The 55705-nt window shown below is 63.5% G+C and carries 56 protein-coding genes and 4 pseudogenes (2 of these 60 cut by a window edge); 36 read left to right on the top strand and 24 right to left on the bottom strand.

From position 1 onward, the window contains the following. Window positions 1-1084: the 3' portion of a tetratricopeptide repeat protein gene (locus tag AZOLI_RS29775; protein WP_014189991.1), read on the top strand. It extends 119 nt beyond the left edge of the window; the window shows 1084 of its 1203 coding nt (coding positions 120-1203); its start codon lies beyond the left edge, outside the window; the stop codon is at window positions 1082-1084. Here AZOLI_RS29775 and AZOLI_RS32080 read toward each other — a convergent pair. After that, on the bottom strand, window positions 1036-2394 hold the full coding sequence (locus AZOLI_RS32080) for a glycosyltransferase family 2 protein (protein WP_162488544.1): 1359 nt from the start codon (window positions 2392-2394) through the stop codon (window positions 1036-1038). The genes AZOLI_RS29775 and AZOLI_RS32080 overlap by 49 nt on opposite strands. A 240-nt stretch (window positions 2395-2634) precedes the next feature. Further along, a complete protein-coding gene (locus AZOLI_RS29760) occupies window positions 2635-4245 on the bottom strand; it encodes an ISL3 family transposase (protein ID WP_081506046.1) in 1611 nt (536 codons plus the stop codon). Between the two features lie 127 nt (window positions 4246-4372). Here AZOLI_RS29760 and AZOLI_RS29755 point away from each other — a divergent pair, with 127 nt between their 5' ends. From AZOLI_RS29755 to AZOLI_RS32060, 4 genes are all read left to right on the top strand, one after another. Then, a complete protein-coding gene (locus AZOLI_RS29755) occupies window positions 4373-4786 on the top strand; it encodes a transposase (RefSeq protein WP_081506045.1) in 414 nt (137 codons plus the stop codon). A 73-nt stretch (window positions 4787-4859) separates the two neighbouring features. After that, on the top strand, window positions 4860-4991 hold the full coding sequence (locus AZOLI_RS32075; RefSeq protein WP_081506044.1) for a transposase: 132 nt from the start codon (window positions 4860-4862) through the stop codon (window positions 4989-4991). A gap of 484 nt (window positions 4992-5475) precedes the next feature. Continuing rightward, a complete protein-coding gene (locus AZOLI_RS29745) occupies window positions 5476-6231 on the top strand; it encodes a class I SAM-dependent methyltransferase (protein WP_014189987.1) in 756 nt (251 codons plus the stop codon). A 524-nt stretch (window positions 6232-6755) separates the two neighbouring features. Continuing rightward, entirely contained in the window at window positions 6756-8051 is a 1296-nt protein-coding gene (locus tag AZOLI_RS32060; protein WP_014189985.1) for a hypothetical protein, read from the top strand. Between the two features lie 30 nt (window positions 8052-8081). Here the strand turns inward: AZOLI_RS32060 and AZOLI_RS29735 are convergent, their stop codons facing one another. Then, window positions 8082-9128: an NAD-dependent epimerase/dehydratase family protein gene (locus AZOLI_RS29735; RefSeq protein WP_044553736.1), complete on the bottom strand. Its 1047-nt coding sequence runs from the start codon at window positions 9126-9128 to the stop codon at window positions 8082-8084. 104 nt (window positions 9129-9232) lie between these two features. Between AZOLI_RS29735 and hisF the strand changes: the two genes are divergently transcribed. The 7 genes from hisF to AZOLI_RS29700 all read left to right on the top strand — a co-directional run bounded on the left by hisF (window position 9233) and on the right by AZOLI_RS29700 (window position 15411). Further along, a complete protein-coding gene (gene hisF / locus AZOLI_RS29730; protein WP_014189983.1) occupies window positions 9233-10009 on the top strand; it encodes an imidazole glycerol phosphate synthase subunit HisF in 777 nt (258 codons plus the stop codon). Then, on the top strand, window positions 10006-10767 hold the full coding sequence (gene hisH / locus AZOLI_RS29725) for an imidazole glycerol phosphate synthase subunit HisH (RefSeq protein ID WP_014189982.1): 762 nt from the start codon (window positions 10006-10008) through the stop codon (window positions 10765-10767). Before hisF ends, hisH begins: the two co-directional genes overlap by 4 nt. A gap of 45 nt (window positions 10768-10812) precedes the next feature. Beyond that, window positions 10813-12081, top strand: a complete 1269-nt coding sequence (locus AZOLI_RS29720) for a class I SAM-dependent methyltransferase (RefSeq protein WP_081506043.1) — start codon at window positions 10813-10815, stop codon at window positions 12079-12081. A 55-nt stretch (window positions 12082-12136) separates the two neighbouring features. Next, entirely contained in the window at window positions 12137-12874 is a 738-nt protein-coding gene (locus tag AZOLI_RS29715) for an acylneuraminate cytidylyltransferase family protein (protein ID WP_014189980.1), read from the top strand. A 72-nt stretch (window positions 12875-12946) separates the two neighbouring features. Further along, a complete protein-coding gene (rfbF, locus tag AZOLI_RS32055; protein WP_081506047.1) occupies window positions 12947-13750 on the top strand; it encodes a glucose-1-phosphate cytidylyltransferase in 804 nt (267 codons plus the stop codon). Window positions 13751-13826: 76 nt separating this feature from the next. Continuing rightward, window positions 13827-14660 (top strand): NAD-dependent epimerase/dehydratase family protein, encoded by an 834-nt coding sequence (locus AZOLI_RS29705; protein ID WP_162488543.1) that lies wholly within the window; start codon window positions 13827-13829, stop codon window positions 14658-14660. Further along, window positions 14647-15411, top strand: a complete 765-nt coding sequence (locus AZOLI_RS29700; protein WP_014189977.1) for a cephalosporin hydroxylase family protein — start codon at window positions 14647-14649, stop codon at window positions 15409-15411. Before AZOLI_RS29705 ends, AZOLI_RS29700 begins: the two co-directional genes overlap by 14 nt. A gap of 89 nt (window positions 15412-15500) precedes the next feature. Here AZOLI_RS29700 and AZOLI_RS29695 read toward each other — a convergent pair. Further along, a pseudogene (locus tag AZOLI_RS29695) lies at window positions 15501-15902 on the bottom strand (IS5-like element ISAli9 family transposase); the annotation flags it as partial. A gap of 95 nt (window positions 15903-15997) precedes the next feature. On the opposite strand from AZOLI_RS29695, the gene tnpA (AZOLI_RS29690) reads away from it, so the two are divergent. The 3 genes from tnpA (AZOLI_RS29690) (at window position 15998) to AZOLI_RS29680 (ending at window position 18460) form a co-directional block, all read left to right on the top strand. Beyond that, window positions 15998-16408, top strand: coding sequence for an IS66-like element accessory protein TnpA (tnpA, locus tag AZOLI_RS29690; RefSeq protein WP_014189975.1), 411 nt, complete (start codon window positions 15998-16000; stop codon window positions 16406-16408). After that, on the top strand, window positions 16405-16752 hold the full coding sequence (gene tnpB, locus AZOLI_RS29685; RefSeq protein ID WP_014189974.1) for an IS66 family insertion sequence element accessory protein TnpB: 348 nt from the start codon (window positions 16405-16407) through the stop codon (window positions 16750-16752). The genes tnpA (AZOLI_RS29690) and tnpB (AZOLI_RS29685) overlap by 4 nt, the downstream gene beginning before the upstream one ends. A 79-nt stretch (window positions 16753-16831) precedes the next feature. Continuing rightward, entirely contained in the window at window positions 16832-18460 is a 1629-nt protein-coding gene (locus tag AZOLI_RS29680) for an IS66-like element ISAli10 family transposase (RefSeq protein WP_014189972.1), read from the top strand. Between the two features lie 22 nt (window positions 18461-18482). On the opposite strand, the pseudogene AZOLI_RS29675 reads toward AZOLI_RS29680, so the two are convergent. The 7 genes and pseudogenes from AZOLI_RS29675 to AZOLI_RS29645 all read right to left on the bottom strand — a co-directional run. Beyond that, window positions 18483-18844 (bottom strand): annotated as a pseudogene (locus AZOLI_RS29675) (IS5-like element ISAli9 family transposase); the annotation flags it as partial. A gap of 81 nt (window positions 18845-18925) precedes the next feature. Continuing rightward, complete coding sequence (locus AZOLI_RS29670) at window positions 18926-20008, bottom strand: class I SAM-dependent methyltransferase (RefSeq protein ID WP_162488542.1); 1083 nt, start codon at window positions 20006-20008, stop codon at window positions 18926-18928. A 61-nt stretch (window positions 20009-20069) separates the two neighbouring features. Further along, complete coding sequence (locus AZOLI_RS29665) at window positions 20070-20858, bottom strand: TylF/MycF/NovP-related O-methyltransferase (RefSeq protein ID WP_044553728.1); 789 nt, start codon at window positions 20856-20858, stop codon at window positions 20070-20072. A gap of 16 nt (window positions 20859-20874) precedes the next feature. Next, window positions 20875-21672 (bottom strand): phytanoyl-CoA dioxygenase family protein, encoded by a 798-nt coding sequence (locus tag AZOLI_RS29660; RefSeq protein ID WP_044553727.1) that lies wholly within the window; start codon window positions 21670-21672, stop codon window positions 20875-20877. Continuing rightward, window positions 21669-23270 (bottom strand): carbamoyltransferase family protein, encoded by a 1602-nt coding sequence (locus AZOLI_RS29655; RefSeq protein ID WP_044553726.1) that lies wholly within the window; start codon window positions 23268-23270, stop codon window positions 21669-21671. Before AZOLI_RS29655 ends, AZOLI_RS29660 begins: the two co-directional genes overlap by 4 nt. A gap of 14 nt (window positions 23271-23284) precedes the next feature. Beyond that, complete coding sequence (locus AZOLI_RS29650) at window positions 23285-24568, bottom strand: N-acetyl sugar amidotransferase (RefSeq protein WP_244442708.1); 1284 nt, start codon at window positions 24566-24568, stop codon at window positions 23285-23287. 41 nt (window positions 24569-24609) lie between these two features. After that, window positions 24610-25698, bottom strand: a complete 1089-nt coding sequence (locus AZOLI_RS29645; protein WP_044553822.1) for a nucleotidyltransferase family protein — start codon at window positions 25696-25698, stop codon at window positions 24610-24612. Between the two features lie 261 nt (window positions 25699-25959). Here AZOLI_RS29645 and AZOLI_RS32050 point away from each other — a divergent pair. From AZOLI_RS32050 to AZOLI_RS29625, 4 genes and pseudogenes are all read left to right on the top strand, one after another. Continuing rightward, window positions 25960-26643, top strand: a pseudogene (locus AZOLI_RS32050) (IS5 family transposase); the annotation flags it as partial. A 73-nt stretch (window positions 26644-26716) separates the two neighbouring features. Continuing rightward, window positions 26717-27109 (top strand): IS66-like element accessory protein TnpA, encoded by a 393-nt coding sequence (gene tnpA / locus AZOLI_RS29640; RefSeq protein ID WP_014189965.1) that lies wholly within the window; start codon window positions 26717-26719, stop codon window positions 27107-27109. Continuing rightward, a pseudogene (gene tnpB, locus AZOLI_RS29635) lies at window positions 27106-27261 on the top strand (IS66 family insertion sequence element accessory protein TnpB); the annotation flags it as partial. The gene tnpA (AZOLI_RS29640) and the pseudogene tnpB (AZOLI_RS29635), both read left to right, overlap by 4 nt. Before the next feature lie 477 nt (window positions 27262-27738). Continuing rightward, entirely contained in the window at window positions 27739-29829 is a 2091-nt protein-coding gene (locus AZOLI_RS29625) for a recombinase family protein (RefSeq protein WP_014189963.1), read from the top strand. Here the strand turns inward: AZOLI_RS29625 and AZOLI_RS33880 are convergent. From AZOLI_RS33880 to AZOLI_RS33000, 7 genes are all read right to left on the bottom strand, one after another. Beyond that, complete coding sequence (locus tag AZOLI_RS33880; protein ID WP_081506039.1) at window positions 29793-30227, bottom strand: hypothetical protein; 435 nt, start codon at window positions 30225-30227, stop codon at window positions 29793-29795. The genes AZOLI_RS29625 and AZOLI_RS33880 overlap by 37 nt on opposite strands. Window positions 30228-30476: 249 nt before the next feature. After that, on the bottom strand, window positions 30477-30695 hold the full coding sequence (locus tag AZOLI_RS29620) for a hypothetical protein (RefSeq protein WP_014189962.1): 219 nt from the start codon (window positions 30693-30695) through the stop codon (window positions 30477-30479). Between the two features lie 35 nt (window positions 30696-30730). Next, the gene (locus tag AZOLI_RS29615; RefSeq protein ID WP_014189961.1) at window positions 30731-30952 is read right to left on the bottom strand and encodes a hypothetical protein; all 222 of its coding nucleotides are present in this window, start codon (window positions 30950-30952) and stop codon (window positions 30731-30733) included. A gap of 274 nt (window positions 30953-31226) precedes the next feature. Then, the gene (locus AZOLI_RS29610) at window positions 31227-33146 is read right to left on the bottom strand and encodes a PhoX family protein (protein ID WP_044553818.1); all 1920 of its coding nucleotides are present in this window, start codon (window positions 33144-33146) and stop codon (window positions 31227-31229) included. Between the two features lie 197 nt (window positions 33147-33343). Next, window positions 33344-33643, bottom strand: a complete 300-nt coding sequence (locus AZOLI_RS29605; RefSeq protein ID WP_014189959.1) for a hypothetical protein — start codon at window positions 33641-33643, stop codon at window positions 33344-33346. Then, the gene (locus AZOLI_RS29600; protein ID WP_014189958.1) at window positions 33640-34278 is read right to left on the bottom strand and encodes an NUDIX hydrolase; all 639 of its coding nucleotides are present in this window, start codon (window positions 34276-34278) and stop codon (window positions 33640-33642) included. Before AZOLI_RS29600 ends, AZOLI_RS29605 begins: the two co-directional genes overlap by 4 nt. A 28-nt stretch (window positions 34279-34306) precedes the next feature. After that, entirely contained in the window at window positions 34307-34615 is a 309-nt protein-coding gene (locus AZOLI_RS33000) for a type II toxin-antitoxin system VapC family toxin (protein ID WP_193353766.1), read from the bottom strand. A 120-nt stretch (window positions 34616-34735) separates the two neighbouring features. Here AZOLI_RS33000 and AZOLI_RS29590 point away from each other — a divergent pair, with 120 nt between their 5' ends. Further along, window positions 34736-37105 carry a glycosyltransferase gene (locus tag AZOLI_RS29590; protein ID WP_014189957.1) on the top strand — a complete coding sequence of 790 codons (2370 nt, stop codon included), beginning with the start codon at window positions 34736-34738 and terminating at the stop codon, window positions 37103-37105. A 13-nt stretch (window positions 37106-37118) separates the two neighbouring features. After that, window positions 37119-38072, top strand: a complete 954-nt coding sequence (locus tag AZOLI_RS29585; protein WP_014189956.1) for a glycosyltransferase family 2 protein — start codon at window positions 37119-37121, stop codon at window positions 38070-38072. Between the two features lie 31 nt (window positions 38073-38103). Here the strand turns inward: AZOLI_RS29585 and AZOLI_RS29580 are convergent, their stop codons facing one another. Continuing rightward, window positions 38104-39093 (bottom strand): hypothetical protein, encoded by a 990-nt coding sequence (locus AZOLI_RS29580; protein ID WP_014189955.1) that lies wholly within the window; start codon window positions 39091-39093, stop codon window positions 38104-38106. Between the two features lie 224 nt (window positions 39094-39317). On the opposite strand from AZOLI_RS29580, the gene AZOLI_RS29575 reads away from it, so the two are divergent. Together AZOLI_RS29575 and AZOLI_RS29570 are read left to right on the top strand one after the other, a co-directional pair. Beyond that, entirely contained in the window at window positions 39318-40466 is a 1149-nt protein-coding gene (locus AZOLI_RS29575) for a sialidase family protein (protein WP_014189954.1), read from the top strand. A gap of 69 nt (window positions 40467-40535) precedes the next feature. Next, entirely contained in the window at window positions 40536-41669 is a 1134-nt protein-coding gene (locus AZOLI_RS29570; protein WP_014189953.1) for an aromatic ring-hydroxylating oxygenase subunit alpha, read from the top strand. Between the two features lie 42 nt (window positions 41670-41711). Here the strand turns inward: AZOLI_RS29570 and AZOLI_RS29565 are convergent, their stop codons facing one another. From AZOLI_RS29565 to AZOLI_RS29550, 4 genes are all read right to left on the bottom strand, one after another. Next, the gene (locus tag AZOLI_RS29565) at window positions 41712-42131 is read right to left on the bottom strand and encodes a type II toxin-antitoxin system VapC family toxin (protein WP_014189952.1); all 420 of its coding nucleotides are present in this window, start codon (window positions 42129-42131) and stop codon (window positions 41712-41714) included. Beyond that, complete coding sequence (locus AZOLI_RS29560; RefSeq protein ID WP_014189951.1) at window positions 42131-42376, bottom strand: FitA-like ribbon-helix-helix domain-containing protein; 246 nt, start codon at window positions 42374-42376, stop codon at window positions 42131-42133. Before AZOLI_RS29560 ends, AZOLI_RS29565 begins: the two co-directional genes overlap by 1 nt. 77 nt (window positions 42377-42453) lie before the next feature. Next, complete coding sequence (locus AZOLI_RS29555) at window positions 42454-43017, bottom strand: GNAT family N-acetyltransferase (protein ID WP_014189950.1); 564 nt, start codon at window positions 43015-43017, stop codon at window positions 42454-42456. Window positions 43018-43099: 82 nt separating this feature from the next. Beyond that, a complete protein-coding gene (locus AZOLI_RS29550) occupies window positions 43100-43876 on the bottom strand; it encodes an SDR family NAD(P)-dependent oxidoreductase (RefSeq protein WP_014189949.1) in 777 nt (258 codons plus the stop codon). 241 nt (window positions 43877-44117) lie between these two features. Here AZOLI_RS29550 and AZOLI_RS29545 point away from each other — a divergent pair, with 241 nt between their 5' ends. The 13 genes from AZOLI_RS29545 to AZOLI_RS29485 all read left to right on the top strand — a co-directional run bounded on the left by AZOLI_RS29545 (window position 44118) and on the right by AZOLI_RS29485 (window position 55581). Continuing rightward, a complete protein-coding gene (locus AZOLI_RS29545) occupies window positions 44118-44513 on the top strand; it encodes a hypothetical protein (protein WP_014189948.1) in 396 nt (131 codons plus the stop codon). Continuing rightward, window positions 44495-44932, top strand: a complete 438-nt coding sequence (locus AZOLI_RS29540; RefSeq protein WP_044553723.1) for a hypothetical protein — start codon at window positions 44495-44497, stop codon at window positions 44930-44932. Before AZOLI_RS29545 ends, AZOLI_RS29540 begins: the two co-directional genes overlap by 19 nt. Beyond that, complete coding sequence (locus AZOLI_RS29535; RefSeq protein WP_014189946.1) at window positions 44919-45230, top strand: helix-turn-helix transcriptional regulator; 312 nt, start codon at window positions 44919-44921, stop codon at window positions 45228-45230. Before AZOLI_RS29540 ends, AZOLI_RS29535 begins: the two co-directional genes overlap by 14 nt. Before the next feature lie 127 nt (window positions 45231-45357). Then, window positions 45358-46452, top strand: coding sequence for a 3-oxoacyl-ACP synthase III family protein (locus AZOLI_RS29530; protein WP_014189945.1), 1095 nt, complete (start codon window positions 45358-45360; stop codon window positions 46450-46452). 91 nt (window positions 46453-46543) lie between these two features. After that, on the top strand, window positions 46544-47296 hold the full coding sequence (locus AZOLI_RS29525; protein WP_162488540.1) for a cephalosporin hydroxylase family protein: 753 nt from the start codon (window positions 46544-46546) through the stop codon (window positions 47294-47296). Window positions 47297-47305: 9 nt separating this feature from the next. Further along, window positions 47306-48571 carry a hypothetical protein gene (locus AZOLI_RS32820; RefSeq protein WP_162488539.1) on the top strand — a complete coding sequence of 422 codons (1266 nt, stop codon included), beginning with the start codon at window positions 47306-47308 and terminating at the stop codon, window positions 48569-48571. Beyond that, entirely contained in the window at window positions 48564-49232 is a 669-nt protein-coding gene (locus AZOLI_RS29515) for a hypothetical protein (RefSeq protein WP_014189942.1), read from the top strand. Before AZOLI_RS32820 ends, AZOLI_RS29515 begins: the two co-directional genes overlap by 8 nt. A gap of 3 nt (window positions 49233-49235) precedes the next feature. Beyond that, the gene (gene neuB / locus AZOLI_RS29510; protein WP_044553719.1) at window positions 49236-50288 is read left to right on the top strand and encodes an N-acetylneuraminate synthase; all 1053 of its coding nucleotides are present in this window, start codon (window positions 49236-49238) and stop codon (window positions 50286-50288) included. Between the two features lie 5 nt (window positions 50289-50293). Continuing rightward, window positions 50294-50986 (top strand): formyltransferase family protein, encoded by a 693-nt coding sequence (locus tag AZOLI_RS30640; protein ID WP_014189940.1) that lies wholly within the window; start codon window positions 50294-50296, stop codon window positions 50984-50986. Between the two features lie 55 nt (window positions 50987-51041). Beyond that, window positions 51042-52058: a Gfo/Idh/MocA family protein gene (locus AZOLI_RS29500; RefSeq protein ID WP_014189939.1), complete on the top strand. Its 1017-nt coding sequence runs from the start codon at window positions 51042-51044 to the stop codon at window positions 52056-52058. 111 nt (window positions 52059-52169) lie between these two features. Beyond that, window positions 52170-53117, top strand: coding sequence for a Gfo/Idh/MocA family protein (locus AZOLI_RS29495; RefSeq protein ID WP_162488538.1), 948 nt, complete (start codon window positions 52170-52172; stop codon window positions 53115-53117). Next, window positions 53114-54415, top strand: a complete 1302-nt coding sequence (locus AZOLI_RS29490; protein ID WP_014189937.1) for a glycosyltransferase family 2 protein — start codon at window positions 53114-53116, stop codon at window positions 54413-54415. The genes AZOLI_RS29495 and AZOLI_RS29490 overlap by 4 nt, the downstream gene beginning before the upstream one ends. Before the next feature lie 11 nt (window positions 54416-54426). Further along, window positions 54427-55581, top strand: coding sequence for an aminotransferase class I/II-fold pyridoxal phosphate-dependent enzyme (locus tag AZOLI_RS29485; RefSeq protein ID WP_044553811.1), 1155 nt, complete (start codon window positions 54427-54429; stop codon window positions 55579-55581). Here the strand turns inward: AZOLI_RS29485 and AZOLI_RS29480 are convergent. Then, a protein-coding gene (locus tag AZOLI_RS29480) for a hypothetical protein (RefSeq protein WP_014189935.1) crosses the window boundary here: on the bottom strand, window positions 55569-55705 show its end. It continues 1159 nt past the right edge of the window; only the last 137 of its 1296 coding nucleotides appear in the window; its start codon lies beyond the right edge, outside the window; it ends in the stop codon at window positions 55569-55571. The two genes, AZOLI_RS29485 and AZOLI_RS29480, sit on opposite strands and share 13 nt — an antisense overlap.

Here is a 55705-nt window from a genome sequence, read left to right as displayed (position 1 = left end):
CGCTCTGGAGCGTGGTTTGTCCATCGCTCCAATGCGGGCCGAGGCTGTCGTCCGTCTGCGCGACATGCTGGAGCGGGTCGGGCAGACGGAGCGAGCGGCTGCTCTGCACGCCGATGCAGAGGCAGGATTCCCACATTATGAAGTGACGGGTTGGACCCGGGTTGGTGATCTGGCCCGGCAGGACGGAGCCTTGGAAGGCCGCCTGGATCTGGCTATAAGTTCCTATCGATCCGCTCTAGCCCGGCAGTCGGGCTTCATGGAAGCCCGTTACGGGCTGTTGTGCGCTCTTCTTGACAAAGGGGAAAACTCTGTTTCTCAAGAGGAGTTGTTGACACTGACGGATCAGCCGATCCTAGATGAAGAGAGAAAGATATATTGGGCAGGGGAGTTCCAAGAGATTGCCGAGAAAAATCTCGGTATTGGCCACACTGATCTTGCCGCCAGTCTTTTTCGTTTGTCCCGTAATTTGGATCCGAGTTCCGGCCGTCCGGACATGCAGCTTGGTTTGATTGCACTGGGTCGCCTTGACATTTCCGAAGCTTACGAGGCGTTCATGGCGGCCATACGCCACGACTCCGGGCTGGCGGATGCATTTCTTTATCTGGGCTTCTGTCATCTGGCAGTGGATCGTGTGGACGATGCCATCGCGGTGCTGCGTCAGGCATGCTCTCTGGACGCGAATGGCGTGACGATGGGCGCGCTCGGATTGGCCTTTCATCGGGCGGGCTGGATCGGCGAAGCAACAACCTGCTATTCTAAAGCTCTCGAGTTGTGGCCAAATTCTGCATCTAGCCATGTTTATATGGCGTTGGGGCAAATGGCACAGGGGCAGATGGAACGCGCCGATGCCTCACTGGAGACGGCCATCGGCATCAAGGCCGATAGTTTTGCATTCATGCAGCGGGCAGTGCTGTCGTCTCGTCTGGGCAAGACTGCCGATTCGCAAAATGCATTGCGCCGTAGCTTGGAGCAGCCGGAATGGGTGCGGCTTCAGGTCGCAATCCACCCGTTTGCCCGTGAGGAACTGACGGATGCCTATAGGGAACTGGGCATCGACGTACCTTCATCCATCGATTTGAAGTAGTGGCGCGCAAGATAGAGGGGATAGGCATTGACGGCTGTGACGACGCCCTGGAGCGATGCCAGAATGGGGCCATAGTGCATCGAGGCGACGACGACAAGGTCACCTGGACGCCTCTGGGCACGATAATGATCGTAGCGCAGACGGGGAAGCCCAGCGATCATGCCTTCCTGCCAGCTGTCGAGAAAGCCTGAGACGATGATGTTCCGGCGGCTCAAATAATCTAGCAGCCAGAGCCCCGCTTCTCCTGATCCGTATAGGAAAATCCGTTCTGCCCCCGCCAACGTTGCCGGATCCTCCAGGATGGGCATAGCGTCGTCGCAGTCCCGATGCTCGCGAATCAGCTGGGCAATGGGGCGCAGCAAGTCCAGATCCGCTGCTGTCCATGATATTTCCGGATGCTGTCCCGCCAGAAGTTCATCCATGTCCACATGATGATGTTCCGGTTCCGACAACAGGTGCCGGAGTACAGGCAAACCCTCAACGTATCTGTCGACTGCGGAGAGGGCGGCGGCGCGGGCTGCATCCTGGGACAGACCTGCATCGCCGACCAGATTGCGGATCCAGCAATCCAGGAATCGATTGAAAACAACTGGCTCCGCTCCATCTCGGCGCATTTGGAGCAGGTTCGCGTAAGACGTGCCCGCCTGTGCGCCACTCGACAGCGGCAATGCTTGACGTACTGAAAACAGCAAAGGCAGGGTGTGAATCTCGCCTGCCGCAGCAGCGGAAAGCGTTATGTGGAACTCCCGAAGTTCGGGATGTTCAAATCCAGATTGTACCTCGGCCATCGCCCTTTTCAGGACCGGTGTTCGGTGAACGGCATAATAGGCGTGCATGTAGAGCTTCATCACCTGGGCTTGGCGCTCATGCGGTGTTGGAGCGTCAATGGTCCAGTCGCGGGCATAGGCATAAGACTGGATGCAGGAGATGCGGTCTAGGTCCCGGATGAAGCTCAGGCAACGTCCTTGGACCGCAGCCGTCTCCGGTATGGCATCAAGTCGACGGACAGCGGCCTCCAATCCTGCCATTGTGATGAAGTCGTCGTCGGCGCAAATGACCACGTATGGAGTTTTCACCTGCTCCAAGCAGCGTGTCATCTTGGTCGCATAATCTATTTCCGGCGTATGCAGGTAGCTTCCCAGCGGACTCAGCGCGTTGCCATAATTGACCGCCATTCGGCTGGAATCGGCTACCAGGATGCGCAGCGGCAAACCCGCATAATAGCGAAGCAGGCGTGAGCAGAATTTCTCCCGTTCATGGGTGGTGATGATCAGGGTAAGCCGCGTCGTGATCGTCTGGTCGTCTATCATGCCATTCTCCTGCTGGCGCTTCCCAGAGGCATCCATTTATGAAAGCTCGTCCGGTCACCGTCTACTCCCATCGACGCATATTGGGGTGCGGCACGGTGCGGTGAGACACCCGACTGCGGTAGATTGAACCGCAACCGGAGGTCTGAACGATGGATGAAGAACAGGGGCGTAAGCCCGAGGGGGCGCCGGAGCGCACCCATCCGCATTCTCGGTGCAGAGGGCCAGCTTGAACGATACTGTTCAGGCGGCTTCGAGGACGCGATGGCGCAGCAAGTCGAAGCCACCGCGGCCGTTCATCGTGCGCTTGATCGTCTTCAGCCTGCTGATCTGGCCCTCCACCGGCCCGGTGCTCCACGGCAGCGACAAGGCCGCGCGCACCGCCGCCAGATCACGCTTCAGGCCGCCGGCGAATCCCGCCAAGGCTGTGCCGTCGGCCGCCAGCAGCCAACCATCCAGCTCTCCGGCCCGTTGTTCGCGGACCATTGTTCGGAAGGCCCGAGCCAACGCGACGATCTGGGCCAATTTCGCTGAACGGGACAGCAGGGCGGTGACGAAGGCCTGCTCGGTCGCGTCGATCTCGGTCTCGTCGGCGACCACCAGCCATGCCGCTCGTCGCCGCGACGGCACCCGCCATGAGGCCGAGGCTGTGGAGGTTATGCCTGGGACGACCTGTCGCAGAGGCCGTGCCCATTCCCGGACCGCGGTCCGCTGACCGGTGAAGCCGAGGGCCTTGATCTCCCGCCACAGCCGTGCGGCGTTGTGGCAGCCTTCGTCCCAGCGCCGTCGCAGATGGTCGCGGAAGGGATCGAGTTGGCTGCCCTTGGCCGGTTGGCGCCAAGGTGGTGGCTGCCCGGACCGCAGCCACACCCGCACCGTCTTGCGGTCGAGGCCGAGCGCCTGGGCGATGCGGGTTTGCGACCAGCCGCGAGTGTCCAGCGCGACGACCTCCTCGAAACGGGCCTGGCGGGCGGCCTGGATGACGACGCTCCTCTGCTCGCGACGGGTCGATGGTTTGCCACTCTTATCGGGCTGCGGCGCGTGCACCTCTTGTCCGGTTTCGTCGACGGGAGCGACGGCCAGATTGGCCGCCGCCCGCAGATCCCGATGATGACCGGTGAGAACCTCACGCAGCGCGTCGGTGAGATTGTGTAGGAGGTGCCACCGGTCGGCGACCTGAACGGCGGTCGGTACGCCTCGGCGGATGCCGTTGGCATAGGCGCCCGCACGATCGCGGGCAACGATCTCGACGCCGGGATGCGCCTTCAGCCACGCGGCGACGGTGTCGGCATGGCGGTCGGGCAGCAGGTCGATCGGGCGGCCGCGTTCGAGGTCGACGACGATGGTGCCGTAGCGTTTGCCGCGGCGCCACGCCCAGTCATCGATGCCGATGACGCGCGGCGTCGGAATCGGCACCATCGGCTCCGCCCGGATCAGGCGCAGCAGCGTGTCGCCACTGACCGGCATCGCAAGGCGGGTGGCCAGCCGGGCGCCGGGATCGCCCCCCGCGCTCAAGGCGATGGTGCGCTGCGCCTCGGCAAGCCGGCGGGTGCGCCGGACCCGCGGCGCCGCGACCGTGGGCAGGCATTCGGTGAAGACACGGCGCGGGCAGTCCGCGGCCGGGCACCGGAACCGGCGGACTTGCAGACGCAGTTCACCCATACGGCCCTGCCAGGGCAGATCGCCTAGGTGGCGATTGTAACGACTATGGACGCGACGCGATGGTCGGCGACACAACGGGCAGGAGGCCGTAGCGGCACGTACATGGGCCGCCACCACGACACGATCGACGTCGACCGTGACCTGATCAACGACAAGCCCGGCCGGCAGCAAGGAAAGCAGCGATTTGGACAAGGAAGCGGGTGCTCATGCAGGAAATGGTTCCCTTTATGTGCTCATTCCGCCTCCCATTTGCATCCGGCCTGCACCGGGAATGCGGATGGACCCAGTTTGACGTGTCGCCTGACACCCACCAGCCCTCTTGTCGCCCAAGCGTTTGGCCTGGGCTCTGGTAAAGCCGGCCGAAGCCCGCGACGACGAGGAGGCTGCGGCCGTTGCCCAGGCCGAGCAAGATGCCGAAACACAAACAGTGGCCGGCCTCGCGCGCCGCTTCACGGCACTCGTGCGCGCGGCCGGCCGAACCGCGGAAAGCGACCATTCCGCCGCCGGACTGGAGGCTTGGCTCACCGAAGCAAGTTCCTGCGGTATCACCGCAGTTCAGACGTTTGCTGCCGGCTTGGAGCAGGATGGCGCTGCAGTTCGGGCGGCACTCACATTGCCATGGAGCAGCGGGCAGGCTGAGGGGCAGATCAATCGCCTCAAACTGCTCAAGCGTCAAATGTACGGCAGAGCCAGCCTGGATCTGCTCCGAAGACGAACCCTCCTGGCCGCGTGATCCACGCAAAGTGCGCAAGAACCGGTTCAGTGGACACCTCAACTAAGCTCCGATTAGAGCGGGAAGGCGTCTGATGACGAAGACGAGGCGATCCTTCACGGACGAGTTCAAGCGTGAGGCTGTTGCCCTGCTGGAAGGGAGCGGCCGGCCGCTGGAGCATGTGGCGCGGGAGTTAGGCCTCCAGGCCTCGGTGCTGCGGAAGTAGCCCAAGGCCACCCGCTGCGCTCACGGTCCGGCGCCCCGGCGGCATCCAGCACTGCCATGCCGGCTAAGCCGGACGAGCAGACGACAGAAATCGCGCGGCTGCGACACGAGCTGGAGAGTGTCCGCCAGCCGCTATTACGCGTGGCGTTGGCGGTCGAAAAGCCAGCGGATCGCCGCCAATCGACAACTTCTGACCGAGGTCCGACGCCTCCATTGTCGCCACCATGGCCGGTCGGCCGCCCGGCCATGGTGGCCTGACCAAGCCGGAACAGTTTATCCGCCGTCTCACTTGGCGGGGGCGATCCAAAACCCTATTCTGTTCCCAGTCCTGTCAGTTGGGCCGGAGCACGCCCAGGGTTCGGTTGCGTCACTATGCCGTTGCCCATGCTCCGGCTGCCGGGTAAGATGCCGCCGGTATCAAAGGTGGAAAAGCCAAGCGACTCTGAAAGCGAGCCGGCACCACGGACAAGCGGGAAATTTCTGTCATGACACTGAGCTGCCTGGAAACGCTGGAAGCCATAGCAACCCTTGCACAGGCATATCTGGAGCGCGAGATCGACACGCGCCTGTCGCCAACCGACACCATGGCCCGCCCGCCGACCACTCTCGATCAGTACCTGGCCAGCGGCAGGACCGCAGTGGACACCATTCTTCAGGCGATGGTTGCCGCCAATGTCTCGCATGTCGACAGTGTCCTCGACATGGGAAGCGGACACGGTCGGGTATTGCGCCACTTGGCGGCTCTGTTTCCGAACGCGGAATTGACGGCCTGCGATATCGACGTTCCAGGAATCGAGTTCTGCGCCGAGGCCTTCGGCGCGATTCCGGTGCGCTCCCGTGATAATCTTGCCAATCTCAAATTTGATCGGACTTATGACCTCATCTGGTCAGGGACCTTGTTTACCCATCTCAACCATCAGATGTTCATGGACGGGCTTGCGCTGTTGGCCGGCTCTTTGTCCGACCGTGGAGTGGCAGTCATATCGTTTGGCGGGCGCTACAACCGCTCGATCCTGTCCGACTCCGATAACTTCACCAATGTCGGCCGGTGCTTTGATGATATTGGTTTCGGCTGTGATACCAACGGTCCGATCAACACCTTGACACTTGCCGCGGCATCCTATGTCGTGAAGGCCGTGGAAAGTCTCGATGTCCGCATCGTGAGTCTGATGGAGCGAGGCTGGGCTGGTAGTGATGACATAATCGTTCTGGCCAAGCCCGGCCCGAAGGGCTGGAGCTAGGGCGCGGCAGGAAATGATCTGCGCAGAACGACGGTTGGCGAAGGAAACGCCACTGGTGCAGAATACAGGTCGGGGTGGCGAACCATTCGCCGCTGGCTACCCGATTTCCCCCTTGGCCGTGGCCGGTCATCTTGCAAGTTGGCCGAGGTTGGCGCGCCTGCCATGCCCAGATCGTCTACTTGCCCAAGGGGGAATGCGTCTTTGATGCCGAAAGGCGCCAACTCCTCATGGCGACGCACACTGTCTGCTAGGTATGAGACCATACCATATTGCAACAAACAATCTGGAGTGACAAATTAACAGATACTTTCCGGCCATGTTCAATCTCATTGGTTATTTTAAGAATACAGAAAATATAATTTCCGATCCAAAACTGAGAGTTCCTAATCCTACAGTTCACGCCCATCAATCTCACAGGCTCAACTGTATGATTAACCTATGCCCCAGGACCAAAAAATATTTACACTTATGTATACTTTTGGTAAAATATAAAAGGCGTAGATTTTCATAGAAAAGGTGCTCATATGCAAAATGAGGAAGACGGTATCAAGAAATTTGAAATAGAGGCGCAGTATTCACCGCTCCAAAATCCATGGGAGAGAATAGAGACTTTCGGTCTTATTGATAATGAATATAATAAAGCTCGCACAAAAGAATTTTATAGAAAATTTGGAATTGTCAAAATTAAGAACGTTTACTCTCCAGAAGAAGTTAAATTTTTCCTGAATTTATTCCAAGAAATAACCGGAATACAACCGTCAGATTTTATTGATATTTCCAAAGGACACCGCTCTAATTACGTACGGCCTGGTGCAATCGGTTACGATTCTAGACTTTGGAAACTGGCAAATACGAAAAAAGTTGTGGAGGCCCTAGGCAGCATTCTGGAGGAGGATTTCGGTCTTATCAACAGCTCCCTGGCAGTTTCCTACACGGCATGGGGGCTGCATCGGGATGGTGACATTTTCCACTTGGATGATTCCCCACATAATCTCCTCGACGATCCCCAACACACAATCCCACAAGTTCTGACGTGTTTCAATCCGCCTGGCCGGCCAGGAAGCCGGCTGTATTTTGCTCCATTCACGCACAGCAAAGCGATCTACGACGTTCAAGCTGCCAGCATTGGGCTCGACATTCCATTCGCTTACTACGATTCTCATAAGGCCGCTTTGGTAACTGCTATCCGCACCGGAGATTGGACACTCCTGCAGGAAATTGAGCGCTACTGCGTTCCGGTTGATTGCGATCCTGGAGACTTGCTTCTCTTCGACGGACGTCTTCTACACAAAGGTGACCGCCTGACCGGTCCCAAATACATCACCATTCTGACATACGCCAAAGAAGATCCAGTGCTGCTCCGCCGCATCCGTGCGAGCGTAATGAACAATGTGCCAGACGGAAACGCTGACTTTCCGCCGGACTTTCTGGAATATTTACAACAGCATAATCTGATGCTGCCGGGTGTGGCGGCTCTGGCGCGTCTCAAGCAGGCTCAGCCGACTTCGTTGTCCGATCTCGACCGAAAACGACCGATCTTCATCTATGGCGGGGGGCAAGCCGGGCGCGCCGTCCGTGACGCCCTTGCGCATCTTGGCTTTCCCCCGATTCGTGGATTCATCGACAGTTTTGCAAGCGGCATGGTGGACGACGTGAAGAAATATGCCTTCGAGGACTATCGCCACTTTCATTCTGAAGAAAATGTCATCCTGATTGCCTCACAGTACGCCGGGGAGATCATCGACCGGTTAGAAGAGGCTGGTCTCTTTGGCCTCAACGTAACCGGCCTCGTGGCATTACCCGGCGAAGTCTCAGCTTGAACGCGAATGGCTCCGTTTCAAGCGGCAGCCTCACACAGAGGGGGGCAAAAGCTGCAAGTCAGCATCGAGTTCCCCCTTCTCCATGCGATGCTGCAGCTGCTTCAATCGGATGAAAAGACGGGACTGGAAATCCCGACCGGCCAAACTCCCCGCTGAAAGCCAAGAACATAGTTCCTCGCAACCTCGCTCCAGCGTCCAGTACGGCTCGAACCCCGGAAGCTTGGTCAGCGCCTTGGTGAAATCCACGCGGTAGGAGCGCGGATCGTTGACGGTTTCCCCGGTGAAGCTGACTGTCGCCTCCGGCTGCCGACGGCCAACCGCCAAGGCGATGTCGCGTACCTGATAGTTCGCATCCGCCCGTCCGATATTGAAAGCCTGGGCGTGGATCGCATCCGCCGGAGCGGTGACTGCGGCGAGCGCTGCACGGCTGATGTCCTCGATATGGACCAGAGGCCGCCAAGGGGTTCCGTCGGACAACACGCGAATTTCCCCGGTCGTCCAGGCCCATCCCATGAGGTTGTTCAACACGAGATCAAAGCGCATGCGGGGGCTGACCCCAAACGCGGTGGCATTGCGCAAGAACACGGGCGAAAAGCCTGGCGCCGCCAGTTCACGCAGCACATCCTCACCAGCGACCTTGGAAACGGCATAAGCGGAAACCGGATTGAAAGGCGCCTGCTCGTCAAGCAGACCACCATCGGCAGCCGCGCCATAAATGCTGCAGGACGATGCGAAGACGAACCGACCAACTCCGCACTCACGGGCAAGGTTGGCCAAGCGTCGCGTGCCGCCGGTGTTGATCCGCTCGGTTAAACCCGGATCGAGAGCCCCCATCGGATCATTCGACAGCCCCGCCAGATGCACGACCGCGTCGGCTCCATCAAGGTGCTCCGGTTCTACCTTGCGGATATCGCACAGGATCTGCCGGTCGGGGGGAGCAAGTCGGCGCCCGTCAGGAACCAGGCACTCCTCGAAATAGCCGGTGTCGAAACCGGTCACATGATGCCCCGCCTGTTTGAACAGGTCGACCATGACCGGGCCGATATACCCAAGATTTCCGCTGATCAGGACGCGCATGGAAGGACCACTTCTCCACATTTACCCGATCTTCTCTCTACCTCATAATGCCCGCTTTGTCCCACAAGGCTTATAACCCGTTAGGATTTGGAGACAACACGCCAATGGCTGGAATCCGTATCATTGCCCGCCTGGACATCAAGGGAGAGAACCTGATCAAAGGAATTCATCTGGAAGGACTCAGGGTGGTGGGTTCACCCCATGATTTTGCCCTTGATTACTACAGACAAGGAATAGACGAAATCATCTACATGGATGCGGTAGCCAGCCTCTATCGTCGCAACAGCCTGCATCATGTGGTCGAGCAGACAGCCAAGGACATCTTCATTCCGCTGACCGTCGGGGGCGGCGTGCGCAGCATTGCCGACGCCGAAGCGCTGCTGCGACGGGGGGCGGACAAGGTGGCCATCAACACCGCCGCCCTTGAACGCCCCGCTCTGATCACCGAAATCGCCCAACGCTTCGGATCGCAGTCAATGGTTGCTCAGATCGATGCCAAACGGATAGGGCAGGGCCGCTGGGAATGCTATTCGGACGGCGGCCGCGAACACAGCGGACGGGACGTGCTTGACTGGGCCCGTCAGTTGGTCGACTTGGGAGCGGGGGAAATCCTGCTGACCTCCATCGACCGGGAGGGTACACGCAAAGGATTCGAAACCGACCTGATCCGGGCTGTGGCCAGCACTGTGCCGATCCCGGTGATCGCAAGCGGAGGCATGGGAAAGGCGCAAGACATTGTCACCGCCGTAGAAGGCGGGTGGGCCGATGCCGTGGCAGCCGCGCATGTCCTGCATTACCGGGTCTGCAGCGTCGACGACATGCGGGCAGCCGCAAGGAAGGCCGGCATCGATGTGCGCCCTATGACGGAGACTGCAGCATGACCACTCCGGTTGTTCTCATCGACTATGGAATCGGCAACATCTTCAGTGTGACCCGCGCCTTGACGGCGGCGGGTGGTTCCGTGGTGGCATCGGACGATCCGATGGTCATTGCGCAAGCCAGCCGTATCGTCCTACCCGGTGTCGGCGCTTTCGGAGATTGCATGGCGGAATTGGAGCGCCGCCGGTTGATCGGCCCCATTCTGGATTATGCCGCATCCGGCCGGCCTCTCCTCGGCATCTGTGTGGGCATGCAGGTCCTGATGCGAACAGGCGAAGAGTTCGGTGTCCATTCGGGCTTGGGGCTGATCGACGGGGTGGTTCGTCAGATCGGGCCGACCACAACCAACGGCTTGCCGCGCAAACGGCCGCACATCGGTTGGTCGAGCTTGCTGCCGCCGCGGCACAGGGACTGGAACGAAAGCCCCCTGACCGGAACCGCGGCAGGCACTTCATTCTACTTCCTGCACTCCTTTGCCGTCGTTCCCGACGAGCCCGCTGATGTCCTGGCGGAAACCAAGTATGGGGGTGAACATTTGTGCGCCGCAGTACAGCGGAGCAACGTCCTGGGGGTGCAGTTCCATCCGGAGAAAAGCGGTCCAGCAGGGCTTGCCCTGCTGCATGGCTTCCTGACTTCGCCAGGATCGGCCGCGATGCACGGACAAACACGGAATGATCGGCCGGCAAAGCCATCCCGGACCGGCAACGCTTTCGACTGGGATTCTAAGTTGGAACCACCTATGATGACAAAGCCCTCCTAAGGAAAGGGTATACGGGGCAAAACGATCCGGCGGAGTGTGGACTCTATGGGTTGGGGTGAGGGCGAGCGGCAGGGTCCGGGGGTGTGCTCCTGCCGAGGCTGCGGCACTCCGCTCAGCCTAGCTTTTGCCGACCTTGGCTTGTCTCCGATTGCGAACGCGCTGAGGCGGGCAGAGGATAACGGGCGTCCGGAAATCTTCTATCCGCTGCAAGCGTGGGTATGCGAACGGTGCTGGCTGGTGCAGTTGCACCACAAGCTGAAGCCGGAAGAGCTGTTTTCCAGCAGCTATGCGTACTTTTCCTCCTACTCCAGTTCCTGGCTGAAGCATGCCCGCGCATTCGCCGAAGAAGCCATCACACGATTCGCTTTGAAGACTGACAGCATGGTGGTCGAAGTTGCCAGCAACGACGGCTATCTTCTCCAATATTTCAAACAGGCAGGCATTCGGATCCAAGGGGTGGAGCCGGCAACCAACGTCGCCGATGTCGCAGAGCGCGAGCGGGGGATTCCTTCCCTTCGTGCCTTCTTTGGACGCGATACGGCACTGAAGATGAAGGCCGCGGGACTTGTCGCCGACCTCATGGTGGCGAACAACGTGCTCGCGCACGTCCCGGATGTGAACGACTTTCTTACCGGTTTTGCGATTCTGCTTAAGCCTGAAGGCGTCGCCAGCTTTGAGTTTCCACACCTGCTGCGCCTTATCGAAGAGGTACAGTTCGATACGATCTACCATGAACATTATTCGTACCTTTCCCTGCTGGCAGTGGAGACTTTGCTGGCCCGCCAAGGATTGCGTGCTTTCGATGTGAAAGCACTGCCGACCCACGGAGGATCATTGCGCCTGCTGGTTTGCCGGACCATGGCGCCTTACGGCACAACTCCTGCGCTGGCCGCCCTGCGCGCCGCGGAAGCCGCAGCCGGCCTGAACCAGACAGAGACCTACCTAGCCTTCACCGATCGCATTCGCCGCACCCGCCGCAGCCTGTTGCGCTTTCTGATCCAGGCACAGGAGGAAGGCTCTATGGTCGCCGGCTATGGTGCGCCGGCAAAAGGCAACACGTTGCTGAACTATTGCGGTGTCGATGCAAGCTTCATCGCCTTCACCGTAGATCGCAGCCCGCACAAGCAAGGAACCTGGCTGCCCGGAACCAGAATCCCCGTTCTCGCTCCGAATGCCATCGATGTCGCGCGCCCGGATTATCTGCTGATTCTACCCTGGAATCTCGCCGATGAGATCATGGAGCACATGGCCCATGTCCGTGAATGGGGCTGCCGCTTCGTTATCCCCATACCCGAGACACGCATCCTGGCATGACCATCGTCACCTGGGTGACCGTTTTGCGCCATCCGTCGAGTGAGAAGGAGAGATCATGATCGCAGACCAGCGCGTTCTGGCCCTGATTCCAGCCAGAGCGGGCTCCAAGCGCCTGCCAGGCAAGAACATCCGCCCACTGAACGGCAAGCCTTTGATCGCATGGTCGGTGCATGCCGCACGACGCTCACGCCATATCGACCGGATCGTGGTTTCCACCGATGATCCGGTCATCCGCGACATCGCCCTGACGGCAGGTGCTGAGGCTCCCTTTCTACGCCCTGCGACCCTGTCGGGGGATGAAGCCGGCACTGCCGCCGTCGTCGCCCACGCTCTCGACCAGTTGCAGGACGAGGCGACTTGGCTGGTGCTGCTTCAGCCCACATCACCCTTGCGCGAGGCAGAGGACATCGACGGCTGCCTATCGCTGGCCTGGCACAGAAAGGCCACTTCGGCATTGAGCGTGACTCCTCTAGACCGCCCCGCGGACCTTCTGTTCCGGTTGCGTAGGGACGGTGGGCTGTCGGGTATGACAGGAGCCGGCTTGGCAGCCATCCATGGACAGCGCAGCCAGGATCAATCACAGCTCTTCGTGCTCAACGGCGCGGTCTATGCCGTTTCCATCCCCTGGTTTCGACACAGTGCACGGCTATTCGACGATGCGACCCTGGCTTACGAAATGCCTCCGGACCGCTCGATCGACATCGATACGTCACTCGACTTCCGGTTGGCTGAAATCCTGATGGCCGAACGGCACATGCGGCCTGATGGCGCCTCTTTCTCTTCTTTGGTATGATAACCTGATCGCATGGGGTCCGCCATTCCGTGCAACTGGAAAAATTGAGGTGCTCCTGTGTCGGCTTCGAGTCTGGAAACGGTCATTCTGTGCGGCGGCATGGGAACACGTTTACGCGAAGAAACGGAATTCAAGCCGAAACCAATGGTAGAGATCGGAGGTTATCCGATCATCTGGCATATCATGCGTCATTATCGCCATTATGGCTCGAACCGCTTTATTCTTTGCCTTGGATACAAGGGCGACATCATCAGGAACTATTTTCTTAATTATCATCTTTATACAAAAGATCTGCAAATCGATCTGGAAACAGGCAATGTCGAATCCTTGATGCCAACCGATAATCGGGTAGATTGGAAGGTTAACCTGGTGGAAACCGGACAGGCTTCTCTTACTGGACGGCGTATTTACCGTGCTCTGAAATATATCCAGGGAGACAGCTTCCTGGTCACATATGGGGACGGTGTGTCAGACATCGATCTGGACGCGGTGGTTTCCCAGCATCGTCGCCTCGGACGACTGGCTACGGTGACCGCTGTCCACCCTTCCTCCCGCTTCGGCGAACTCGGTTTGGATGAAGATGTGGTGCGAAGCTTCCAGGAAAAGCCTCAAGTCAAGGATGGCTGGATCAATGGCGGCTACATGGTCTTCCAACGCCGCGCCTTCGATTTGATGGAACCGGACGAAAATGTCACCCTCGAAGGAGGAATCCTGGAGCGTCTGGCCTCTATCGGAGAACTCGCCGTCTATCGCCATCATGGCTTCTGGCAATGCATGGACACCTTTCGGGAAATGCAGCTTTTAAATGATCTATGGGCTTCCGGACGAGCGCCCTGGGCTTTTTCGCAGACGACTCCCATGAATGTTCCAGACTGATGCCCGGGACCGGCCACGACGGCCTCCATCATCATGATAAGAATGAATGCCTGGCCCCAGAAGAGATGACGCTCCCGTGGATGAGACACCCTTCACAGTTTTCGGAGCTGGCGGATTCATCGGATCGCACATCGTCGCGCTTCTAAGGCGGCAGGGGCGAACATGCCGTCCTATCTATCGCGGTTCTCCGCCGGAACGGGGAGCATCATTGGGGCATGTGATTTATTGCATCGGCCTGACAGCGGATTTCCGCAGCCGTCCCTTCGACACCATGCAGGCGCATGTCGGTATGCTCACAGAGACGATGGCGCATTACCGATATACCTCCTTTCTCTATCTCTCCACCACACGGCTTTACATGCAGATGGCTCGGGCCGTGGAGGACGACATCATTCCAATCCATCCCACCAATCCCGACCAACTCTACAATGGCTCCAAGCTTGCCGGCGAATGCCTGTGTCTGTCGCTGCCCGATCCAGCGATCCGGGTGGCACGACTGGCGAACGTGTACGGCACCGACTTCAGCTCGCAGAACTTCCTCCCCAGCATCATCATGGATGCCCTGCGCACAAGACGGGTGACTCTGCGCACCGGTCTGGAGTCGGCCAAGGACTACATCTACATCGATGATGCCGCCGCCGCACTGGTCGATATCGCCATCGCCGGTCAGGAGCGCCTCTACAACGTGGGGGAAGGGCGCAACACCTCGCACAAAGAGATCTGCGATCTGCTGGTGGCGGAAACGGGCTGCCAAGTGGATGTTTTGCCGGATGCACCGGATGTCGTCGCTCCGGTGCTGAACACGGAACGGCTGCGGTGCGAGTTTGGCTTCTCTCCCCGAACTGTCGCACAGGCGCTGCCTGAAGTGGTGCGCCGCTACCAACAGGAGTGGCTGCATGATCACGATTGATGAAACGGCCGGCACGGTAACCATCCAGAATCCGGACGGAACGCGCACCCTACCGATGGCCTCCACCGAAGCATTCGAAGTCGTATCACGCGCTTGGCTGCGCTGCGGCTGGGACGTTAAGCATGTCTACAGCTTCACATGGCTCGGACGCCCGATCATCCAGCTCCCCGAGGATATGATGCGTGTCCAGGAAGTGCTGAACGGCCTGCGCCCTGATGTCATCATCGAAACCGGTGTGGCGCATGGCGGTTCCCTGGTTTTCTATGCTTCGCTGTGCAAGCTGTGGGGCAAGGGACGAGTAATCGGCATCGACGTGGAAATCCGTCCTCACAACAGGGCTGCCATCGAAGCGCATGAACTGTTCCCCTACATCGACCTGATCGAAGGCAGCTCGATCGATCCAACGACGGTGGACCAGGTCCGTTTGGAGATTCGACCAGGGGAAACGGTTTTCGTCATGCTCGACAGCAACCACAGTCGAGCCCACGTTCTGGAGGAGCTGAAGGCCTACGGCCCCATGGTGACACCCAACTCCTATATCGTCGCCTCCGATGGGATCATGGAACAGGTCATCGGCGCGCCCCGCACCGCCCCCGACTGGGACTGGAACAATCCCAAAGCGGCGGCCGAGGAGTTCGTTCGTCTCGACCCCCGTTTCCAGCTGGAACAGCCGCCCTGGCTTTTCAATGAAGGCCTGGTACGGGAGCCCGTCACCTACTGGCCGGGAGCCTATCTGAAGCGTATTGGTTGAACGCGACTCGTACGGAAAACCAAAAGGGCCGGAAACAGCCGGCGCTCCAACAAGCCCCCGGCTGGCTACCGATTAGGGTCTGTTGACATTCACCGTGTTGCCAAGACGGTAGCGACGAGGTTGATGGCAGCGGCGTAGCTTGTGTCTGTTTTGTCGTATCGCGTGGCAATACGGCGAAATTCCTTGATTTTGCAGAAGAAGTTCTCGACCAGATGGCGCCATTTGTACATTTCGGCGTCATGGGGAATCGGAGTGGTGCGGCTGGTCTTGGACGGAATGACGGCGACCGCGCCACGCTCGGCGATCAAGGTGCGGATGGCGTTGCTGTCGAAGGCTCTATCAGCCAGCAAGGCGGAGAACTCGATACCGTCCAGCACCGGTTCGACGCCAACGCTGTCATGTCGTTGGCCCGGCAGCAGGATGAAGCGCCCAAGGTTTCCCAACCCATCGACGACGGCCAGGATCTTGGTCGTCAGTCCGCCGCGAGAGGTACGCCTCCGGTGAGTGCCGCCTTGGCAAAGTAGGGTCCGGCGTCTGAGTTTTGCGTTGCGCGTCATCGCGCGGACGCAAACGAGTTGCAAACGTCATGGCTTACCAGCGTATCGAGGTTTTGACGGGCCGGGAACGGCGGCGGAGCTACACGCCGGCGGAGAAGGTGCGGATGGTTGAGGAGGCGTTCCGGCCCGGCGTGGTGGTGACGGAGGCGGCCCGTCGGCTGGGCGTGCACGAAAGCCTGCTGTATCGCTGGCGGGACCTGATGAAGGTCGGCGGGACCTCCGTGGCCGAACCGCCCAGCTTTGTCGCGGTGACCATCGCGCCGGAGCCGAGCGTGATGGAACCGCCGGTCGCGGAGCCTCATACGCCATTGCCGCCTCCGGCGGCGCCGGAGATGAGCCCAGCGATCCTCGAGGTCATCCTGCCCAGCGGGGCACGTCTGCGTCTGGAAGGGCCGGTCGACCCGGCCCTGGCGGCGGCCGTTGTCGGTGCCCTGGCATGATTCCGGTGCCGAGTGGCGTGCGGGTGTGGCTGGCCAGCGGGCACACCGACATGCGCAAGGGCTGGGCAAGCTTGGCGCTGCTGGTGCAGGAACGCTTCGCCCAAGACCCGCACAGCGGTCATCTTTTCATTTTCCGCGGGCGCCGGGGCGATCTGGTGAAGATCATCTGGTATGACGGCCAGGGCAGTTGCCTGTTCATGAAGAGGCTGGAGCGGGGCCGGTTCATCTGGCCGAGGCCGGCGGACGGTGCGGTGTCCATCTCGGTTGGACAGATGGGCTATCTGCTCGAGGGCATCGACTGGCGCAACCCGCAGAAGACCTGGCGCCCCGAGGCCGCGGGGTGACTGCGACACGGTGAATCGACGCACCGGTTCAGGGGCGATTGCGGCGGCTCAACGGCGCGTTTCCAGGTAAACTGGCGCCATGACCGCCGCCCCGCCCGACGACATTGCCAGCCTGCGCGCCGCCTTGGCGCAGGCCGAGGCGCGGGCGGACGCGGCGGAAGCCGACGCGGCCCGGGCCAGGGCGATGGCATCCAACACCGAGGCGCTGATCGCCAGCCTGAAGCTGGAAATCGAGAAGCTCCGGCGCGAGCTCTACGGCACGCGTTCCGAGCGCAAGGCGCGTCTTCTGGACCAGTTGGAGTTCCAACTCGAAGAGCTGGAAGCGACGGCCAGCGAGGACGAGCTGGCGGCCGAGCAGGCTGCGGCCAAAACTACCGCGGTGGCGGCCTTCACCCGCAAGCGGCCGTCGCGCCAGCCCTTTCCCGAGCATCTGCCGCGCGAGCGCGTCGTTGTGCCGGCCCCGGCGAGCTGCCCGTGCTGCGGCTCGGACAAGCTGTGCCGGCTGGGCGAAACGATCACCGAGACGCTGGAGGTGATCCCGCGCCAGTGGAAGGTGATCCAGACGGTGCGCGAGCGGTTCTCTTGCCGGGCCTGCGAGACGATCAGCCAGCCACCGGCGCCGTTCCACGCCACCCCGCGCGGCTGGGCCGGCCCCAACCTGCTGGCCACCCTGCTGTTCGAGAAGTTCGGCCAGCATCAGCCGCTGAACCGGCAGGCCGAACGCTTCGCACGGGAGGGTGTGCCGCTCAGCCTGTCCACCCTGGCCGACCAAGTGGGCACCGCCGCGGCGGTGCTGAAGCCGCTGCACGACCTGATCGCCGCGCATGTACTGGCAGCCGAGCGGCTGCATGGGGACGACACGCCGGTGCCCGTGCTGGCCAAGGGCAAGACAGACACCGGGCGGTTGTGGGTGTATGTGCGTGATGACCGGCCATTTGCCGGCCAAGCCCCACCGGCAGCGCTGTTCCACTATTCGCGAGACCGCAAGGGCGAACATCCCGAACGGCATCTGGCCGGCTTCACAGGCTGGCTGCAGGCCGATGCGTTCGCCGGCTATAACCGGCTGTACGAACCCGACCGCCAGCCGGGGCCGATCAGCGACGTGCTGTGCTGGGCGCATGCCCGGCGCGGCTTCTTCAAGCTGGCCGACATCGCCGCGAACACCAGACGTGGCAAGGACGCCCCGCCGATCTCACCGCTGGCCCTGGAAGCCGTAAGGCGCATCGACGCCCTCTTCGATCTCGAGCGCGCCCTGAACGGCAAGCCAGCGGCCGAGCGGCTGGCGGCCCGCCGGGAACACGGAGTCACCCTGGTAGCCGCGCTGGAGGACTGGATGCGGACGGAACGCGCCCGGCTCTCCCGCCATGCCCCCGTGGCCAAGGCGATGGACTACATGCTGACCCGCTGGGACGGCTTCACCAAGTTCCTCAGCGACGGCCGGCTGTGCCTGACAAACAACGCAGCCGAACGTAGCCTGCGCGGGATCGCTTTGGGCAGAAAAGCGTGGCTGTTCTGCGGCTCCGATCGCGGCGGGCAGCGAGCGGCGATCATGTACGGCCTGATCATCACGGCGAAGCTCAACGACGTCGATCCCCAGGCGTGGCTCGCCGACGTGCTCGCCCGCATCAACGACATCCCCCAGACCCGCCTGCACAAACTACTGCCCTGGAACTGGAAGGCAATCCGCGAGAAGACGAAAGCTGCCTAACCGCGGCATTCACCGGATGCGTACCGCGAGAGCGGCCAATGGCCTGAGCCTGAGTCCCCCCCTTGCGCCGGTGCCGTGCTGATGCACCCGGACAATCGTTCCATCGATGATCGCGTACTCGAAGTCCGCGTCGCTCGATAAGGCGGCGAAGACCTCATCGAAGACACCGGCCTTGGCCCATCGGCGAAAGCGTTGGAACACCGAGTTCCAATTACCGAAGGCTTCGGGCAAGTCCCGCCAGGGTGACCCAACACGGACGATCCACAGGACCGCCTCCAGAAACAGCCGATTGTCCGCCCCCGAGCGGCCGGGATCGCCGACTTTGCCCGGAAGAAGCGCCGCTATCCGCTCCCACTGATCGTCCCGCAGAACCATCCGATCCAAGGATACCTCCTTTTTGGAAGCCTTGAATCAGATTTCAGAGGCCAGCGGAATCCCCTTTCGTTCCTCAAATGTCAACAGGCCCTAGAAACGAATCGCCTGCCCGGCCAAATGACGAGCAATATGGCCGGGCAGTGCGGCGGCCAATGAAGCACGAGGCCGATCAGCGGCGGACAGGGCGGCCAGGACACGATAATGGCGTGAACACTCTGAGCGCACCGAAACGCCGGAGTCCTCACATTGGAAGGCGAGATGGAGGAAATCCTGGATCAGGGCTTCCTCCACCCGTCCGGTGTATGCAAGAGCAGCGAAATGAGCATTGAACAGCCCAATGCCGATATGTGCCATACGCTCCGCCGAACACCCAGCCTTGAGATCATCCCACAGGGCCCGAAGTGCCGCACAATCTGCAGCCGTATCCTCCGCCGCTGCTGCGGATATGTCGGCGGAAGATGACGTCTCTTCCAGCCTGCCTGCCTCACGGGCGCAAAGCAGATGGTGCGGTGCGAATTCTCCTGTGCCCGGCCGGCCGAGGAAAACCGGAAAGTCAGGGGGGCGGGCAATCACTCTCCAACCATGCTCCCGCACCTGCTGTTCCAGTTCGACCGCGCTGTACCACCGGATGATCGGTGCCGTCAGATCATCGCGAGCCCGCAAACGGGCGGCGGGGCAAAAGAGGCCGGACGCCATCGTGAATTCGGCCACCTCCTCATAAAGCACAACCTCCCGCACCAGACCGACGATGGTCTCGCGTACACTGCCGCGGTCATAGGCATAAACTAGCAAATGGGATTGCGGACCCGACGCGGCTGCGCTCAGACGCTCAAGCAGCAGCCCGGGCTGACCGACATGATGAAGCACGCCATAGAGCCAGACATGGTCCACGTTGTATGCCAAAGGCTCCACCAGAGCATCGCCATGGATCACCTCAATGCCAGACAGCTGGTCCCGGTGGAGAAAATCGGAAAAACGGCGCACATTGCCTTCAGCCGCATCAATGGCCACCACGCGTCGGGCCCCCGCTTTGCGGAAAGCCAATGCCCAATTGCCACGGCCGAACCCATAGTCAAGCACGCACGCACCTTCAAGTCGGTCGCCAAAGACGACACGCAGGTAACGGGCGCAATCGTCGATCCAACGAGGATGCAGACGATCATGCTGAAACATGGAGCCGGCATAAGCATCCAAACGCACAGAACCGGGCGAGAGAACACTACCGGACATGGGGTCAACGGACAAAATAAGAGATTCGGCTACAGAAAGGCAGACGCTTCAACTCCACCTGCCCAAGGTCCATGGTTCTCAGCAATGCCATCGTTTCGCCAGGATAGGCCGGTGTGTTCAACTCATCGAACGCCACAATTCCTCCCTTCGGCACACGCTCCAGCAGAGTGTCCAAAACGATGCGGGTGGGCTCGAAAATATCGATGTCCAAGTACAGCATCGCAAAAATCACATGAGGATTCTCTTCAAGAAAGCGGCTGACGCTTTCCCGGATATCTCCCTTGACCAGAGCAACCTTAGGCCGGTGACCGATGAAGCGGTTATGATCAAACAGCGCAATGGCCTGGGTTAGGCGATCGTAGGAATCCACCCGGAAGCCGCCCACCCGGATGTTCTCGGCAGTTCCGGGGGCAGCGTCTTCCTTACTCACGTGGGGAACGCCTTCGAAGGTGTCGAAACCGTAAATCACACGCTGGACATGGTTGGGCTCCAGGATGGCGCTGAACTGGGCGAAGCTCATCAGCCCCTGGCCATTATAGACACCGAACTCTGCAACGCAGCCCGGCACATCCAGAATTTTCTTGAAAAGCTCGTAGCGGACCAGAAAATCCGTAACAGCTTGGCGTGGAGCATGAACGGCAAATGACCAGAGCTTCAGCAACGCTCCCGCAGGATCGGCATCGTAAGTCTTGGCCAATTCCTCGTAGTAGTTGAGCGTGCGCTCATCGTTCCGCGCCCGCAGCAAGCCGACTTCCTCTAATGCCTGAGATGCGGTGGGGGACGTATCGGACATGGGATCTGCTCTGGAGTCAGTGGTGGAATTTGGCAAGATAGGGGCTCCGGAAAATCGTCGTCGCATCGCCCATGGGGAATCCTGCCTCCCGGAAGCCAGCCTCATCCAGATCGGCAAAACGGGCTTGGACGGTCCAACGGATGCATCTGGACCGGTTCGGGGTGCTGCGATGAAGCAGGAGTTGGGAGAACACCACGATGTCCCCAGCCTCGGCTTCAACCTCAATCCCCCCCTCCGGCTCACGCTCCAGCGCCAAATCCGCAGGAGACAGCGCGGCATTCTTGTCCATCACATCCGGCCGGGTGGCAATGAAGGGCCGGAGACCGGCTCGGTGGCTGCCGGGCACGACCTCAATGCTACCGAGACCGGGACCAACCCGACCCAGTGGAATCCAGGCGGTCACCGCATTGTGCGATCCAAGGAGATAGGTGGAGTCCTGATGCCATCGGAACAGGTGGCGGTCGGCCTGCGGACGATCCATGCGCAAGTTGTAGCAATGCATCACGACTGGAAAGCCAAGGCCAAGCTGCTTGGCCAAATTCAAGAAAGCATCACAGGCTGCCAGCCGCGTCAAGGACGGCAGGTAACGCAGGCCGCGATAGAAGGTGCCCAGGTCTTCTTCGCCAATGCTCTCAAGCCAGGAATCGCTGTCAAGGTCGAAAGCCGCGGTAAAGCGGCGTCCATAGCGCTGCACTTCGTCGCGCAACGCCTGAAACTCGGAAAGTCCAGCAGCAGCACCGCGAAGGATCAGATAGCCGTCCTGCGCAAAGCGCTCCGCCTGCCCGGAAAGATCAATGGCAATATCAGGTGTCATCGACACAGAATCTCCTCGGCGGCAGGTTTGAGAACCAGTCGCTCCCCAATCAGAAGAGCATCGATTTCGGTGCCCAGGAAGCAGCGCACCGCGTCCTCTGGCGTCTCGACGATCGGCTCGGCATTCACGTTGAAGGATGTGTTCAGCAGCACAGGCACCCCGGTCTCCTGCCCAAAGGCCTCGATCAGCGAATAAAAAATAGGGTTGTCCTCCTTCGCCACCGTCTGCAACCGCCCAGTGCCGTCCACATGGGTGACCGCCGGTATCAGCGAGCGCTTCTCCGGCCGAATGACGGCCACCATCAACATGTGAGGACAAGGCCTGTCGAGTTCAAAATACTCAGATACATGCTCCACCAAAACCGCAGGAGCGAAGGGACGGAAATGTTCGCGGTGCTTGACCCGGTTGTTCAGACGATCCTTGTTGTCCGCGATCAGCGGATTGACCAGGATGCTGCGGTTGCCAAGGGCGCGCGGTCCCATTTCGGAACCTCTCTGGAAACATCCGAGGATGGCGTCACCCACCAGCAAGCGGGCGGCTTGGCACACCACATCGCCATCCAATACGGGGAGGCCGATGCTGGCGAGCGCCCGGTCAATCCGCCCCTGATCGTAGACAGGACCAATATAGGGAGAGATGCCGGCGCGCCGATGGTCTGCTTTCCCTTCCACATGATAACCGTAAAGGGCCGCCCCAAGTGCAATGCCGGTGTCCGAGCAGGCCGGGTTGACGAAGACATCTCGGAAAATGCCTGACTGCAGCACTTTGTAATTGGCGACAGAATTCAGCCCCACACCACCGGAGATGCACAAATATTCCTCGCCGGTAGCCTCGCGCGCATGGCGAGCGAGGTGCAGCATGGCCCGCTCGCACTCATCCTGCACCTCCCAAGCAGCCTGCGCTTTGGCTGCAAAACTGTCCAAAGGTGGATGAGAGGCTAGAATATCATAACTGCCCCAAGCGCAGAAACCGGCATAGTCGGTGACGATCCCATCGAAGACATGCGGAAACTCGAAGATCCTCGCCCCCTGCCCACCATAAGGGGCAAGCCCCATGGTCTTGCCTTCCTGCAGAAGGCCGAAACCGATGGCCTGAGTAACTGCGGCATAGAGCAGCCCGATGCCGATGCAGGTGGTGTGCGAGACGAGTTCCAGCCCCTGGGGGCCGGCACGCCATAAGCTCTGTGTTTCATCGTTCGAACCGCGCCCATCCACAACCAGGACGGCCGCTCGAGGAAAAGGGGATGAATAGAAGGCCGAGCAGGCATGCGCCAGATGATGATTGATAATGCGCAGCCGATCAGGCGGAACATCGGCAAGGAAAACATCGGTCCGGCATGGCTGGCGGAAATGATCACGGCGCCAATCCGTACTATCGCGGATGTGGTCCATCACAACCAGATCCAGGTTCTCCACGCTGCCAATACCTGCGGCGGCCAGACAGGATTCGATGGAGCGCTCTGGAAAAGCCCTGGAGTTCTTAATCCGGTCCAACCGCTCCTCGGCGACATGCACGTAACGGGGGCCATCACCGTCATCCCGGATGACGGCAGCCCCGGTATCGTGCCAAGGATCCTTGTGAATCCCCAGAATCTTCATGGTTAAGCTCCCGCTCAGGTGACACGGTGGCGCAGCGACCACCGTGCATCCGAATGTTGCCAAAGATGAGGGGAGCGAAACCGATCCGTCAGGTTCTCGAAAGAACTACGGGTCATGATAGGCTGCTCGAAATGCCGTGCCGCTATTGGAAATTCAGCATCCGGCAGGCTGAGGTAGGACAAGATCTCGTCGAAGAATCGTTCCGGAAATTCACCGTCAAAGCGCTGAACCAGCGCCACCCCTTCATCACGCGTGATGTCTTTCGAACGGATCTCCTGTGCTGCATCATAAGAAGCCCGCCCAATACCAAATTTGATAAAGGTCGTATAGTAATGCAGATCGTCGATCCGATCGTCGATGCTGTTGTATTTGCTATATGTGCCAGGAGTACGTTCGGGAGAAGCCTGGAAATTTCCATGTTCCACGGCGTAATAGTAGCAGCTCTGCGGATGCCATTTCAGGTAATATCCAAGATAATGCACCTGGACATTCTGGTCGGAAAGCATCTGAGGATCGCATGGCATGTAGATCTGCATGTCGCTACGGTCGATACCATACTCCTCCGTCAGTTCGCGCACGGACACTCCGCTCAGATGCACCTGATCCGGGTCAGACAATGCGAAATATTGCCAGTCCCGCTCCGCTCGTTCGGCATCTTGGATGGGATTGCCGTACTCGGCTTCGTTTTCACCATAGAAGACCAGCGGAATGTTCATGAGCGCTGCCATACGCGGAGCCAAAGCCTTCTGGCCGATCATAAAAGGCTGGAAAGGATGGAAAAGATTTTCCACCGCGAGCCTGGTCAGCAGACGATGAGTGCGTCCACTGGGCGTGGCCAGATAATTGTCGAACCCCGCTCCGATCCAGGCCTGGAAATTCTGCCAGCCCCACTCCGTATAGACATGGGGGGCCCACGTCACGGTAAGAGGCTTCATACCGTAACGGTGCTTAAGAATATGCGCTGCATAAAAGCTATCCTTCCCGCCGGAACCGGGAACCAAGCAATCATAACGCCCGTCGTTGCGCCGGAAACGGTCACACAATTCCCGCAGTTCACGGTCACGCGCGTTCCAATCGATTTCCATACGCTTGCGTTCCGCTTGGCGGCAGGCATCGCAAAGCCCATCCTCGCTGAAATGGATGGTTGCCTTGGTGCTCTGCCGGGTATGTCGATATTCGACCGCGGAATTGGGGCGCTGGTTGGAAATGACACAGGACCGGCAGAAAAGAACCGTCTTCGGCAAGCCATAAAGCGCTGGAGGCTCCGGATGATCGGGCCGAAAAGCGTCAAGGTCGATGGCTTGGTAGGCAGGATAACGGAACACGTGCGACTCCTGGTTCAGGGAGTATCGGCGGACAGCGTCTGGGATGTGTGTCCGGGCTGGGGGAACAGTTGCATGTACTCTCGGTTGGCGCGCTCGAGATCGGACATTCGGCCTATGTCGATCCAATATTCATCGATTGGAAATCCCCCGACAGACCAGCCGGCGTCAATGGCATCCTGCATCAGCTTCGGCATGTCTGTGGACATGTGGCGAGGCACCAGCTCCAGACAGCGTGGATCCAGCGCATACACGCCGCAATTGATGGAATACCGATGAGTAGGCTTCTCCATCAACCCCGTCACACGCTGGTTGTCCAAAATGACAACGCCGTAAGGTATCTCTACCGCATAATCACGAATCCCCAAAGTTATAGCATTGCCAGCAACTTCATGATGATCAAGCAGTTCCTGAAAGTTTACTCTCGTCAACAAATCCCCATTCATTACGATAATAGGTTGCCGCGGTCTCTCAGGAAGAAGAGAAAGGGCGCCAGCAGTCCCCATTTTATCGTTTTCTTTTAAATAATTGATTTCAACATTCCAAAAAGAACCATCTCCGAAATACTGCTTTATCTTATCTCCAAGGTAGTTAATGGAGATATAAAATTTATGAAACCCCTGATCAATGAACTCCTGAAGTATCAATTCGAGAATTGGCTTGGTGCCGATGCGGACCATCGGCTTGGGGCAGGTTTCGGTCAAAGGCCGCAGACGGCGGCCCTCGCCCCCAGCCATCAACACGACACTGTTGTCACGCGTAGGCATAATCAGATCCTGCAATCCCTGCAGGGCCTGAACCCGGCCATGCTCGTCCACAACCGGAATATAGCGGATCACATGATGGCGCATCAGTCGGAGCATCGCCGGAGCAGAGGTCCCGGAACGAACCTGGATAGGGTGCTTGGTCATAATGGCTTGCACCGGGCTCTGCAAAGTCAGATTGCCGAGAAGCGCCCGACGGACATCACCCTCCGTGATGGTTCCCAGCAGCCGGTCGTCAGGATCGACGACCAGACAAATCTGCTCATGGTTGTCCTCAAACCGACGCAAAGCGTCCAAGATCGGCTGTTCCGGGCCCAACGCCATCAGTTTCCAGTCGAGCATAGAGCTTACCATCCACTTCCTTCCTTCACCCGGATCGTTTCAGCCCAAATTGTCCAGATGTCGATACAGCGACCGCACGGGGCATTGTTCAGCCTCCCGTTTCAGGATGGCTTCCTACTCCATTTGATCATCAGCCATATCTCAGGGAAAGATATTTCCAGCTCAGTCGGAGCCAGCCTTGCCGTTTTCATGCTCTCCTTGCTAGTTAGAGCCCGTTTGAAAAGGGTTGGCTGTAACGGCGTGATATGATTCAAACTTCGAATGTGGACCGAAGCGACGCGCAGCCGAATGGCCAGGATTGAGAAGAAGACGAAGCGGTATTCGACGGACCTGACCCGATGAGGAGTGGTCTCTGATTGAACCGCTGATGCCGCAGAAAGCCGACACCGGCCGTCCGAGGTCTGTGGACCTTCGGGAAATCTTGAACGCCTTACGCTACTTGGCCGGACGGGCTGTGGCTGGCGGCTTTTAACAAAGGACTTCCCACCGTGGCAGACGGTGTATTGGTGGTTCCGGCATCTCCTGCGGCGCTTGCTGTTTCAGACGATCCACGACGTGGCGTTGATGATCGACCGTGAGCGGGCCGGCCGCGAAGCCAGTCCGAGTGCCGGGGTTGTGGACAGCCAATCGGTAAAGGCTCCCGCTGCCAGAGAGCGCGGCTACGATGCCGGCAAGAAGATCGACGGGCGCAAACGGCACATCGCGGTCGACACCGTCGGCCGCCTGCTGATGGTGAACCTGACCACCGCCGACATTTCCGACTCCGCCGGAGCCCAGAAAATCTTGGAGACGATGCGCAAGCGTTGGCCGTGGATGAAGCATCTCTTCGCCGACAGCGCCTATGATCGCAAGAAGCTGATGGACAAAGCAGCCTTCCTCGACTTCACCGTCGAGGTGGTCCGGCGAACCGATACCGAACCAGGGTTCAAGGTACCCCTCCGCCGAGTGCCGCCTTGTGAGGGCACTGGAAAGCTGAATCATGGGGTCTGTCCCTATGGCTATCCCTATGGCAGACCCTATGACTATCCAACGCGTCGAGGTGATCACGGGCCTGGAGCGGCGGCGGCAGTTCAGCGACGAGGAGAAGCTGCGGCTGGTCGAAGAGGCGTTCCAGCCTGGCGTCAAGGCGACTGAGGTCGCCCGGCGCCTGGGCGTGGACGTCAGCCTGCTGTACCGCTGGCGCCGCCAGTTCTTCGGTCAGCAGCCCCGGCTGCCCGCCTTCATGCCGATCACCGTCGCTACCGACGCTCCGGCACCGGAGGAGATGACGGAGCCGACGGCGGCGCCCGCGGGCCCACCAGCCGGCCTCATCGAGGTCGAGTTCGCGACGGCGCGCGTGCGCATCACCGGCGCGGTCGATCCGGCCCTGGTCGGCACGGTGATCGCCGCGCTGTCGGGACGGCCGGCATGATCCCGGTCCCCTCGGGCGTTCGGGTCTGGCTGGCCGGCGGGATCACCGACATGCGCTGCGGGATGAACTCGCTGGCGCTGAAGGTCCAGGAAGGTCTTGGCCGCGATCCTCATGCCGGCGATTTATACGTCTTCCGTGGACGTCGCGGGGATTGAGCGTCATTCAGCATACAGTTTCGAGTCGGCTCGCGTGGAGTATCCGTGGCACCCGCTGTACGGGAAGACATTGAGGGTGGTGAGCCGGACAGTACGTGGTGGCCACTCCGTCCTGTGGCTCGAGGAACGCCCCGATACCGCCCGGGAATTGCCGGCCTGGATGTGCGACCCGGCTTACTGCCTTGATATGGCGGCATTGGGTCCGCCGCAGACCACAGTCGCAGCCCTTAGCGCATTGGCGGCAGTTCTCTCGGATCTGCGGGACTCGATCGGCGGCGGCGCAGCATCGGACAACTCACCCACGGAGGAGGTTGCCGATGACCAGACGACCGCGGCCGACGTCCCAACTCTTGCTCGACCTCACGGTTCCACTCCCGGGTCTCGTGGTTCCGGACGAGGTCGTGCAGGTCCTGGCGGACCTCCTCCTGGAAGCCGTCGGAGCCCGGCTGGGCACGAAGAAAAAGGAGGACGGCCATGAGCCCCAAGATCACCGCTGATCACCTCGGCCGCGGTGCCGCGATCTATGTCCGCCAGTCCACACCCGGCCAGCTGATCAATCATACGGAAAGCCGTCGTCGACAGTATGACTTGGCTGACGCCGCACGGGCGGCTGGGTTCGTCGATGTCATGATCATCGATGAGGACCTTGGCCGCTCTGGTTCCGGCCTCGAAAGCCGTCCTGGCTTTCAGAAGCTGGTGGCGGCGGTCTGCGCCGGCACCGTCGGTGCCGTCTATTGCATCGAGGCATCGCGGCTGGCCCGCAACGGCCGGGATTGGCACCACCTCATTGACCTCTGTGCTCTGGCAGGGGCGTTGGTCGTCGACCCAGATGGGGTCTATGATCCAAGGCTGCTGAACGACCGCCTTCTGCTCGGCCTGAAGGGAACAATGTCGGAGTACGAACTCAGCCTGCTGCGTCAACGCGGCATCGAAGCCCGAGACGGAAAAGCCCGCAGGGGGGAACTGCGGTTCACGCTACCGCCCGGCTACTGCTGGAACGAGGCCGGACGGATCGAAATCGATCCTGACGAGCGCGTTGCCGGCGCGATCCGGATGCTGTTCAGCAAGTTCCGAGAACTGGGCAGCGCCCGCCAGGTTTTTCTCTGGGCGCGCGCCGCCGAACTGTCGCTCCCCGTCGTGCGGCGCAACCTCATCGCCTGCAAAATCCTCTGGCAGCCGCCGGCGTACCACACGGTGATCCAGGTCCTGCAGAACCCGATCTATGCCGGCGCCTATGTGTTCGGCCGGCGGGGTAACCGGACTCGCGTTGTCGAGGGCCGGGCTCGGAAGACGAGCGGGCATAAACGGGAGCGCACCGAGTGGAATACCCTGCTGCGCGACAACCACGAGGGCTACATCACCTGGGCCGAGTTCGAGGAACATCAGCGCATGCTGGAGGAAAACGCCCACATGCAGAAGCGTGCCGCCCGCAAGGCCGGCCGGGGCGGCCGGGCACTGTTGACCGGGCTGGTCCGGTGCGGGCACTGCGGTCGCAAGATGCGGGTCTTCTACGGCATGCAGTCGGGGCATGCCCACCGTTACCAATGCCGAGGTGACGATGCCCATGTCGGTGTCGGTCTGTGCATCGGCATCGGCGGTATTCGTGTCGATCGGGCGGTCGTGGCGCAGATGCTGGAAGCCGTCTCTGCCAGAGCGGTGGAGGCTGCCCTGCTTGCCGCCGACCAGGCGGCTGCGGCGGGGGCGGAAGAGCGGGCAGCGCTGGAGCGCGAGTTGGAGGCGGCCCGCTATGATGCCTCGTTGGCGGCTCGCCGGTACGACCTCGTGGAGCCGGAAAAGCGCCATGTCGTGAGAGAACTGGAAGCGCGCTGGAATACGGCTCTGGAACGGGTGGCGCAGATCGAACGTCGGATTGCCGAGGCCGAGGCGCGCTCATCGGCGCGCCCAAGGGTGAACAGGGCGGCTCTTCTGGGGTTGGCTCACGATCTGTCGGCGGCCTGGAATGCACCGACAGCGGACGCGCGAACTCGGCAACGTCTGACCCGGCTACTCGTGGAGGAGGTGGTGATCGACCTCGACGACGCGGCGTACGAGGCGGTGCTGCGGATTCATTGGATAGGTGGCCGACACACCGAACTGCGTGTCCCACGGGCCAGGACCGGGCGTCGAGCGGACAAAGCACATCCAGGAGCGGTGGAGGTCGTGCGCAAGCTGTCCGGACATTGGCCGGATCATGAGATCTCCGTCACGTTGAACCGCATGAAGTGCCGGAGCGATAACGGAGAGACCTGGACGACCGTGAAGGTTCGGCTGTTGCGGGAGCGACTTGGCCTTTCCGATTTCGACCCGACCGTGCCCCGTCCCGAGACGCTGACGGCCGACAAGGCGGCGAAGCGGCTCGGCATCTCCATTCCCTCCGTGCACCGCCTTATTCAGCGTGGGATCCTGCCGGCAACGCAGCTTGTCCCATCAGCCCCGTGGCACATTCCCATGGCAGCCTTGGACACGGACGCCGTGCAAACGGGCGTGAACGAGATTAAGGCGCGGCGCCCCAAGAACCTCATTGATTATCAAAGAGATGAGACGATGCTGTTGCCAGGATTGTGAAAGGAGAGATGCACTATGTCACGCGATTTGCGCGCCGCCCCCGGAACAGAAAGCGCCCAGTCATCCACGCCGATGACGCGCGGCGGTTTAACGGTCGGCAAGGGCAATGCCCGGATGACACGTAGCAGGGTGTCCCTGCTGACTGGCATCCCAAGCCCGCGGGCGAGCCGCGCCCCCGCAGCGCCCCCGAGAGCAATCCCGACCCGGCTCAGCGCCTTGGCCAGCCGCCGGGTGCGTCGGGCGTGAGGGGCTACAGCGCCGGCAAAGCACTCGGCGAACGTGCGTTTGGGGCAGGTCGCTTGCCGGCAATAGAACCGCCGGACCAGCAAGGTAACACGGAGCTCATGCCCAAAGGCCGGGAGGTCGGCAGGAGATCGCCGGTACCGGCTGTGAACCAAGCGGCTGACAGCGCCACAGTGCGGGCACGACCACTACCTCGGCGACTTTCTGCAAGAATGACAAAGGAGCCGCGGCTGCCACGCTCGATCTGAAGCACGCGGCAGCCCGGAAGGAAAGAGAACTTCTGCATGCTCCTTCCATGTGGGCAATAACCGGTCTGCTCGCCACCACAACCCGGACCATCCACGCAAAGTGCGCAAGAACCACTGAACCGGCGCAACTCCAGCTTGGGGCCGGTCTCCTGGCATCTATGCTCTGATGGTCGCCGGAACGGTGAGCGCCTGATAGCCGTCACGCTGTTCGGTCAGGCTCAGTAGCAGGTCGTTCAGGCTGTCGCGGGCGAAGGCATCGTCGGAGGCGGCCAGCCGGCGGCGGACGACGGCGATGAACTCCTCCAGCACCTCCAGATGCAGGGCGGCAGAGGCTAGGACGTCCTTGGCGATGGGGGCGGCGATGGGGGAGGGCATGATGACGGTCTTTCGGAAGAAAGGGAGCGGTCGGATCAGGCGGCGAGCGCCGTGACGGGCTGGGCGGCGGCGAGCACGGCGCCGTAGGTCTCGCGCTGTTCGGTCAGGCCGGACAGCAGGTCGGCCAGGCTGTCGCGGGTGAATTCGCTGTCAACGCTGTTCAGCTTCGACTGGGCGATGGCGATGAATTCATCGACCATATCCAGGTGCAGAGCGGCGGACTTGAAGATCTCGGCGGCGCAATCGGTCTTGGACATGGCGACGATCCCTGTATTCGTGGCGGAGGCTTTTGCCCGCTCTGATGAGCTTATTGAGCCATCCGGCCAGTTAACGAGGTGTTAAGATCACCGATTGGTCCCAGGTCGATTGGTGATTACCACTTCCAAGAAAAAAGCCGCCGAACACCACTGTGCGATTTGGCGGTAGAGTTACTTCTTTTGATCGAGGGCATGAAAAAACGCGGCCGGTTGCCCGGCCGCGCTTCCTGTCGTCTCGAAGGTCCGATGGACCGCCTCGGTCAGACCGTTACCATCAGACGGCCTGCGGCAGCCCGTGGATGTAGCCGACGCCGCCGCTGCGGCGGTTGCGGTAGGCATCGTCGATCAGCGAGGCGACGCTGTCCTTGACCTTGTCGTGCAGGCCCTTCTCCCAGTCGCCGGGGTGCTGGAAGTTGCTCATGATGTAGGAGAAGCCGTTGACGTCGTCGGCCGCCTGCAGGCCGGTCGACTCTGCCCCCGCCGGGCAGGACAGCAGGCGGGCCAGCTTCTTGCTGTCGACGTTGTAGGCCCACAGGAAGTTGTTGACGTGGTTGCCGCTGTCCTCGCCGATGAACAGCGTGCGCAGCTTCTCGGAGAACTTCAGGTTGTCCGGGTTGGCGATCAGGTCGGCGTCGGCGGTGTTGCCGATGGCGTCCGGGGTGGCGAGGTCGCGGCCGACCAGGGCGGGGACCGGGCTGAAATGCACCGGCACCCAGTCGCTGGCGATGGCGGCGCCGGCGAGGTCGGTCTGGCCGCCCTTCATCGGCAGCTGATAGACGGCGCCGGCGTTGATCGCCTTCACCTTGATGCCGCTCTTGCCGTCGCTCATCGACTTGTAGATGTAGGACACCGCCATGTAGGCGGTCTTGTCCTTGGCGTTGACGGTGACGCCTTCAAGCTTGGTCAGGGCCAGCGTGGCGCCGACGGTCGGGGCGTAGCGGTGGGTTTCCAGGAAGGCGGCGGCCTTCTCCATGCCCGGCTTGAACTTGACCCACTGGGTCTTGCCGTTGAAGCCGATGGCGGTGAAGGACGGGTCCTTCGGATCCTCCTTCTTCACCTCGACGATGTCGGCGGCCTTCAGGCTGTCGGCCAGCTTCTCGATCTCGGCGCTGGTGGCGTGGCCCAGCTTGACCCACTTCAGCGCGAAGGCGCCGCCCTTGTCGATGTCCTTGCCCTCTTCCTGCTCCATCTTGGCGGCATAGAGGGTGCCGGCCGACAGGTCCTTCGCCTGATCGGCGATGAACATGAACAGGCCGCCGTTGGTGGTGTCGTCACCCATCAGCACGGTGCGCTCGTCGGGCATCACCTGCACCAGCTCGTGCGAGATGCGGCCGAGATTGTAGTGCTTCTTGATGGTGCCGGTGCCGTCGGGGTTCACGATCACTTCCGGCAGGTGGCCGTAGTGATAGGGGTTGGCCTTGGTCTCGTCGCCGAACAGGTTCTTGCTGTAGGCGCGGAACTGGTCGTCGAGCGCGGTCGCGTCCGGCTCGTATTCCTCGCTCGACAGGTGGGTGTTCCAGGGCGACAGGCTGGCGCCGCAGGTGATCCACAGGCCGTGCGCCGGGCTGGTGTCGACATTGTGGTACTGCACCAGCTTCAGCGCGCCGGTTTCCTTGTTCTGGTCCAGCGTCAGGACGGCGATCGGCGACGGCAGCTTGCCGTACATCGAGGCGTCCTTGGAATCGCGGGTCGCATATTCGAACTGGACGACGGCGAACAGGGTGTTGCCGGTGACGCCGGCCACCTTGGCACCCGGGACCGGGGCCAGCAGGTTGCAGCCGTCCGGGCAGTCGGAGAAGAACTGGGTCGGGGTCGCCATCGACCGGTCGAGGATCGGCTTGCCGTCGATGTCGGTATAGCCGCCGGCCAGGATCGTGCCGCCCTTGCCGTCCGGAACCATGTCGCCGGTGATGAACAGCGGCTGATAGCCGAGAGCGAAGCTCTGCTTCGAGCCGTCGGCCCAGGTCACGACCATGCTGGACTCGACCACGGTCCTGGCTTGCGCCGCAGCAGTGGTGGGGGCGGCCATGCCGACGAACTCGACGGCGACCGGCGCGCCCTTGGCGGATGCTGCTTCGGCGCCCGAGGCGAACAGCAGTTCTCCGGCGCCGATGCCGGCGACCGGCAGCAGCGGCAGCCCGGCAAGGGCGCGGAGCACCGAACGGCGCGACGTTTCAGGCAATTGGACGGGCAGGTTGGTCATGGCTGGTGTCTCCCGAACCCTCAACAGGGCAAGCGGCTGGCGTGAGCGGCGTCGCCGGACCCGGAGGGGGCCCGTTCGGCGCGGCCTTGTTCTTGGCGAGCGTCGGGAAGCTACAGCGGGGATGTTACAATTTGGCGGTCGCCGCCCATTCGATTGGATGCGGCCACCCATCGGTCAGTGGGCCATGCTCAGCGCGCGCTGAGCATGCAGGTGCGGTCGGACGGCATGGGCAGGACCATCGGCTTGCCGTCGGCCCCGGTGCCGCGCACCTCGCGCCCGGCCGGTTTTCCGCCGGTGGCGGGCCGATCGACGATCTCCGGGTCGCCGACCTGCCCGGCGACGGTCCATTGCCGGGTCTGCGGATCCTGGCAGCGCAGCTCGTAGCGGCCCTTCATCGGCTCGGCGGCGGCCGGGAGTGCAAGAGCGCCGGTCAACAGAACGGCCATCGGAGCGGCGACCATCGGAATGGACAGGGCGAAGCGGGTCATCCGGTTTTTCCTCGACTGGCTGTGTCTGGCGATGCTGTGTCCGGGGAGTGGGTGCGGGACAGCACCCGCGCGATGTCGGCCTGCCAGACCATGCCGACCAGTGCGATCTGGGTCAGCAGGTGCATCTCGCCGCGGCCGATGGCCTCCAGCAGGTCCTGCCGGGTCAGGAGCAGGATCTCGGTGTCCTCCAGGTCGTCGGTTACCGGATCGGCGACGCGGCGGCAGCCGGTGGCGTGGAACATGTGCGACCAGGCCCCGCCCTGGTTGGCGTTGACGATGTAGGCGCCGAGGTCGGTCCAGCTCTCCGCCTCCATCCCCGTCTCCTCCATCAGCTCGCGCTTCGCCGCGGCCAGCGGCTCCTCGCCGGGCGACAGATGGCCGCCGGGGAAGACCAGACCGACCTTGCGCGGGCCGTGGCGGTATTGGCGGTAGGTGACGATCCGCCCGTCCGCCGTCTCGGCGAAGATGCAGGCGAAGGAGGGCTGGTCGAACTGGTAATAGTCGTCGATCCGCCGCCCGTCCGGCAGCTCCACCGTCTCCACCCGCACCTTCAGGAAGGGATCGGCGTCGAGCAGCTCGCGGCTGTCCAGCACGGTCCAGGGGCGATGCAGGCGGTAGGGGCGATGTCCGGGCATGGAATGGCCTGTTCTGGGACGGGGGCGATCACCACAGCCGCGTGACGATGCCGTCGAAGGCCGCGCCGGCGGAGACCAGCGGCAGCTTGTAGTGCATCGCCGTCGCCGCCAACAGACTGTCAAAAGGATCACGGTGAGGCCAGTCCATCATGCCGGCCGTCAGGCAGACCGCCGGATCGAAGCCGGCGACCAGCCCACCCTGCTCGGCCAGCCGCGCATCCAGGGCGCTTCCTCTGAATGCGACTGATAATTTCAACCCGTATTGATGAAAATTCCTCGGTTCCGCGGTGATGCCTCGGGAAACGGGAAGAATTGTGGTGGAGGGAACTGAAAGCATTTTCTCTAACGGCGTGTGTCGAATAAAACGGGTTGTGACAGATTAATTCAGAACATCCATTTGCATTGAGCCGCTTCGGCAAAATGCTTATCGGTTTGCGCTCCATTCCCATCAAGAGCCATGCAGACTGAAGCCAATTCCCCCATTCCGCGCCTGATCCACCAGACCTGGAAGACCCGCGACGTTCCGCCGGGTCTCCAGGCGCTTCAGCGCAGCTGGACCGGGCGCAATCCCGGCTTCGCCTATCGGTTCTGGACCGACGACGACATCGGGCGCTTCATGGCGGAGGAGCATCCGGCTCTGCTGCCGGTCTTCCACGGCTATGCCGATCCCATCGCGCGCATCGATCTGGCCCGCTACCTGATCCTGCGCCGCTTCGGCGGGGTCTATGCCGACCTCGATTTCGAATGCCTGCGTCCGATCGACGGGCTGCTGGAGGGCCGGAGCTTCATCGTCGGGCTGGAGCCGGAGGAGCATGGCCGGCTGGCGAAGGCGGCGGAGCGCGGGCTGCCGCGCATCCTCTGTCCGTCCTTCCTCGCCTCGGTTCCCGGCCATCCCTTCTGGGACCATCTGCTGTCCCGGCTGGTCGAGGCGCGGCATTGCGGGGACGTGCTGGACGCCACCGGCCCCTTCCTGCTGACCCGCGCCCATGCCGACTATGCGGGAGCCCGGTATGAGGATGGCCCGGCCGCGGTGACGGTGCTGCCGCCGGAGCTGCTCTACCCCGTCACCAAGGACGAGTGCTGGAGCGGTCGCCTGTTCGATCCGGTCTTCTGGGAACAGGCGACGCGCGACGCCTATGCCGTCCATTACTGGGAGGGGACATGGTTCCGCGGTGCTGCGGAACGCGGCGCCGGACCGGCTGCCGAACTGCCCCGGCAGGTCGCGGCGGTGGTGACCGACGGGCGGCCGGACGGAGAACGTCCTGCCGGGGGGACGGCGGACGGCTTGCCGCCGATCTCCTGCCTGATGGTCACCAGGGGGCGGAGCGGACTGCTGACGTTCGCCATCGAGGGCTTCGCGCGCCAGACCTATCCGAACCGCGAGCTGGTCATCGTCTGCGACAGCCCGGCGCTGCCGCAGGACGACCCGCTGGAGCGCGCCATCCGCGACGCGGGTTGCCCGAACATCCGCCTGATCCGAGTGGAGACCGGCTCCCTGCCCGGCAGCTTGACGCTGGGCGAGCTGCGCAACATCGCCGTCGACCAGGCGGCCGGCCGCTATGTCTGCCAATGGGACGACGACGACCTCTACGACCCCTGCCGGCTGGAGATGCAGCAGCGGGTGCTGGCCGCCGCCGGCGCCCAGGCCTGCCTGCTCGGCCGCTGGATGATCTGGTGGCCGGCGGAGAACCGGCTGGCGGTGTCCTGCGAACGGGACTGGGAAGGCTCGCTTCTGTGCGAGAAGGCGGCGATGCCCCGCTACCCCGCCCTTCGCCACGGCGAGGACACGCCGGTGGTCGAGCAGCTGCGCCGCAGCGCCCGTGTCGTCCGCATGGACCTGCCGCGGCTCTACACCTATGTCGTCCATGGCGGCAACACCTTCGCCGCTTCCCATTTCGAAGCCCACTGGCAGGCGGCCACCGCCCGCTTCGACGGTGGGCGCTGCCGGGCCGTGCTGGAGGAGATGGGCAAGCGCCTGCCGGTGGAAGGCTACCGCCGGGCCGTCCCTGCCCCTGCCCCGTCCCCTGCCCCTGCCCCGTCCCCTGCCCCGGCCGACGCCGCGGCGCGGCAGGACAGCGTGCTGGTGCTGACCCCGGTGAAGGATGCGGTCGCCCATCTGCCGCGCTACCTGGAGCTGCTCGGCCGGCTCGACCATGATCCGTCCCGCCTGTCGCTGGGCTTTCTGGAGGGGGACAGCCGCGACGGGACCCACGACTGGCTGGCCGCAAGGCTGCCGGAGCTGCGGCAGCGCTATCGCCGGGTGACGCTGCTGCGCCACGACCACGGCTTCCGCCCCGAGGGGCCGCGCTGGGCGCCGGCGATCCAGCGGCGGCGGCGGGAGGTGCTGGCGCGCGCGCGCAACCGGCTGCTGTCCGGCGCGCTGGGGGACGAGGACTGGGTTCTGTGGCTCGACGCCGATCTGGTCGATTACCCGCCGGATCTGCCGGCCCGGCTGATCGCCGCCGGGCGCGACATCGTCGTCCCCCATTGCGTCCTGCCCGACGGGCGGACCTTCGACCTCAACAGCTTCCGGCTGGAGGGGGAGACGGAGGACCCGCGCCATCTGGCCGACGGCATCTTCCAGCCGCCGCGCGGCGCCGGACGGCGCTATCTGGGCGATTTTCCGGGAGAGGAGGCCGTGCCGCTGGACGGGGTTGGCGGCACGGCGCTGCTGGTGCGCGCGGACCTTCACCGCGAGGGGCTGTGTTTCCCGCCCTACAGCCACCGCGGCTACATCGAGACCGAGGGGCTGGCGGCAATGGCGCGCGACATGGACGTCACCGCCTGGGGCCTGCCGGGCCTGCGCATCGTTCACGCCGATCACTGACAGGCCAAACATCATGCCGACCACCCAGCGCCCCGCCGCCGCCGTTGCCCCGGAGATCGCAGTCAGCATCGTCATCTGCACCTATCGGCGGCCCGAGCTGCTCGGCGCCTGCCTTGACAGCCTGATCGGGCAGCAGGTGGGCGGCGCCTCTTCAGGCTCCGCCCATGAAATCCTCGTGATCGACAATTCCGCCCTGGCGGAAGGGCGCCCGGTCGTCGAGAGCCGGCAGGCCGCCTTCGCCTTGCGGGGGGTGCCCCTGCGCCATGTCCTGGAGACCGGGCCGGGCGTCAGCTCCGCCCGCAACCGCGGCGTGGCCGAGGCGGTGGGAGAGCTGATCGTTTTCATCGACGACGACGAGCGGGCCTGCGACGGCTGGCTGGAGCGGCTGCTGGAGCCGTTCCACCGGCTGGGCGATGCCGTCGACATCGTTGCCGGCGAGGTCGAACCGGATTTCGGCGCCCTGCCCAGGCCCGACTGGCTGGCAGACGACATGATGCATTCCTTCTCGTGCCGCTGGGGGTGGGACAGCGACTCCCGCTTCCTGCGGGAGGGCGAATGGTTCGGGGAGGGAAACTGCGCCTTCCGCAAGCGGCTGATGGCCGGGCGTTCCTTCTCGACCGATCTCGGCCGCAAGGGGGACGGGCTGCTGACGAACGAAGGCATGGTCTTCATGGAGATGCGCAGCGCGGGAGCGGCGACCTATTACGTGCCGTCCGCGACAGTGTTCCATCTCATCCACCCCGACCGGCTGAACCGTCGCTGGCTGATGCGGCGGATGTTCTACCAGGGGGTCTCCAACCGCCTGACGCAACGGCGATATGGGCTGAGGGAACAGCGCTGGGACTTCAACGTCAATCTGGCCAAGCTGGCCGATATCGACGTCGAAACCCTGGAAGGGGAACCCCTGCGGGCGTTTATCCGGCTGTACTACCAGCTCGGCTATGCCTCGGCTCTGGCGATGAATTGAAGCTGCGGAAAGGGCAGCCCCGTCCTCTCCCTTACGGCGCCACGTAGATCCTGTTCACGAAGGGGTCCAGCCCGTCCGGCAGGTCCGCAGAGCGGCGGTCGAGCGGCGGGACGGTCGGGCCGTGGGGACTGCGGTTGACGTTGTACTGGGCCGTCAGCAGCAGGCGCCGGCCGCGCCGCGGCAGGGCACCCTTGTGGACGCCGTAGGTATCGCCCAGGAAGCGGCTGCCGGCCGCACCGGTCATCGTCACCGTGCCGGCGGTGCCGAAGGCGGCCTCCACCTGCGCGTCGGTCAGGGCGCGGCCGGTGGAGAGCAGGCGGCTGCGGTGGCTGCCCTTGACGAAGACGTGCGGTCCGCCGTCCTCGTCCACGTCGGTCAGGTAGAAGAAGATCTTGAAGCCGCGCAGGCTGTCCAGGTCGCGGTGGTGGCGCTGGGTGCCCTTGGCCGCCTCCCGCCCGCCGAAGTTCTCCCCACCCCAGGACCACCAGCAGCCGATGTTGTCGAGGGTCGGCTTGCAGCCGAGATACAGCTCCGCCGTCTCCAGAACCTGGGGGTCGTTGAAGAGAGACAGCACATGGGGGGCGCGCAGGATCTGATCGATGCCGTGATAGCCCATGTTGGAGTCGGGGCTGGGTGGGCTGTCGGGCCGGAACCAGCCCAGATGCGGACGGAAGGGATCCTGGCAGGGAGTGTTCTCGAAATAGGCGCGCATGCTCGCGACGATGGAGGGGGCGACCGGCGGCAGCAGCGGAGTGATGCCGTCCCTCTCCAGCGTCCGGCACCAGTCCCGTGCCTCCAGCGACGGGTGGAAGCCCGGTGTGCGCGGCCGCCGTGCCGCGATCGGCGCCGCCAGCCGGTCGCGCAAGGACGGATCGGTGACGATGGGCAGGATGTCGTAGATGGCATAGCGTGGATCGGCCTTCACCTTGCGCCAGTAGGCCCGCGGCGAGGCGATGCGCGTGCGCACATTGTCCAGAAAGCTGCCGATGGGAGCGGAGGCGGGCAGGAAGGAGGAGGCCATGGATGCTGTGCCGCGTTATTGGAGAATTCTTGCGACGGATACTCTCCATAAGGGCATCCGCCTTTCAAGGCGCATCTCCTTCGCCGCACCGTCATGCTGCTGAGGCACGGCGTCGCGGGGTATGATACTGGCGGTCATTGACGATGACCGCCAGTATCCGTGCCGACCGGCACGCCGGCATAAGGTGCACGGTCTTTCATGAACGGAGGAGGCAGGAGACCCCGATGGCCATGGCCGGTGTCGAACATCGCGTGCTGTACCGCGATCCGCGTTTCTACGCGTCCTTCCCGTCGCTGACCGCGATGCCGGACGGTTCGGTTCTGCTCGCCTTCCGGCGGGCGCGCGACCATCGCTGGCTGCGCGGGCCGGAGTACGGGGCGGGAGAGGCCGGGTTCAACCATGTCGACCATCTCGATTCCCGCTCCCAGACCGTTCTGCTGCGGCTCGGCCCCGATGCGGAACCGCTGGGGGAGGCTGTCGCCCTGTCCCCCGACCCGCAGGCGGCCGACCAGGACGCCAGCCTGCTCACCTTGCGCGACGGCCGCATCCTGCTGACCGGCTTCCGCTGGTACCCTGTGCCGTCGTCCCAAGGGGACGATTTGCGCGCGCTGGGGATCGGGCTGGCCGGCAGCCCGCAGAAGACCGGCGACCTCTACATCTTCTGGGGCGGCTACAGCCGGCACAGCGACGATGGCGGGCGGAACTGGACCCCGCACCGCGACCTGCCCCCCCTGCCCGGCCATCCCGACCTCGTGCCGGGCCGGCGGCCCTTCCATGGCGGGGCGGTGCGCGGCCGGGCGGTGGAGGCGCCGGACGGCACCATCCTGCAGACCGGCTACACCCACCACCCCTCCACCGGCACCTATGCCAGCCATCTCTTCGCCTCCACCGACCGGGGCGAGAGCTGGGTGCACCGGGCAGTCATCGCCATCGATTCCGACGCCAAGGCCGGCTTCTGCGAGACGGCGCTGCATCTGGACGCCGACGGCGTGCTGCACGCCTTCCACCGCACCACCGGGCTGGACGATTGTCTGGCGACCTCGCGCTCGACCGACCTCGGCCACAGCTGGGAGCCGTGGCGGCGTCATGCGGTGGTCGGCCATCCCTATGACGCCTGCCCGCTGCCGGACGGCCGCCTGCTGCTGGTCGGCGGTTACCGCCATGCGCCCTACGGCGTGCGCGCCCGCCTCTACGACCCGCGCCGCCAGCAGCCGGACGAGGTGCCGGAGCTGATTCTGCGTGACGACGGGCCGGCGCCGGATCTCGGCTATCCCTGGGCGTCGGTGCTGCCCGACGGCCGCGCCATGGTCGCCTATTACATCTGCGACGCCACCGGCTCGCGCGGGATCGAGGCGACGCTGTTCCGGCCCTGACGGCAGGTGCATCCTGCGACCCGCTGTACCCTGGACCGGGCGGCGGGGAGCGGGCTACCCTTCGCACCCATGGAAAAGACCCTGCCCTTCGCTCCGGCGAAAGCCGTCCCCGGCATTTCCCCCGCCTCCTATCACGACCCGGAGATCTTCCGGGCGGAGGAGGAGCGGATCTTCCGCCGTTCCTGGGTCTTTGCCGGCTTCACCGACGAGCTTGCCCGGCCCAACGACTATCTCACCCGGCGGATCGGCGGGCTGGACGTGCTGGTGCAGAATTTCGACGGGGAACTGCGGGGCTTCCGCAATGTCTGCACCCACCGCTTCGCCCTGATCCACCGGGCGCCGCGCGGCAACGGCATGCTGCGCTGCGGCTATCACGGCTGGACCTTCGACCGCGACGGCGTGCCCTACGGCATTCCCGGCAACGAGGCGAATTTCGGCCTCGACCGCGAGGGCCGCTGCGGCCATGCCCTGACGCCGGTAGCGGTGGGGGTGTGCGGCCGCTTCGTCTTCCTGCGGGTGGCGGCGGAGGGGCCGGGCCTCGACGACTGGCTGGGTGTCTATGGCGACGTGCTGCGCCATGCCTCGGAAATCTTCGTCCGCCCCTTCGACGAGCAGGCGATGGAGTGGGCCGCCAACTGGAAGATGGGGGTGGAGAGCGTGCTGGAGGTCTATCACGCCGACCTCACCCACCCCACGACCTTCCGCAAGCTGGTGAAGGGCGACTGGCGCTGCGATTACGACGGCGCCCATTCCCGCGGCGTCACGTCGGTGTCGGACAAAAGCGCCCGCTGGTGGGACGGTGTGTCCGAACGGCTGGGCTTCCGCCCCAGCCCGCTTTTGCGCGAGTACGACCACCTGCACATCTTCCCCAACCTGGAGATCGGCTTCACCCGCGGCGCGGTGATGAGCGTCCAGACCTACGATCCGCTCGGCCCCGACCGCTGCGCGCTGAACCTCCGCCTGTTCCTGGCCGATCCGGAGGGCGATGCCGATGGCAAAGGTGGCCGGGGCGGTCCCGCCGCCCGCCGCCTGATCGAGGAGGGGGCACGGGATCTCAACGTCGCCCTGCTGCGCGAGGACCAGGAGGCGTCGGAACTGGCCTTCCGGGGCTGCCGCCAGACGGAGCGCCCCGCCCTGCTCGGCCTGAACGAGGAACGCATCCAGCAGTTCCACGCGGTCTGGCGGGGGATGATGGGGGGCTGACGCCCAGGCCAGGCAAAGCCAGTTCTTTTCAGGACGGCAGCCTCAGCTTTCCCACGGGTTGACGATGGGAACCCCACAATCCAGGAAATCCGCCACGTTTCTGGTTGCCAAGGCAGCGCCACGGGACGCTGCGACGGAGGCGATCTGCGCATCGAAGGCTCCGGTTGGCCGACCTTGTTGCCGTCGTCCCGCAGCGATGGGCGCGAAAGCTTTTGCCGCCATGCTGTCGAAGGGCAGTAGCCGGCCGGCGAAGTCTTCGGCAAACATCTGCTCCGCCGCCGTCAGGAGATCGCTGCGCCGCCGCCCCTCCGGCAGCAGGGCAAGGCCGTACAGGATTTCCGCCTGGGTGATCGTTGTCGTGAACAGGGTGGCGGCGGAGTGCCCGGCGAACCAGCGGAGTACGGCTTCGGACGGGGTTGGGCGCATCAGTTCCGAGAGCACGTTGGTGTCGAGGACGATCATCAGTCGAAGCTCGGCGGCGTCCGCAAGGCTTCGCGCTTCACCTCCGTCACCTCGACACCGCCGAGCCGCGCGAACCGCTGGTGGATGGCTTCCCCGAGATTCGTCGCCGCCTGGCTCTCTTCCGTGAGTGCCGCGCGCAGGATGTGGCGGGCCTCATCCTCCATGGAGCGGCCGTGATGGGCGGCGCGGATTCGCAGCCGGGCCTTCAACGGATCATCGAGGTTCCGGATCGTGATGCTGGCCATCGGTCGTTCCTGAGCATGTCGGAAGGAGAAGATTAGACAGCGATTGCATCGATTTCAATGATTGCACCCTGCCTCCCCTACCGCCACTCCCGCCCGTCCATGTCCTGGTAGATGCGGAAGCGCTCGCGCACCGTCAGCCAGTCATCGGCCAGCATCTCGAAGATGTGCAGGTCGATCTCCTGCCCGTCCTTCACCACCTGGCGCTTCAGCACGCCGACCGGGCGGTAGCCGATCATCGGCTGGCCCTTCAGCAGGCGGGGGCTGTTGGTGCCCAGTATGTGGTTCACCACCTTGCGCAGCCCCATGGTGAAGAAGACATGGTTCAGCATGTAGGCGAAGTTCAGCGGGGCCGCCCCCATCCGCCCTGCCCGCTCGCCCATCAGCACGCCGAAGGTGGCGATCCGCCACTCCGGCTCGGTCACGGTGATGGAGACATGGCCGGCCGGCACGCCGTCGACGCAGAGGATGCGGTGGACATAGTCGTCGCGCTCTTTACTGCGCCGCAGCCACGCCTTCTGCCGTTCCACGTCGTAAGCCACGCTGCTCAGCATCTGGCCGGCGATGTCGGGCCGGGTGCGCCAGTCGAGCAGCATCTGGGCGTGCTCCTCCGTCGGCTCGATGAAGGTCAGCGAGCCGCTCATGCCAAGGCTCCCGCGATGGCTCCCGACCCCGTCCGATTGGCCCGTCCGATTGGCCCGTTTGATTGGGGGCGCATGGCGGGTCTCAGGCGGTGCGGCCGCCGTCCACCGTGACGATGGACCCGGTCATCCAGCGGCTGGTGTCGGCGAGCAGATAGGCGATCATGTGGGCGATGTCGTCGGGATGGCCGAAGCCCAGCGGCTGGAGCGTGCGCAGATGCTCGTACTGCTCGGCGGTCAGCTTCTGCTTGCCGCGCTCGATCAGCTCGGTCTCGACGATGGAAGGGACCACGCAATTGACGCGGATGCCGTCGCTCAGCAGCTCCACCGCCAGCCCCTTGGTGGCGGCGATGATGCCGCCCTTGCTGGCGGCGTAGACGACGTTGCCCGGCGAGGCCGCCGTGGCAGCGGTGGAGGAGATCAGCGCGATGGCCGCCCGGTCGGCATGGCAGCCCTTCTGCCGCAGCCCGCGGGCGAGCGCCAACGCGCTGCCCAGATTGGCCCGCATCACCTCGTCGAAGAAGGCGGCGGAGAAGATGCGGATCGGCCGCAAGGTCTGGATGCCGGCGCAATGCGCGATGCCATCGAAGGGGGAATCGTCGGCGCACAGCCCCTTCACCCAGCCCGGCACGGCTTCGAGATCCGACAGGTCGAAGGGGGCGATGGCGTGGTCCTCGCCCTCCAGCCGGTCGGCGGTTTCGGCCAGCCGTTCCTCGTCGCGGCCGTTCAGCACCAGCCTTGCACCGAGCTTCGCCAGCACCACCGCCGTCGCCCGGCCGATCCCGGCCGACGCCCCGGTCACCAGGATGCGGCGGCCGGTCAGGTCCATGGGGTTGTAGGCGGCCGGGGAGCGGGCTGTCATGGCGGGAGGGTCCTGGTTGGTGGCGTATCGGGACGCGGACCATAGCACGATGGCCGGCCGACATCAGCGCGTCCAGGGCCGCGGCCTTTTGGTGCGGGGCGTCCGCCCGCATCCCAATCGGCGGAAACGGCGTCGTCGATGTCGATCCTTCGATAAAACATACCATTTCATTGGCGCTTTATTCGAGAAAACCTGTATAAACGCTCCATTGAAGTGGAATGCTTCTCTGAGGCAAGCGGCCATGGGCGACGGTGCAAGCCTGACTGTCCAGGTTCATCATCACGGTGCCTGGCACGATGCCGCCGATCTGGCGGTCGCCGATACCCGGGCCGGGATCCGCTCGCCCACCCGGCTCGAGTACGACCCTTTCTATTTCATCGCCTTTGGCAATGCGGAGTTTGCCGCCGGACGGCCGGTGACCGACTGGCGGGCGGTGTCGGTGCGCGACCGGGTCGATGTGGCGGCGCATCGCCGGAACCATTGGCCGCCCTTCCTGCTCGACCTGCTGCCCCAGGGCCATGCCCGCCGCCGTCTGGCGGAGGAGATGGGGTTCGGTCCCGATGACGGGAGCTTCGCCTTCCCACTTCTGCTGCGCGGGGCGGGGAGATCGTCGAGTATGTGCTGCGCGACCTGCTGAACCGGGCGATGGGCGACACCGACAACCATGGCCGCAACACCGCCTTGCAGAAGCGTCCCGACGGCTGGATCGGCCTGACCCCCCGCTTCGACTTTGCGCCGATGGTGCTCGACCCGGGGGTGATCGCGCCGTCGACCCGCTGGGAATGCCTGCGCGGCGGCGGCTTTCCCATCCGGTTCGAGCGGATTTGCGAAGCCGTCGCCGCCGTCACCGGGGACGACCGGCTGGGCCGGCGGATGGCCGGAGCGCTGTCGGCCAAGGCCGATGCGGTCGCCGCCCTGCCGGAGACGGCACGCGCCCATGGGGTGCCGGAACCGGTGATCGCCCGCGCCTTCGCCGCCTGCGGCGAGCTTGCCGCCGCGCTCGCATCCCTGCCGTCTAGCGATACCGGACTCGAGGATGGCGATGCCGCGCCGTAAGCCACCCAGCCGCGAAGCGCTGCTCGAGGCGCGCCATGCCCTTCTGCGGATGGCGGAGGGGGGCGAACTGGCCTGGGCCGAAGGGGGGCGCGCCATGCGCCGCTGCTTCGGCATGACCCAGGCGGAGTTCGGGCGAAGCTTCGGCCTCACCACCCGGCAGGTCTCGCAACTGGAGACCGGGGCCGCCAACCCGACGGTGGCGACGCTGGAGCGGCTGGCCCGGCCCTTCGGGCTGACCGTCGGCCTGATCCCGGAGCCTCCTGCAAGGGAACTTGGCGCAAAGGAGCCGGAGCGATAACGGCGGGGCCATGTGCCGCAATCAATCTTCCGGAAACCAATCCGGCGTCACTGTGCGCTATGGTGCCGGCCACCGATTTCCGAAGAGGCCCTTGCGGGGCCGCGAACACGCGAAGGACAGGACTGCCATGAAAGCCATCATCGACGGCATCCGGATCGCCGGCCTGCGCGCGGTGGTGCCGCCCCAGCGCCATTCCTTCGTCGAGGATCCGGGCATGTTCACGGTGGAGGAGGCGAAGAAGCTGGCCGCCACCATCGGCGTGCAGGAACGCCGCGTGCTGCCGCCGCCCTATTGCGCGTCCGACCTCTGCCTCGCCGCGGCGGAAGGGCTGATGCAGCAGCTGGGCTGGGACCCGGCGACGGTGGAGGTGCTGGTCTTCGTCTCGCAGGATGCCGATTACGTGCTGCCGGCCACCGCCTGCATCATGCAGCACCGGCTGGGGCTGCCGACCAGTGCGGCGGCCTTCGACGTGCCGCTCGGCTGCTCGGGCTATGTCTACGGCCTGTGGATCGCGGCGAAGCTGCTGGGCGGGTCGACGGCCAAACGGGCGCTGGTGCTGTGCGGCGACAATCCGACCCGCCACCTGCACCCCGAAGACCGCGCCACCCTGCCGCTGTTCGGCGATGCCGGATCCGCGACGGCGCTGGAGGTCGACGCGGCGGCACCGCCGATTCCGGTGGTGATCGGCACCGACGGCGCCGGCGCGCCGCACATCTTCGTCAAGGCCGGCGGCAAGCGCCATTGCCTGATCCCGCCGGTCGGCACCGCCGGCCGGATCGCCGACGAGGAGGCCGCCGCCCAGTTGGAGCGCGACTCGCGCCTGACCCTGAACGGGGCGGAGGTGTTCTCCTTCACGCTGCGCGCCGTGCCGCCGCTCTTGCGCGAGGCGATGGAGCATGCCGGCACCGACGTCGACGGCATCGACCGCTTCGTCCTGCACCAGGCCAACGCCTTCATGCTGGAGCATCTGCGCAAGCGCATCAAGGCGCCGGCCGACCGCTTCGTCATCGACATGCAGGGCTTCGGCAACACCAGCTCCGCCTCCATCCCGCTGGCGATCTGCCACAGCATGGGGGCGCAGCTGGCGGCCGGGCCGGTGAAGACGCTGATGGCCGGCTTCGGCGTGGGCTGGTCCTGGGGCGCCATGGTGGCGGAGCTGGGGCCGATGCCGGAGCCGCAGGTGGTGGATCTGCCCGACGGCTATCCGGTGCTCGCGGTGTGATGGAGCAAGGGGAAGGCTTGGGAGGGAGAACCTTCTCACGTCGGGAAATGACACCTATACTTCGCCGTAGGTTGAATCAGAGGACTGGCACGTGACCGAGAATTGGGACGAGGACCGAGAGTTTTCCCGTGAAGTTCGGGTTCAAGCCGCTGCTATGGCGGCCGACGCCGATTTCGCTGCCCGTGCCCACGACATCCTGATTCGGTCCTTCGACTACGACAGCAGCTACCAGTGGCGTTGGCTCGGGATGCCGTTCATCCAGTTGCCTCCCGACGTGATGGCGTTGCAGGAAATCATTTGGAACTGCCGTCCGACAGTGATCGTCGAAACCGGCGTGGCACGCGGCGGGTCTCTGATCTTCTACGCGTCCATGATGCGTCTTTTGGGTGGCGGCCGGGTGGTCGGGGTGGAGGTCGCCCTGCGGCCCGAAAACCGCAAGCGTTTGGCCGATCATCCATTCGGTGCGGATCTCGAGATTATCGATGGATCGTCCACCGATCCGGAGGTGGTTACACGGCTGCAGGACCGGATCGCTCCGGACGACAGGGTCATGGTGGTTCTCGACAGCAACCACTCGCACGACCATGTCCTGGCCGAACTCCGCCTGTACGCCCCGCTTGTTACGCCTGGGCAGTATCTGGTGGTGTGCGACACCATTGCCGACCATATCGTCCCGCCCCCCCGTAGGCCCCGTCCCTGGGGGCCGGGCAACAGCCCGCTGACCGCCCGAAACGCGTTTCTTGCGGAGTGCCAGGATTTTGCCGTCGACACCGAGATCGACGACAAGCTGGTGATGACGTCGAACCGTGGAGGGTATCTGCGGCGCCTGAAGCTGACGGATTGATCCACGCCCATGAGCAGTCCGCCGGCCCTTCCGTCAGCTTCCGACGGCATGCAGTTGCTTTTCCATCCGCCATTCCCGGATCCGGACTGCCTGCGGCGGTGTTTCATCGAGCTTGCCTGGCACTATCGGGGCGTCAGCACGCTGATCTCCTCCGTCATCTTTACATGCGACTTCCAACCCGATCCGGGGCTGGCCGAAACTCTTGCGGACGGTGGTGGGAAACTCGACGCTGCCACGGACCCGGCCGTTTTGCCTTTGCTCGGTCGCTGGCGCGGCAAGCTGCATGTGTATCCTCAAAGCGCAGTCCCGTCGCCGCCCGGACCTCGGCAGGTGTTGATCTGGAAACCTGATCCGGACAGGCTGGACGAGGCGAAGGAGTTGGCGAATGGCGGGCGCAGCCTGGAGCTTGGGCCTGCTTCGGTTCGACCAGCCGGAGGCAACGCCTCGCTGGATTTCGCCTTTTTCGCCACCGCAGATTTTCTTCTGGCCGCTTGGCAGGCCGACACCCGCCGCATCCAGCATATCCGACGATCACAGTCACGCTTCGAAGCAATCTGCCGGCGTTTTGGCCAGGCGCGCGAGGTTTTCCTGATCGGTATGGGACCGTCGATCGATCAAACCCCTCCGCCTCCTCCCGGAAGCCTAACCATCGTTTGCAACAACATCGTCTTCAAGACCAGTTTCCTGGAGACGCTGTCCCCGGACATCCTTGCGATCTACGACGACGACCTCCTTGGAGCGCGTTGCTGGACAGCCGGCTTCCGTCAAGCCCTTGTCGCCACCATGACTCGGTTCGACAGGCTGATCCTGGTCACTCCGGCCGCCTACGTCCCTTTTCTGGAGGATCTGCTACCGGAGGTGCAGCATCACCGTCTGCTTGGGATCCCGCTGACGGTGGAGCGGCAGGTCGATGGCGACCTGTGGCAGGAATACTGGCTAAATCCGACCAACAATGTGCTGACGACCCTGATGCTGCCGCTGGCTCGGCTTTTTGCCCGCGGTGGTGGTCAAGTGATCCTGATGGGCTGCGACGGGCGGCGCTGGGATGTCGAGGCATTGGATTGGGCACACGCCGCCGGAAGCAAGAATCAGGACCGCCGTGACTGGGAACAGCGGGCCAAACTGGTGTTCCTACCCTATGATCAGCGGGAGGTCATGCTGCATTACCTGTGGTTGGATCGGCAGGTCGCGGCATTGGAACAGGCCGGGATTCCGGTCCGCAGCCTCACACCCACTCACATCCCCTGCTTGGCATCACGATTTCGCCATGGATGACACGCTTCCCCTTCTGAGGGATGGGCCGGCTCTGCGGCTACCGGCCCTGCGCTCCGGCAGTATGCCGCTGCGGCTGCTCGGTACGATGCCCGACAGTTGGTGGCAGGGCATGGCCCAGGGTGGCTGGCGGAAAGGCGGCAGCGAGGCTCCGGCCGTCTGTGGGGTTGGTGCCCACTCGTTTTCCACCCTGCGCGATGCTGCTGCCGAACCGACGGTCAAAGCCGTGCTGTGGCTGGGGGTTCCTGCCGGATCCGTTGCGCAGGATGGGTTGGACGCGCTGGAACTGCTAGGGTTTTCCCCAAGCGTTGCGCTCTGGCAGCCGCTGCGGGCGGTGCTTGGTGACAGCAGGTATCGTTTTCCCCACGGAAGGCTTGGCCTGGATGTTCTCGAGGAGGCCATGCCCGGCCTTGCCGGCTGGGTGCCGACCAGGATCGGTCCTCCGCCGGAAAGGATGCCGGCCAGCGGAGTGATGGATGTGGTTGCGGTTCGCTGTCCCGACCTCGAGCGGGGCCTGCGCTTTGCCGCCGCCTTGACGGCTCCGATGCTGGAGCAGACGGCACAGCTGCGTGTCGATGCCCTGTTCATCACGAAATATGTCTCGATGGTCGAGCAGACGATGGCTGTTTTGCAGACCCCGGCATCTTCCGGACAAGGATCATGACCTATGCCAAACCCCGTTTCCATCGGCACCCGCCACATCGGCCCAGGCTGCCCATGTTTTGTCATCGCAGAGGCCGGGGTCAACCACAACGGTAACGTCACCTTGGCCCACCGCCTCATCGATGTCGCCTGCGAAGCCGGGGCCGATGCGGTGAAGTTCCAGACCTTTGTCGCCGACCGGCTGGTCACGGCGGACGCGCCGAAGGCGTCCTACCAGAAGGTCAACACCGGTCGGGACGATCCCCAATACGGCATGCTGCGCAGTCTGGAGTTGTCCCCTGAAACGCATCATGAGCTGCAGGCCCATTGCCGGGAGGCCGGCATTCTCTTCCTGTCCTCTCCCTTCGACGAAGAATCCGCTGATTTTCTGGCGGACATCGGTGTTCCTGCCCTGAAGATTCCATCCGGTGAACTGGTTAACCTGCCCTTCCTGGATCATTGTGCACGACTGAAGCTGCCGTTGATCCTGTCCACTGGTATGGCGGATCTGGCCGAGGTCGCAGTGGCCCTGGAGACGATCGAACGGGCAGGGGCAGCGGATGTCGTTCTGCTCCACTGCCTGAGCAACTATCCCGCCGACCCGGCTGAAACCAACCTGCGGGCGATGGCCACGCTGGAAGCGGCTTTCGACCGTCCGGTCGGCTATTCCGACCATACCGAGGGCATCGCCATCGCCACCGCCGCCGTGGCCTTGGGGGCTGCGGTCGTCGAGAAGCATTTCACGCTGGACCGGTCGTTGCCGGGACCGGACCATGCGGCGTCGCTGACGCCGGATGAATTGTCCGCGATGGTGCGCGCGATCCGATCCGTCGAAAGCGCCCTCGGCGACGGGCGCAAGCGCTGCATGGACAGCGAACGGGACACCCGTGCCATCGCGCGCAAGAGCCTGACCGCCGCCATTTCACTGGCCGCCGGCACCGTGCTGGAACGCAGCCACCTGATCGCCCTGCGACCGGGGACCGGTTTGCCGCCTGCCGACCTCGACCGGGTGCTCGGCCGTCGGACACGACAGGACATCCCAGCCGGAACATTGCTGGCGATGGACATGCTGGAGTAGCCGGGATGGACGACACCCTCTTCGTTCTGTTGTGCAAACGCGATCTCTGGAGCGAACAGGCGGCGAGCTTGGCCCATGTCCTGTTCGGGGACCGGCTGCGCTCCGAGGCCGGCACCGTCGGCGATCCCCTGCCCGCTTGCCTGTCGGAGCCGGCGGCCCTGTCGAGACGGCTGGTGGTCCTGTCCTTTCTGTCCCCCTGGATCGTTCCCGCGGCGGTGCTTGAGCACGCATCCCTGGCGCTCAACTTTCACCCCGGATCCTGCGACTATCCGGGAATCGGCTGCTACAACTTCGCGCTGTACGAGGAGGCTGTCACGTATGGGGCGGTGTGCCATCATATGGCGCCGCGGGTGGACACCGGGTCGGTCGTTGCCGAGCGGCTGTTCCCGGTCCTGCCGCAGGACAGCGTGGAGTCACTGAAGCTGCGCACCATGGTGACGATGCTGGACATGTTTCACGAAGTGGCGGGCCGGCTGGCGACCGGGGCTCCCTTGCCGGCTGCGACGCGGTCCTGGACCCGCCGGCCTTTCACCCGCCGGGAGTTGAACATGCTGTGCCGGATCGCTCCGGACGCATCGGTGGAGGAAATCCGCCGCCGCGTCCGCGCCACCAGCTATCCGGGCTATCCGGGAGCGGTGCTGGAACTGGGCGGCATTCCCTTCACCGCTCCGGTCCCGCAACGCCGCCCCTTGGCGTAACCCGAAGAGAGGGTTACCTTGCCGCACGCATCCATTTGAAAGGGGAGCCTTGGTTGTGAAGGCTGCGATCATCGGTCTGGGCCGGATGGGGCTTCGTCATGTTGCGGTTGCACGCGAACTGGGGCTGGAGGTGGTCGGCGCAGCCGATCCGCGAACCGACGCGCGCACCGTGGCGAAAGCCCAGTTCGGGCTTGCCGATGAGACGTTGTTCGAGGATGCCGAGGCCATGCTGGCCCGCACGCGACCGGATTGCGTCGTGGTCGCCTCCACGGCTCCCGCCCACGCCCGGCTGACCTGCGCCGCCGTTGAGGCAGGCGCCCGCATGATCCTGTGCGAGAAGCCGATGGCGGTGTCGCTTGACGACTGCAACCTGATGATCGACCGCTGCAGTGATGCAGGTGTGCGGCTGGCCGTCAATCACCAGATGCGTTTCATGGAGCAGTACACTCGCCCTCGCGACATCGTCGGCACGCCGGCTTTCGGCGGGCTGGCCAGCATGACCGTGATTGCCGGGAATTTCGGCCTGGCGATGAACGGCTCCCACTATGTCGAAGCATTCCGCTTCATGACCGGGGAGGCGCCGTGCCGGGTTGCCGCCTGGCTGTCGGACGAAGTGGTCCCGAACCCGCGTGGTGCCGAGTTTTCCGACGTGGGCGGCTGTATGCGCCTGACCACGCCGTCCGGGCGTCGTTTCTATCTCGAGGCCGGAACCGAACAGGGGCACGGCATGATGGCCGTCTATGCCGGGCGCAATGGACGATTGGAGGTCGACGAGCTGACGGGCCGGATGCGGCTGTCGACCCGCGCACCGCAGGACAGGGAGCTGCCGACCACACGCTACGGCACTTCCCCGTTGGTTGAGGAAAGCGCCATCCCGCCGGCGGATGCCCTGGAGCCGACCCGGGCCGTCCTGCAGGCACTTCTGAAGGGAGAGGATTACCCGGACGGGGAAGTGGGGCGCATGGCGGTGCGTGTCCTGCTGGCTGCCATGGTCTCGCACGAGGCGGGAGGGCGCGAGATCGACCTGGACCGTGAGACGTTGCCGGGAAGTCGCATGTTCAGCTGGGCGTAATCGTCGCGCTTGCCTTCATCCGGCAAGGTCCTTTCCCTATAGAGCATTGAAAATCTGAGAGGAATTGTGCCGCAAAATCAGTGTCGGGTGGCTGTGATCGGAGCCGGCTCCATGGCGCGCGAACATATCCGCGCCTTTGCCGATGTGCCTGGCGTGGTGTTGGCAGGGATCCACAGCCGTACCCGCTCGCGCGCAGAGGCTCTCGCCGCCGAGTTCGGCATTGCGACCGTATGCGATGACATCGCCAGCCTGCATGCGGCTACCCAGGCGGATCTGGTGGTGGTCACCGTCACCGAGCTGTCGATGGCCGCCGTCGCCAAGGCCTGCTTCGCCTTTCCATGGATGGTCCTGCTGGAAAAGCCGGCCGGCTACGATCTGGCGGATGCGATCGGCATTGCCGAGGCTGCCCGTGCCGCCGAATCCCGGGTCCATGTCGCGCTGAACCGCCGCCACCTGTCCAGCACCCGCGCCATGCTGGAGGATCTGGATGCCCGGCCGGAACCGCGCTTCATCCATGTCCAGGACCAGGAATCGATGGCGCAGGCGGCGGCCATCGGCCATCCGGAGCCGGTGGTGCGCAACTGGATGTACGCGAATGCCGTCCATATGGTCGACTATCTGCCGGTCTTCGGTCGGGGGACCGTGACATCGGTCACACCTGTCCAGCCATGGGATCCGGAGCGTCCGGGCATCGTGCTGGCCAGGATCGAGTTCTCCAGCGGCGACCTGGGGCTCTACGAAGCGGTGTGGAACGGGCCAGCCCCCTGGGCCTGCACGGTGACCACCCCGGAACGCCGCTGGGAGGTCCGCCCGCTCGAGAAGGCCGTGTTCCAGAACGCCGGGGAACGCACGCTGAATCCCGCCCCGCTTCACCCCTGGGACCAAGCCTTCAAACCCGGTTTCCGCCGCCAGGCCGAACTGGCGGTCCAGGCGGCCGTAGGCGGCCCGTCCGACGGCCTCCCAACCCTGGAGGACTCCCTGGCAACCATGCGGCTGATCGCCGCCATCTATGGCGATGAGACCCTGGGCGGGGACGGTTCCGGCAAGGTCGCCGGATGACGGCCGCGTCCCTGACCATCGTGGTTCCCAGCCACAACCGCCCCGCCTTCCTGCAGCGGACGCTGGAGCATTACGGGAACGGTCCCTACCACTGCGTGGTCGTGGATTCCAGTGCCGATCCCATCGTCTTCGAGGCCGCCGCTTATCCTAGCGTCGACTACCGCCATCGGCCCGGCGTTCCCTTCGCAACGAAGCTGCACGAGTGCCTGTTGACCGTCGACACGCCCTATGTCGTGTTGAGCGCCGATGACGACATGATCCGTCTGGACGCCTTGGCCGAGTGCGTGGCGTTCCTGGACGCCCATCCCGGCCACAGTTCGGTCCATGGCCACTTCCTGTTCTTCCTGCGCAGCCCCAACCGGGTGTGGGGCCTGCGCGCCTACTGGGCGCGTCATGACTGGCAGGTCGCACAGGACGATCCCCGGGACCGTCAGCTCCACCTGATGTCCAACTACATGCATCAGATGTACGCGGTGCAGCGAACCCCCTTGCTTCGGCGGGCTTACGGCCTGATGGATGGCCGCCTGCACAACAGTGAACTGATGGAATTCGTGGTCGGCCTGTCCGTGACGGCGGGGGGGCGGCACCGGACCCTGCCGATCTTCTACCAAGCACGCCAGGACATTCTCGATTCCTGGAGCCGCAGCCTGGGGACCGGCTATCCCAACCTGAGGCAGCTTCACGAGGATGGCGCCGACCCGCAGCAATACGAGCAATTTCTCGACATCTGCGCCGACATCCTGCAGGAGACCGCGGGAATGGAGCGTGGAGACGGAAGGCGGCACACGGTTCGTTGTATCGAAGCCTATCTGGCCAATGAGGCCGACCTGATCCGCCAGATGGCGGAGCCAGGGGTTTTTCATCGCGACCTGATGCGCATTGAAATGGAGGCGTCCTGCTGGCCCGACTGGGGCGGCGGCGCGCTCCGCGACATCGCGGCGATGGCGCAGCTGGCCTGGAAACACGAGAAATGCGGCTTGGATGCGGCCATTCTCGACGATTTCACCGAACTGGATGCGAGCCAGCCGATTCATATCTACGGAGCCGGTAACGCCGGCCGCGCTCTGGCTGCCCGTCTCGACGGATTGGGCCTGCCGGTCGCGGGATACATCGACAGCTTCCATGGCGGAACGGTCGAGGGGCGCCCGTGCCTGACCCTTCAGGACTATCGCGCCGTTCACCGGCCAGATGACTTGGTGCTGATCGCATCCTGCATGCATGGCGAGATCCGGCGCGGCCTCGACGAGGCCGGCATCACCAATTACCGTGTCGCCTATTTCCGGGCCATGCTTCCATGACGACCGAGCCTCTGATTCCTCTTGCCGTTCCCGATCTTTCCGGGCGTGAGGAGGAGTATCTGCGCGCGTGCATCGCCAGCACCTTCGTTTCGACCGTCGGACCTTTCGTTCCACGCTTCGAGGAGCAGGTCGCCGCAGCGATCGGGAGCCGTGGCGCGGTGGCGACCTGCAGCGGAACAGCCGGTCTGCATGTCGCGCTGACCGCGCTGGGGGTCGGGCAAAATGATCTGGTGGTCCTGCCGTCCCTGACCTTCATCGCAAGCGCCAATGCGATCGCCCAATGCGGTGCGCAGCCCTGGCTGTTCGACGTCACGCAGGAAAGCTGGACCCTCGATCCGGAGTTGCTGGAACGCCGCCTTGCCGCGGACACGGAGCGTCGGCCGGAAGGGCTGTTCCATCGCCCCAGCGGCCGCCGGATTGCCGCGGTGATGCCGGTCCATACGCTTGGCCTGCCGGCGGACATGCACGCCATTGTCCCGGTCGCCCGACGTTACGGTTTGCCCGTCGTCGCCGACTCCGCCGCGGCCCTTGGTGCCACCTGCCGCGGGAAGCCGCCGGGGGCTCTCGGTGCCGACCTGTCCGTCCTGTCCTTCAATGGCAACAAGACCGTCACCGCCGGGGCCGGCGGCGCGGTGGTCGGCGATGATCCGGAGCTTCTGGCGCTGGTGCGCCATCTGTCCTCCACGGCCCGCGTCGGCCAGGACTACGACCACGACCGGCCCGGATTCAATTACCGGATGACCAATCTCCAGGCCGCTGTCGGATGCGCCCAGATGGAGCGTTGGGAAAGTCTGGTTGCCGCGAAGCGGCGCATTCGCCACCGCTACGACCAAGCCTTTGCCGGTCTGGAGGGAGTGGAGCCCTTTCCCGCCCCGCCTTGGGTCGAAGGCGCCTGCTGGTTCTCCGGGATCGTCCTGCGTTCCCCGACGTGGGAGGGAAGGGAGGCCGTCTTGCGCAGCAGGTTGCGGGAACTGGGAATCGACAGCCGGCCTTTCTGGAAGCCTGTCCATCTCCAGGCTCCCTATCGCAATGCGCCGTGCACGGAAATGCCGGTCTGTGAAGAGCTGTGGCTCCGCGTGCTCACCCTTCCCTGCTCGGCCGGGCTGACGGACGCCGAGCAGGACCGGGTGATTGCCGCCCTTCTCCAGGCTTTTCAGTCCACCTGACGCTGCATCAGGTGGAAGACGGTATGGAAGGACCTGATGCCGTGGCGAATCAGGGTCTTCTCGATGGCATCATAATATTGCGAGGCGATCAGAATCTGGTGTGCCGGATCATGCAGGGCCGCAT

The sequence above is a fragment of the Azospirillum lipoferum 4B genome, assembly GCF_000283655.1.
Classification (GTDB): Bacteria; Pseudomonadota; Alphaproteobacteria; order Azospirillales; family Azospirillaceae; genus Azospirillum; species Azospirillum lipoferum_C.
The sequence above is the reverse complement of the archived record's forward strand: the minus strand, read 5'-3'. Positions and strand labels throughout refer to the sequence as shown.

Coding starts and splice junctions, on each gene's coding strand:
- AZOLI_RS32080 (WP_162488544.1), bottom strand. CDS start 2,394: ATGATAGACGACCAGACGATCACGACGCGGCTTACCCTGATCATCACC.
- AZOLI_RS32075 (WP_081506044.1), top strand. CDS start 4,860: ATGACGAAGACGAGGCGATCCTTCACGGACGAGTTCAAGCGTGAGGCT.
- AZOLI_RS29745 (WP_014189987.1), top strand. CDS start 5,476: ATGACACTGAGCTGCCTGGAAACGCTGGAAGCCATAGCAACCCTTGCA.
- AZOLI_RS32060 (WP_014189985.1), top strand. CDS start 6,756: ATGCAAAATGAGGAAGACGGTATCAAGAAATTTGAAATAGAGGCGCAG.
- AZOLI_RS29735 (WP_044553736.1), bottom strand. CDS start 9,128: ATGCGCGTCCTGATCAGCGGAAATCTTGGGTATATCGGCCCGGTCATG.
- hisF (WP_014189983.1), top strand. CDS start 9,233: ATGGCTGGAATCCGTATCATTGCCCGCCTGGACATCAAGGGAGAGAAC.
- hisH (WP_014189982.1), top strand. CDS start 10,006: ATGACCACTCCGGTTGTTCTCATCGACTATGGAATCGGCAACATCTTC.
- AZOLI_RS29720 (WP_081506043.1), top strand. CDS start 10,813: ATGGGTTGGGGTGAGGGCGAGCGGCAGGGTCCGGGGGTGTGCTCCTGC.
- AZOLI_RS29715 (WP_014189980.1), top strand. CDS start 12,137: ATGATCGCAGACCAGCGCGTTCTGGCCCTGATTCCAGCCAGAGCGGGC.
- AZOLI_RS29700 (WP_014189977.1), top strand. CDS start 14,647: ATGATCACGATTGATGAAACGGCCGGCACGGTAACCATCCAGAATCCG.
- tnpA (WP_014189975.1), top strand. CDS start 15,998: ATGGCTTACCAGCGTATCGAGGTTTTGACGGGCCGGGAACGGCGGCGG.
- tnpB (WP_014189974.1), top strand. CDS start 16,405: ATGATTCCGGTGCCGAGTGGCGTGCGGGTGTGGCTGGCCAGCGGGCAC.
- AZOLI_RS29680 (WP_014189972.1), top strand. CDS start 16,832: ATGACCGCCGCCCCGCCCGACGACATTGCCAGCCTGCGCGCCGCCTTG.
- AZOLI_RS29670 (WP_162488542.1), bottom strand. CDS start 20,008: ATGTTTCAGCATGATCGTCTGCATCCTCGTTGGATCGACGATTGCGCC.
- AZOLI_RS29665 (WP_044553728.1), bottom strand. CDS start 20,858: ATGTCCGATACGTCCCCCACCGCATCTCAGGCATTAGAGGAAGTCGGC.
- AZOLI_RS29660 (WP_044553727.1), bottom strand. CDS start 21,672: ATGACACCTGATATTGCCATTGATCTTTCCGGGCAGGCGGAGCGCTTT.
- AZOLI_RS29655 (WP_044553726.1), bottom strand. CDS start 23,270: ATGAAGATTCTGGGGATTCACAAGGATCCTTGGCACGATACCGGGGCT.
- AZOLI_RS29645 (WP_044553822.1), bottom strand. CDS start 25,698: ATGCTCGACTGGAAACTGATGGCGTTGGGCCCGGAACAGCCGATCTTG.
- tnpA (WP_014189965.1), top strand. CDS start 26,717: ATGACTATCCAACGCGTCGAGGTGATCACGGGCCTGGAGCGGCGGCGG.
- AZOLI_RS29625 (WP_014189963.1), top strand. CDS start 27,739: ATGAGCCCCAAGATCACCGCTGATCACCTCGGCCGCGGTGCCGCGATC.
- AZOLI_RS29620 (WP_014189962.1), bottom strand. CDS start 30,695: ATGCCCTCCCCCATCGCCGCCCCCATCGCCAAGGACGTCCTAGCCTCT.
- AZOLI_RS29615 (WP_014189961.1), bottom strand. CDS start 30,952: ATGTCCAAGACCGATTGCGCCGCCGAGATCTTCAAGTCCGCCGCTCTG.
- AZOLI_RS29605 (WP_014189959.1), bottom strand. CDS start 33,643: ATGACCCGCTTCGCCCTGTCCATTCCGATGGTCGCCGCTCCGATGGCC.
- AZOLI_RS29600 (WP_014189958.1), bottom strand. CDS start 34,278: ATGCCCGGACATCGCCCCTACCGCCTGCATCGCCCCTGGACCGTGCTG.
- AZOLI_RS33000 (WP_193353766.1), bottom strand. CDS start 34,615: ATGCTTTCAGTTCCCTCCACCACAATTCTTCCCGTTTCCCGAGGCATC.
- AZOLI_RS29590 (WP_014189957.1), top strand. CDS start 34,736: ATGCAGACTGAAGCCAATTCCCCCATTCCGCGCCTGATCCACCAGACC.
- AZOLI_RS29585 (WP_014189956.1), top strand. CDS start 37,119: ATGCCGACCACCCAGCGCCCCGCCGCCGCCGTTGCCCCGGAGATCGCA.
- AZOLI_RS29580 (WP_014189955.1), bottom strand. CDS start 39,093: ATGGCCTCCTCCTTCCTGCCCGCCTCCGCTCCCATCGGCAGCTTTCTG.
- AZOLI_RS29575 (WP_014189954.1), top strand. CDS start 39,318: ATGGCCATGGCCGGTGTCGAACATCGCGTGCTGTACCGCGATCCGCGT.
- AZOLI_RS29570 (WP_014189953.1), top strand. CDS start 40,536: ATGGAAAAGACCCTGCCCTTCGCTCCGGCGAAAGCCGTCCCCGGCATT.
- AZOLI_RS29565 (WP_014189952.1), bottom strand. CDS start 42,131: ATGATCGTCCTCGACACCAACGTGCTCTCGGAACTGATGCGCCCAACC.
- AZOLI_RS29560 (WP_014189951.1), bottom strand. CDS start 42,376: ATGGCCAGCATCACGATCCGGAACCTCGATGATCCGTTGAAGGCCCGG.
- AZOLI_RS29555 (WP_014189950.1), bottom strand. CDS start 43,017: ATGAGCGGCTCGCTGACCTTCATCGAGCCGACGGAGGAGCACGCCCAG.
- AZOLI_RS29550 (WP_014189949.1), bottom strand. CDS start 43,876: ATGACAGCCCGCTCCCCGGCCGCCTACAACCCCATGGACCTGACCGGC.
- AZOLI_RS29545 (WP_014189948.1), top strand. CDS start 44,118: ATGGGCGACGGTGCAAGCCTGACTGTCCAGGTTCATCATCACGGTGCC.
- AZOLI_RS29535 (WP_014189946.1), top strand. CDS start 44,919: ATGCCGCGCCGTAAGCCACCCAGCCGCGAAGCGCTGCTCGAGGCGCGC.
- AZOLI_RS29530 (WP_014189945.1), top strand. CDS start 45,358: ATGAAAGCCATCATCGACGGCATCCGGATCGCCGGCCTGCGCGCGGTG.
- AZOLI_RS32820 (WP_162488539.1), top strand. CDS start 47,306: ATGAGCAGTCCGCCGGCCCTTCCGTCAGCTTCCGACGGCATGCAGTTG.
- AZOLI_RS29515 (WP_014189942.1), top strand. CDS start 48,564: ATGGATGACACGCTTCCCCTTCTGAGGGATGGGCCGGCTCTGCGGCTA.
- neuB (WP_044553719.1), top strand. CDS start 49,236: ATGCCAAACCCCGTTTCCATCGGCACCCGCCACATCGGCCCAGGCTGC.
- AZOLI_RS30640 (WP_014189940.1), top strand. CDS start 50,294: ATGGACGACACCCTCTTCGTTCTGTTGTGCAAACGCGATCTCTGGAGC.
- AZOLI_RS29495 (WP_162488538.1), top strand. CDS start 52,170: ATGGCGCGCGAACATATCCGCGCCTTTGCCGATGTGCCTGGCGTGGTG.
- AZOLI_RS29490 (WP_014189937.1), top strand. CDS start 53,114: ATGACGGCCGCGTCCCTGACCATCGTGGTTCCCAGCCACAACCGCCCC.